A 57,671-nucleotide genomic window follows, 5' to 3' on the forward strand; every position below is an offset into this window, starting at 1 on the left:
GAGCGGAAGCGGTCGCGGTCGTCGGCGTGCATGGCGGGAAGCCAGTTGCGCACCGGGCCTTGCAGGCTGTTGGCCCGTATTGCCAAGATAATTGGCGATGTCCGGCGTGGTCACCACGCGGTCGCGCGGCACGTCCCAATCCCATACGATGTCTCCCGCACCAATGACGGCGAGAGCCTGCCGCTCCATATCCGACAGAAGGCCCTGCTGCAGTGCTCCGCCAGCAAAGGCATGCTGCATGACGGTAAAGCCGATCAGAAGAACGATCAGGACAAGACCGCCGCCGAGCGCAGGCTGGACGATATCATTATCGAGCCTGCCCGAAACCGTCATCCAGGCGCCCAGCAACCATATGAGAGTGAGAAGCCAGGCCGGTATCAGCATGACGGCGCGATCATATCCCTTGACCGCGAGATAACCGATGATGGCGACGCCGGACAGAACGGTCAGCGCCAGCGAGATGCGCGCAATACCGGAAGCCACTGGCGGATCGAAAACGGCAACCCCCGCAAGGGCCAGAAGGCCCAATACCCAGGTCACGGCGCCATAGCTGAAATGGTCGTGCCAGCGGTTGAGATTGAGATAGGTGAACAGGAAAATAACGAGAGAGGCGGCAAGCGCCACTTCGGTGCCGGCGCGCCAGATCTGCTCATTGCCCGGCGTTATCTCCATCAGCTTGTTCCAGAAACCGAAATCGACGCAGATATAGGCCAGAACGGCCCATGCAAGCGCGGCGGTGGCCGGGAACAGGGAAGTGCCCTTGACGACGAAAAGGATGGTCAGGAACAGAGCCAGCAGGCCTGAAATGCCAAGGAGGATACCGCGATAGAGCGTGTAGGAATTAACCGCGTCCTTGTAGGCTTCCGGCTCCCAGAGATAGAGCTGGGGCAGATTGTGCGAGGACAGTTCTGCTACGAAGGTGATGACGCTGCCCGGATTGAGCGTGATGCGGAAAACGTCCGCATCGGCGCTGGGCTGGCGGTCGAGCGCAAAGCCTTCGCTCGGCGTGATGGATGCAATGCGTGGAGAACCAAGATCGGGCCAGATGACGCCGGAGCCGACGAGACGGAAATGAGGAGCAACAATCAGGCGGTCGATCTGTTCGTCGGTTGGATTTGCGATCGAAAAAGCGGCCCAGTCGCCGGATGCCTTGCTGTTTTGATCGGCCTGCACTTCGATGCGGCGGACGATGCCGTCAGGACCGGGGGCCGTCGATACCTGCACGCTTTCGCCTTTGTTGCGCAGAAGCTCGACAGCGCGGGAAAGGTCGAGGGCGGTATCTTCCTTGGAAATCTTGATCGGTTCGATGGCCGATGCCTGGATGACCGAAACGGCCAGAACAACCATGAGTACGAGAAACCGCACACCGGCAAAAAGCCACTTATCCGCAAAACCCGTCACGAGCGTCCAACCTTGCCATTGATCATGCGGCTATCCGTCATACGTTTGTCGCTTTCTATAAGGGCAAAAAGCAGGTGATCCTGCCAGAAGCCATTTATCTTGAGATAGGAACGCAACAGTCCTTCTCTCTCAAATCCGGCTTTTTCGAGAAGCCGTATCGAGCGCACATTATGAGGGATACAGGCTGCTTCAATCCGGTGCAACCGGAGTTGGTCGAATGCGAAGGGGATAACCAGCGACAGGGCTTCGGTCATGTAGCCTTTGCCGGCATGGGGCGCGCCGCTCCAATAGCCGATCATGCCGTTCTGCCCGACACCGCGCCGGATATTTCCGAGCGTTATGCCGCCGACGAGCGTGTTGTCACCATTGCGAAAGACAAAAAATGGATAGCCGGTTCCGGCGGCTATTTCATCCTGAAAGCGACGCATGCGATGGCGAAAAGCGCTCTTTGTCAGGTCGTCGTCCGGCCAGGTCGGCTCCCACGGCGTGAGAAAGGCACGGCTTTGTTCCCGCAGGCTGGCCCAACTGGCGAAATCGCTCATCATCGGCTCGCGCAGATAAATGCGCTGTCCACGCAGGACGGTCGGATTGCTTCTACGGAAGGGCAGGCCGATCATGACGGGTTAGGGGAGTAAGGGGGTAGGGGAATAAGGGAGTAGGAAAAACAAAATGCTCAATGTCACATACTCCCCTATTCCCCTACTCACATATTCCCTTAAACAGCGATTTTCCTCGCATGTGCGCTGGTCGACAGTGCGTCCGACAACCCATCGAAGCTCATCAGTCGTCCAACTGGACCCACGCCGGCGATGGTGGGCTTGCTGTCGAGGAACAACCGTCCGGCCAGATCGGTCAGCCTTTGAGGTGTAATCAGCGAGAGACGGTCCATCAGTTCACTGTTTTCGACGGGACGACCATAGAGCAGGAACTGGCGTGCGACCTGTCCGGCACGGCTTGCAGCACTTTCCTGCGACATGAGAAGGCTCGCACGATATTGCGCGCGGGCGCGGTCCACTTCTTCCAGGCTGATGGAGTCAGCGGCCTTGTGCAGTTCATCGATCAGAACCGGGACGAGTTCGACCAGTTCGTCGCGGCCCGTTGCAGCGTGAATTCCGAACAGTCCTGTATCCGAGAAGCCCCAATGGAAGGCATAGACGGAATAGCAGAGCCCGCGTTTCTCACGCACTTCCTGGAAGAGGCGCGAAGACATGCCGCCGCCCAAAACCATGGAAAGAAGCTGCGACGCATAGAAATCACGCACGTGGTAGGCGCGTCCCTCGAAACCGATCAGAACCTGAGCATCCATCAGTTCGCGATTTTCACGAAAATCGCCGCCGACATAATGAGCGAGGTCGAGCGTAGGTGCCGTATTGTGGGCGCGAAAACCGCCAAGACGTTTTTCAACTTCCCTGACGAATGCATCGTGATCGACGCCGCCAGCAGCGGTCACCACCATGCGGTCGGCGCTGTACTGTTCGTCCATATATTGGCGAAGGTCATCGGAGGTGAAAGACATGACCGTCTCAGGCTCGCCGAGAATGGCGCGTCCGATTGGCTGATGACGATAGGCTGTTTCGGTGAAGCGGTCGAAGACGATATCGTCGGGCGTGTCGTGCGCCGCGCCGATCTCCTGCATGATGACCTGCTTTTCGCGCTCCAGCTCTGCTTCATCGAATTTGGAGGCGGTCAGGATATCGGACAGAATGTCGATGGCCAGCGGCACGTCATTGCGCAGAACGCGCGCATAATAGGAAGTGGTCTCGACGCTGGTGGCGGCGTTGATCTCGCCGCCTACATTTTCGATATCCGATGCAATTTGCCAGGCTGTGCGGTTCTCGGTTCCCTTGAACGCCATATGCTCAAGAAGATGAGCAATGCCATGCCTGTCGGCAGCTTCGTTTCGTGCCCCGGCCTTGACCCAGATTCCAAGCGCCACGCTTTCCACGTGGGACATCGTATCGGTGGCTATCGTCAATCCGTTGGAAAGACGCGTTACTTCAACACCCATAAGCAAACTGCTCCCTGCATTCCCGCTCTGGTTCTCGTCTCGGAGCCGGTCTTTTTAAGCTCTCGAATGGCGGCGAACGTATTCTTCCACGATTTTCAGGTCGTTGTGAAGAACTGTGAAGCTTTCTTTTCGTTGCATCAAGTCCGAAAGCCATGCAGGGAGCTGCGGTTCGACGCCGCTGGCTGCCTTGACGGCATCGGGGAATTTGGCCGGATGCGCTGTTGCAAGAACAACCATCGGCGCTTCACTGGACTGGTTTTCGCGAGCCACCTTCACACCGATTGCCGAGTGTGGATCGAGCAGATAGCCGTCCGCTTCAAGCACGGATTTGATTGTCTCCGCAGTTTCATCGACAGTCGAGCGCCCGGCGGAGAACTCGCTGCGGATCGCCGACAGGGGTTTCTCAGAGATCGAAAAACCACCGGACTGTTTCAGCCCAGCCATCAGACCACGCAGAGCCGCAGCATCGCGTCCGTGCGCTTCAAACAGCAGGCGCTCAAAATTCGAGGAAATCTGGATATCCATTGAAGGCGAGGTGGTCTGTGCGACACCGCGCATTTCATAGGCGCCGGTTTCGAGCGTACGCGAGAGAATGTCATTATCATTGGTGGCGATGATCAGCCGGTCGATGGGCAATCCCATGCGCTTGGCGACATAGCCTGCGAAAATATCGCCGAAATTGCCTGTCGGCACGGTGAAGGATACGGCGCGATCCGGTGCGCCAAGGCTCAGCGCCGCCGTAAAATAATAAACAACCTGGGGCATGATGCGCGCCCAGTTGATCGAGTTCACACCCGAAAGCGACAGCGCATCACGGAACTGAAGGTCGTTGAACATGGCTTTCACAAGGTTCTGGCAATCGTCGAAATTGCCTTCGATGGAAAGGGCATGGACATTGGAAAAACCGGATGATGTCATCTGGCGCTGCTGCACCGGCGATACGCGGCCGTTCGGGAACAGGATGAAGATGTCCGTATTGTCACGTCCGCCAAAGGCCTCGATTGCCGCGCCGCCCGTATCCCCGGATGTGGCCCCGACAATGGTGGCCCGTTCGCCGCGCTGTGCCAGGACATAGTCCATCATGCGGGCCAGAAGCTGCATGGCGACATCCTTGAAGGCGAGCGTCGGGCCATGGAAAAGTTCGAGCACGAATTCATTGGCCCCGGTCTGAACCAGCGGGCAGACCGCATCATGCCGGAAAGATCCATAGGCTTCGTGCACCATGCGACGGAAATCCGAATGCGGGATTTCGCCATCGACAAAGGGAGTGAGCACCGCCAGCGCAATATCCACATAGGATTTTCCGCGCAGATCGCGGATTTGTTCTGGCGAAAACTGGGGATAATCCTGCGGCAGATAGAGACCGCCATCCCGGGCTAGACCGGCGAGCAATGCATCGCTGAACCCCAGGACCGGCGCTTCCCCACGCGTGCTTACATATTTCATTTCTTGGCCTTCATTTCGGATCGGCGCGGTTTTGAGCCGCGTAATGCAATAGAGCCTCCCTAAAAAAGCCGCAAGGTTTTAAAGCATGTTGACGGGGATGGGGGTTGCTCTCCGGAGCAAAAAACGGGAAAACGTCATCGCGCTACACGCATGCGTGATGTAGAAGACAGGTTGATCAGTGCAGGGAAGCCCGCTTTATGCAAACAGCACCACAGAATCGTTCATCGTTGTTTCCAGTCTTTGCAACGGTTTTGCTCGCAGCCCTCGCAGGCTGCACGACCAGTGGCACTGATAAGGCCGCCGACGGAGCTTCAAGCTCCTCAATGACCGCGTCCGCTGCTTCCGGCGATCAGCGCGTCAAGGAATCCGAGCTGCGCGCCTTCTGTCCCTCGGTCACGCTGCGCGACGGCACAGCCTTCTTCAGCACATATGAAAAGGGCGGCGATAAGGACCCGGCACGGGTGATCTATCAGGCGGCGCTGACCGATACGACCCGCGCCTGCCAGTATGGCGCCGGGACCATGACGATTGACGTCGCGGCGGCGGGCAAGGTTGTGCCGGGGCCAAAATATAAGAGCGGCACCATCACCATGCCGATCCGTGTTGCCGTCCGTCAGGGCGATCAGGTCATCTATTCCAAACTGCACAAGCAGGCGGTTACGGTAGCGAACGCGGGTACCGCGACGCAGTTCGTGTTCAACGACAAGGCGATCACCGTACCGATGGCGGATCAGAAGAATATCCAGATTTTCGTCGGTTTCGACGAGGGTCCATACAACACGAAGTAAAGCACTGAAACCGGTGCGCCGGTTTGTATTTCGGCGCACCGTTTAATCTGATATTTATAGACTTTTTCATATTGCTGCCAAAAGCCCGCAGATTTAATTAGAAAGCACTTAACTATTGCCGATATGGCGATGTATTCAGTTTTAATATAACATTAATGACAGTTTCACATGTATTCATATCAATGTTTGTTTCATGTTATGGTTTTCTGACGTCAGGGATCGCCACGTCTTAGACGGATAGAAGTGATAACTCACCAGCTACGCCACGATTATTTAGGGGCGAGGGTCATATGCGATTTGATCGCAGTAAATTATTAAAGCCTGTTCCGCTTATTTTGCTTCTGTTGCTGTTTCTCGGTGCGGCTCTCGGCCAGTGGATGGGAAACAGATTTCGCATTGTCGATGAAGAGCGGCACATGAATATCTACATGTCCGCATTGCTTATGCATGCAAATCGACTGGCTGTTTCTGCCCGTGAAACAATCGAAGCAGCCAATCTCTCGCCCTATGAAATGTGTTCTCCGCAAGATATTGCCTATCAGCGCAAGCTGGTTTTTTCTGCCTATCATATCAAGGATATAGGTCGGCTCCGTGATGATCGCCTGATCTGCTCGACGCTTCTCGGCGATGTCAGCGAGCAGCCAAAGCGTTCGCCTGCCGATATTAATTTGCGGGACGGCACCTATGTGTATGGCGAAGGATCGCTGATGACACCGGGCAGCCGAGGCTTCGTGATAGGCAGGGGCGAGGCGAATGTGATTTTGAGTTCGGCTGCATTCGACCTGCTGCAGTCACGGCAATACAGCTTTGCCGTCTATATGCGCGATGCCGAACGCAAGCACTTCGCGCGCCTCTATGATTATCAGGCAGGTGATTTTCCAGTCCCGGATTTCAAAAATCACCGCGGCGAATACGAGGTGCTCAGCGACGCAATCAAGGAATATCGTTGCGACGACGAAGTGGGTATCTGCGTTGCTCTCAAGGCGCAGTTGGATAATTCCAGCAATTCCGCCCGATGGAAATCCTTCATGGCGACAAGTCTGGGACTGCTCGCGGGGGCGACCCTTGGCCTTGGCTGGTTCGCCTACCACAATCACGAACGCCCTTTGGCTTCCATGCTCAACCAGGCGCTCAATGCCCGCCAGCTGGAGGTGGTCTATCAGCCGGTGGTCAATGTAGAGAACGCCGAACTCACCGGCTTTGAAGCCTTGCTTCGTTGGCAACTGCATACCGGTGATATGATTCCGCCCGACGTATTTATCGCCGAGGCAGAGGAAAAGGGCATGGTAGGTCGGGTGACCGCTTATGTCGTGGATCGGGTTATGGACGATATGGGGGATTTGTTGCGCCTCAACCGGAATATCCAGATCAATATCAACATCACTGCAAGCGATGTTCAGGCGGCCGCCTTTCAGAAAAATATCCAGGCGAAATTGGCTGGCGCGGGTGTCGATCCCTGTCAGATCGGTCTTGAATTGACCGAACGAACGGCCGTGGATTTCTCCAAAGCGTCGGAGGGTATCAGGCAGCTGCGTGAACAGGGGCACAAGATCTACATTGATGATTTTGGAACGGGCTATTCAAGCCTTTCCTATCTTGGCGAGCTGCATATCGATGCGATCAAGATAGATAAGGCCTTCACGCGCACCGTCTGTGCGGATGGTGACATGGTGTCGATCGTTCCAGAGATCATATCGATGGCGCGGCAGCACAATCTCGGCATCGTGATTGAAGGCATCGAAACGGAAGCGCAGGCCGATTATTTTCGCAAAATGACCACGCCGATGACTGCGCAAGGCTGGTTTTACGGCAAGCCTATGCCAGCGGGCGATGCGGCTGCGCTTCTGATGGGCGGTTTGCCCAAAGCCAGACGGAAGCGCGGCAAAGCTTTTCAGGAAAAAGCCTGACTGAACCGATGCTGTGGATAAAGGAAGACCGATAAAATTCTAATTAAATGCAACTGCCTGCGTGAAATGAATGGCAACAGGTTTCGGCTAGTGTGTTCTCATGAAACAGAAATATGAACGCATTCTTGAACCGACGGACACCTGGGCGATCTTCGATACGTCCTCCGGCGAGCCCGTCATCATGGGAACCCGCTTGCTGATCGGCCTCTCTGAAAGTGAAGCCGAAGAGCTTCTGGCAATTCTCAACGCCCCGCCCAAGGGGCGCAACAAGCAAACCGCCGCCTGACGGAAGCCAGGCGTCGGACTATCTCATTCAGGCATCGGTCCAGACGGACAGGGCTTCGATGACACTGGGCAGGTCTTTGTGGCGATGGATGACGGTTTCCGCCCCCGCATCTGTCAGCTTGTCGGCATGTCCCGGATAGGTGTGAGCGCCGCCCGTAAAGCCGATCACACGCATGCCAGCGGCGCGTGCGCCCTGAATGCCATGCGCGGAATCTTCAATCACGATGACGTCCTTCGGATCGACACCGAATTGCTTGGCTGCATAAAGAAACACGTCTGGTGCGGGCTTGGTCTTTTTGGTGCCTACTTCCTTCGCTGAAAAGATATTGGGCGCAAACAGCTCGTAAAGACCGACACGTTGCAACATGCTTTCCAGCCGATGACTGGTCGAATTGGAGCAGATGCACTTCGGCAGCTTCAATGCCGATACCACTTCCACGATATCTTCAACGGCCTGAACTTCATTCTTCAGCTTTTCGTCCAGAATCTTTTCGGACTTGTCGAGAAGCGACGCTGAAAGCGGAATCCCGGCCTCGCGCTCCACAGTCAGAAGAATATCCTGCCACGTCAGACCCGCAAAACGTTCGGCCATCTCATCGGCGGCAATCTGATAACCGGCTTCGGTGAGAAGTGTGGACTCGACTTCCGCGGCGATGATTTCAGAATCTACCAAAACGCCATCGCAATCGAAAATGATGAGGGACGGGGCCGCCATGATCATAGCCTTCTTATTGGGAGGAGTGAGCACCGGCAGCAGCCGGAACACCGGGTTGAGCTACACCTTTATGGCGAAGCCGTCAAATTGGAGCCTTTCCGGCGAGAGGGTGAAGCATCCATGCGGCGCATTCGGTCCAGGGGCCGATTTCCATCCCGCTTCTGTTTTCATCCCGTTCAGACCTCACCGGACACTTCGCGACGGCGCCGGTCCAGTTCTTCGCTATAGCGGCGCAAGGTGTGCGCTTCACTGAGGAGGCCGAGCACCTTGCGCTCCTGTGCGTTGTTCACCACGGCAAGAGCTTCACTTTCTGCCCGGTCGAAGCGGACGACAGCTTCCTTGGCGTTCATCTGAGGCAGCAGGAATTCATCCTGATATTTGAGAAGCTCGCGGATGCTGTGTTCGCCATCGGATGTATCGAAGCTGTCGGCGTAAACTTCCGGAACTGGGATCATGCCGACATACCGTCCCTCGGCATCCACCGCGATCACCCGCTGGGTCGATCCGAGCGGGAAATCGTGGCGGAATGTTTCGATATCGGTATCGATCAGAACGGTCCGCACGTCATGGCGCATCATCCGGTTTACGGTCAGGTCCCGTATCCATCCGATATCATGGGCGGACCGGATGGCCTCTCCACGCAGATGGAAGCGCCATGTGGCGAAGGAGTAACCGAAGGTCTTTCGCACCATCAGCGAGGACGAGACGACAGCGCCGAGCACGAGCATGGAAATCGGAAAATCGCCGGTAAGCTCCAGTGCCAGGAAGGTCATAGTCATAGGGCCGCCCACGACTGCGACGGCAAGCGAACTCATGCCGATAACGGCATAGACTTCGGGTGCGAGTGCCAGACCGGCCGGCAATACCGCGCCTGCCAAGGCTGCAAACAGCTTGCCCGTCAGCGCACCGAGAAACAGCGATGCGAAGAACAGGCCACCGCGAAAGCCGGACCCGATGGAGACGGCGGAAGCGAGCGATTTGGCAAAGATCAGGAGCAGGAGTGCGGGAATGGTGATGTTTGCATTCAGGTCGAGGTGGAGCGCTCCGTGGCCCGAGGCCAGAACCTGCGGTGATAGGAAGGCGATCATTCCAACGATGGCGCCGCCGATTGCCGGGGCCATCACATTGGGCACCACGCTGCGCCGGGCGACTTTTTCCACAAAGGTCACGCCGCGCATGATGAGGATGGCAATGCCTGCCGAGAAGAAGCCGAGTACAAGCGCGGGAACGTAATCACGTGGCGTGATGTCGTCGATCTGGCCGATATCGATGATGAAGGGCGCGCCGCCGATTGCCTGCGTTACCAGAGCGCCGATGATCGCCGCCACGACGACCGGCGTCAGCGTGGCAATCGAATAGACGCCGATGATAAGTTCGAATGCGTAGAATGCCCCGGTCAAAGGTGCATTGAAGGCGCTGGCGATGGCAGCCGCGGCGCCGCAGCCGACCAAAGTCCGCAGATCCGCGCGGCGAAGCTTGAGCGCCCGACCGATGCGGGAGGCGAAACCGCTCGCAAGCTGCGTATAGGCTGCTTCCAGTCCGACCGATGCACCGAAGCCGTTGGCAATCAGGTTCTGCCCGACAAGGATAAAGCTGTCCGTGAGCGACAGGCGCCCACCATGGAGCGCATTTGCTTCGATAGGGTCCACGATGGGCCGCTTGCGCCATCGCGCAAGAACCCAGATCACGATCCCCATCAGGATGCCGCCGGCGAGCGGTGCAATATAGGCGCTCGGTTGCAGCGATGCAGCCGAACTGAGTTTTTCGCCGGGCTCAAGCGCGAAGATCGCCTGGTGCATCCATTGCGAAATACTGCCTATGGCGGCAACCATCAGCCCTGAAATGATACCGATCGCGGCACCGGCGATGACGAGGCCTATTTCGCTGCCGCGAACCAGCGCACGCATGCGGAAGGGTACGAATAAAACCCGCAAATACCGGTTATGCCGCAGTTCAGCGATATTCATCATAAAAACACCGGGCAAGCGGGCGGCTGGCATGCCCGCCACGCAAATTCAGAAGTTGGCTGCCGATTATAGGCAAAAAGGAATAACCAAGCCTTATCAAGGGCAAGCGGTCGCAAACAGCATTGCACAGCGATCGCGGCGTTAAGATGACAGACGGCAAAATGTTCGGGGCAATAGTGCGTGAAAAGCCCGGAACTGCGGACTTTCCCTCTCGCTTAAGAAAAGATTTACGATTTCAATTACTTGGCGTTAACTGCATATTTACCCTGCCCGGTAACCATAAGGACAAGTTTTTGCGTCCACAGGTAATCGAGTATCCCATGTCTCTTGTACGTCTTGCGCATGAGTTGCCCATTGAGGCTCCGCGTACCGCCTGGCTTGACTCCATCATCAAAGGTGATTGCGTCGCTGCTCTGGAACGCCTGCCGGATCATTCCGTGGACGTGATTTTCGCCGATCCGCCATACAACCTCCAGCTTGGCGGCGATCTGCATCGTCCCGACCAGTCGATGGTGAGCGCGGTTGACGATCATTGGGACCAGTTCGAAAGCTTCCAGGCCTATGACGCGTTCACACGCGCCTGGCTTATGGCTTGCCGCCGCGTCCTGAAGCCGAATGGCACCATTTGGGTCATCGGTTCCTACCACAATATTTTCCGCGTCGGCTCGCAGTTGCAGGACCTGGGCTTCTGGCTCCTGAACGACATCATCTGGCGCAAGACGAATCCGATGCCGAATTTCCGTGGCCGTCGCTTCCAGAACGCCCATGAAACGCTGATCTGGGCCTCGCGGGACCAGAAGGGCAAAGGCTACACCTTCAACTATGAAGCGATGAAGGCCGCCAATGACGATGTGCAGATGCGCTCGGACTGGCTGTTTCCGATCTGCACCGGCTCGGAACGCCTCAAGGACGAAAACGGCGACAAGGTTCACCCGACCCAGAAGCCGGAAGCGCTGCTTGCCCGCATTATGATGGCGTCCAGCAAGCCCGGCGACGTCATTCTCGATCCGTTCTTCGGTTCCGGCACGACCGGCGCCGTTGCAAAGCGTCTTGGACGTCATTTCGTCGGCATCGAGCGCGAACAAAGCTATATCGACGCGGCAACGGCGCGCATTGACGCCGTTGAACCGCTCGGCAAGGCCGAACTCACCGTGATGACCGGCAAGCGGGCCGAACCGCGAGTGGCGTTCACCAGCGTTATAGAAGCCGGTCTTCTTCGCCCCGGCACGGTGCTTTCCGATGAACGCCGCCGTTTTGCTGCAATTGTGCGGGCCGATGGCACGCTTGCCGCCAATGGCGAAGCCGGTTCGATCCATCGCATGGGTGCGAAGGTCCAGGGCTTTGATGCCTGCAACGGTTGGACTTTCTGGCACTACGAGGAAAACGGCACGCTGAAGCCAATTGACGCTTTGCGCAAGGTCATCCGCGACCAGATGGCGGCTGCGGGAGCTTAGAGCATTTCCAGCAAAAGTGTGAACGGTTCTGCGTTTGGATAATGCGATAAAACAAAGAGTTAGAGCGGTTCCGGCGATTCTGTCAGAACAGGAACCGCTCTAGAACGCGTTTCGAACTGCCTGCCCCGCGTTCTTATTCATATCGGACGGCCTCCAGCATAGTCTGATAGTGAGGCGCCCGAAGCATAGGCTTCGGGCGTCTTCGCTGTTTTCGTCTGATGGGGAATTCCGGGTCAGAAAGCGAGACCCAGTGCTTTCAAGTCAGCGGCCAGCTTGATCGCACCAGTAAAATGCACGGCCTGCCAGCCAGCCCGCCTGGCACCTTCCACATTGTGCATCGTGTCATCGATGAAAAGCGTAGCTGCCGGGTCGAGATCGAATGACGCAACGTGATGATCGTAGATTTCCCGGTCCGGTTTAAGCATGCGGATGTCGCCCGACACGGTGACGCCCCGGCTTTCAGTCAGAAATGGAAACCGCCCCTGCGCTTCCCGGAACGTATCGGAAGCAAAATTCGTCAGCATGGTGACGTCGTGGCCGTTCCCGATGAGGCCGCGCAGAATTTCGACACTGTCCTCATAAGCGTGCGGCACCATGCGGTTCCAGTTTTGCCGGAACGCACGGATGTGATCGCTTTTCTCCGGGTATGCATCAATCAGCAACGCCTCAGCCTCATGCCAGGTTCTCCCGCGATCCTGTTCGATATTCCATGCGCCGGTACAGATATTCTCCAGGAACCAACGCCGTTCAGTCGCATCGGGAATAATATCGAGATAGGCGAGTTCGGGATCGTAATGGATAAGAACCCTGCCGATGTCGAAGACGATGTGCCTGACGGGACTGCTCAACGGTTTTTCCTCTTCCCTTTGAAAGCTTCTGGTATGGCAGCGGTGATCGCCTTTTTCATGACTGTTGGCAATGCCTCGTCTGAAAGCTCGGTCGGGAGGGACCACCAGCCGTCGCTGGATGCAGCCTTGCTGACATTTTCCGAACGATAGACGGAGAGCCGCAGTTCGAAATGCGTGAAAACATGCGTAATCGAACCGGAAGCTGTCCATTGCGCGGGGAACGGAGCCGCATCGATAGTCGTATCGCCATCAATGCGAGCGGTCCATGGGCTACCCGGAACTTCGGTCATCCCGGCGAGCAGTCCTTCATCCTTCCGCTTGCGCAGGAAAACCGAACCATCGTCGGCAATGGCAATGAATGCCGCGCCCGTGCGAATTGGCTTTTCCGCTTTGGGCGCCTTTACCGGAAACTCTTCCGGGTCGCGGGATTTGAGCGCCATGCAATCGTCATTGAGCGGACAGATGGCACAAGCTGGACGCCGCGGCGTGCATATGGTTGCGCCCAGATCCATCATCGCCTGCGCAAAATCCCCGGGCCTGTCGATGGGAGTCAATTGCCCCATGAGCGCGCGGATTTCCGGTTTTGCTGCAGGAAGGGGCGTATCGATTGTGTAAAGCCGTGAAATCACACGTTCCACATTGCCGTCCACAACTGCGACCGCTTCGCCAAAGGCGATTGCAGCGATTGCGGCCGAAGTATAGTCGCCGATGCCCGGCAGTTCCTTCAGTGCTGCGGCGCTGCCCGGAAACTTGCCGTCATGCTGCCGGACCACGGCGTCGGCGCATTTTTTCAGGTTGCGTGCACGCGAATAGTATCCAAGCCCGGCCCATGCTCGCAGAATATCGTCTTCACTCGCCAGCGCCATGGCCTGAACAGCGGGCCAGCGTTCGATGAACTTTACAAAGTAGGACTTGACCGCCTCGACTGTTGTCTGCTGAAGCATGATCTCGGACAGCCACACGCGATAGGGATCTGGTCTGATGCCGGAAGCCTGTTCGGATGGGCTGATGCGCCACGGCAAGACGCGGTGGTGCCGGTCATACCAGTGCAGAAGCTTTGTGCTTTGATTGGAAGTGGTGGAAGTCAGCATGAGAACGGCATCGGTTAACAATTGGGCGTTATTCTGATTAGAGCATTTCCAGCAAAAGTGCGAAGCGGTTTTGCGTGGGATAATGCCTGAAAGCAAAGAGATAGAACGGATGCGCTGTTCCGCTTCACAAGAGCCGCTCTAATGCCTTAATTTTACACTTCATAGAAACAATGCTGTGCATATTAAAGGCTTAAGCATAGAAATCTGCCGGGGTCTCCAGGCAAGCTTCCTTGGAAAGAGAATAAGTGAACCAGTCAGTACCTGTCTATGTCATCAATCTTGCGCGGTCCCGGGATCGCTGGGACAGGTTGAAGTCCAACGCCGATGCTCTTTCAATCGAACTCCGGCGCGTGGAAGCCGTCGAGGGAAAGCTGCTGTCATCGGAGGAACTGACGGATTTCGATGAGGCAGGGTTCCGGCGCTGGCACGGCAAAATCGCAATGCCGGCAGAAATTGGCTGTTACTTCAGTCACATACGAGCATTGGAAATCATAGCCGATGCGCCGGAGCCTTTTGCCGTGATTGTGGAAGATGACATCGTTTTTACACCTGAGTTCAAACCCTTTCTAACGCATTTGACAAAGGCGGCAGGCTGGGACGCAGTGAAGCTTGTCAATCACCGAACCGCTGCTTTCCAGTCTTTCCAGCGCATTGATAGCCAGTTTTCAATTGGTCGCTGCTTGCATGGACCGCTGGGAAGTTCCGCAGCTTATGTCGTTACCCGTGAAGGCGCCTCGAAATTGCTCAAGGCGCTTCGCCCGATGCGGCTTCCTTATGATGTCGCTGGAGTGCTCCCCATTTCACCGGACAGGTCGGCTAGTTTGATTTAGCCCTGATGAACTGCCGAGGGGAAGCCATCTTGAGCGCGGAATGTGGATGGATTTCATTATAGTCCTCGATCCATCCGTCGATGAACTGGAGCGCTGTTTCTGCGTCCGGTAGTGCTGCGATGCGAATATAATCCCGCTTCAGGGTTTTGACGAAGGCCTCCGACATGCCGTTCGACTGCGGGCTGGCGACCGGCGTGAAGCAGGGTGTCAGATTGAGTGCTTGCGCAAACAGCCTCGTGTCCCTCGCGGTGTAAGCAGAGCCGTTGTCCGAGAGATGCTCGATTGCATGTGGGGCTCTGGTTCCATTGAAGCGTTTCTCGACCGCCTCCAGCATCATGTCGCGCACGTCTGAGCCGGAGATGCCCGCGTTGGCGACCGCCGTCCAGGCAATGATCTCGCGGTCGAAGGCGTCGATGATGAAGGCGAGACGGATGACCTCGCCGTTCCAGCAGGTGAACTCCAGCCCATCCGAGCACCAGCGCAGGTTGGAGCGCATGACCATGACCTTGCCATCGTGGAGGCGGCCCTTGCGAACGGCTGTGTGCTTTTCCAGCAGCATGGCGTGGTTGCCCATGATGCGATGGACCCGTTTGGCGTTGATGACAGGCTTATCGGCGGCTCGCCTTTCGCGATTGAGGAGCGCGGCGATCCGCCGATAGCCATAGGTTGGCCTTTGATCTACCAGCCTGCGAATGATGGGCAAAAGCTCTGCATCCTCGGCCTTGTGATAGGAGCCGCGCGGCTTCGATCTGCCTTTCAGCCGCTCGTTGAGGTTGGAACGGGATACGCCCAGCGTGTCTGCGACGGCCTTCATCGCGAACCGTCCTTCGGCAACAAGATCGGCCGCGATATCCGTTTTTTTGAGTCTGCTTTGGACAAGGCTTCCCGAAGGATTTCGACCTCCATCGTCTTGCGGCCGAGCATGCGCTCCAGCTCGCGGACGCGATCTTCCAGCTTCTTCACTTCCGAATTGCCGACCACCGGCTCGTCAGAATCCACAGCTGCAGCACCTCCCTCGCTCAAGAGCCTGCGCCACCGATAAAGCAGATTGGGCGCGACGCCATGGCGGCGAGCGGTGGACGATACCGTCTCGCCTGGTTCGAAACTCTGCTCAATGATTGTCAGCTTTTGCTCGGTTGTCCACCGCCTGCGGCGAACATCACCCGTCAGCAATTCAACGTGTCGATACTCGTTAGACATAAGCCTATACCCAAGCCTGTGCTTGAGCCTTTCTGCTTATGCCGACTGTCCGGTCGAAATGGGGGGCAGTTCAGTCGCACTGGAAAGAGGATGGGCTGGTGCTTATCAGGTTTTTACAACCGACAAGCCGGTCGTCGAATTTTCGGACATGGCCACTTCTACTATCGCTCAGGGGCGCTCTGTTTACGCCAAAAAGCGTCTGCCGGCATACAAAAGGATAAGCACCCTTCTGTTTCGAGCGACAGACTATGTCAGACGAATCGCTTACTCTTTTGACCGGAAGAGCTTAAGAGAGGACAGAGTTTGAGTTTTTTTAAGAAGTCTTTTCTCCTGCGGCGTCGGATAGATTCCGGGGTACTGGCAGCCGCATCGGCGGCCATGCCCATTCGCGTCGGGCTCGGACCACTGATACTTTTCGTATTTTCTTGCATCGGTATTTATCTCGCCTGCGGACGTCATGCGACTACGCGCATGTTCGCCAGGAAGTTCTATTTGTTCATAATCTTATATGCTGTCTGGTCGTTGGGCCTGATCTTGTTTCGGGGGGAGCCTTTCAACGACAACCGGCAGATCGGCTACACGCTGCTGATCGCGATTTTTGCTTTTGCCGGTTCGGGAATGGTGCTTGTCCGGGACCCGCTCCGGGCCTATGTCCTTGGCGCGCGTGTTGGGACGCTGCTTGCCCTGATTATCGCGCTCTATCTTTCCGTGACCGACGGGGGGCGCATCGGTGTCGGCGGCAATCAGGCTGTCTTTGCATTCGTGGCCGGGGTAGCGGCGATATCCGCCGCCATTCCTTTACGTAAGGCTTCGCGTTACTTGCCGAACGGTCCGCAGTGGCTGGTATTGGGGTCTGCGGCGGTTCTGACGTCCGAAACCCGGGCAGTCATCGTGGTCTTGCCGATTTTCGCGGCCGTGGAAATTCTCATCTTCCTGAAGCGTTTCAGTATCCGGCAGCAGGGAACTGCCTATGCGATACTGTTTGCAGCAATAGCTGCTCTCGTCGTGGTGGGCCCCGTTGGCAGCATCATTTCCAAACGTTTTTCCGGAATGATCGAATATTACGATACCGGACACGCCGCTGACTGGGAGGACAAGGTTTCGGCGGATATTCGCGAGGTCATGTGGAGGAGTGCGTCGAATGTTATCGCCGCCCATCCTCTCGCAGGTGTCGGTTCCTATTCAAAGATGGACTATGTGAGGGCCGAGGCGGGCGACAAGGCGTCGATGCTTGACGGCTTCCGCCATGTCCATAATACGGTACTCGACGAGTTGCTGAATGACGGTATTGTCGGTCTCATCTTCATGGCCTGTGCGTTTATCTCCATCTTCGTCTATTTGTGGCGAACAGCCGATAGCTGGGCAATGCGGCGAGCCTTGATCTACTTCGCCCTTGTGTGCGGCAGCTACGGCATGCTGCACAATCCGTTGTTGCACGAAGTGACGATATCCTCGACCATGTTCTTCCTCGCGGCGCTCAACGCGGCTGCATCAAGGCGCATCATGGCGGCACGGCGCGCCGGACTCACCTCATATGTTTTGGGAAAGAAATCACCTGCATGAAAGCGATTGTAACGGGCGCTGCCGGGTTCATCGGGTTCCATACTGCGCAGCGACTGCTGGACGAGGGCTGGCAGGTTGTTGGCATCGACAATGTAAACGATTATTATCCGGTCGCGTTGAAGGAAACGCGGCTTTCGAAGCTTCACATGCGGGATGGGTTCCGGTTCGCGAAGGCGGATATTTCCGACGCCGCAGCGCTCACGGCTGCAATCGGCTCCGACCGTGATGCGGATGTCATCGTGCATCTCGCTGCCCAGGCAGGCGTACGTTATTCCATTGAGAACCCCTCGGCCTATATCTCCGCCAATGTTCAGGGACAGGTCACGGTTTTCGAAACCGCGCTGCGACTGGAGAAGCGGCCGCCGGTGGTCTATGCCAGTTCGTCGTCGGTCTATGGCGCAAACGAAAAAGTGCCGTTTTCCGAGAGCGATCCAGTCGATCATCCTGTATCGATCTATGCCGCAACAAAGCGCTCTGGCGAATTGCTGGCTTACTCCTATCGTCACGTGCATAAGCTCCACTCTGCAGGTTTGCGCTTCTTCACGGTCTACGGCCCCTATGGGCGTCCCGACATGGCGCCGTGGCTGTTCACCTCGGCGATCCTCAAGGGCGAGCCGATCCGCGTGTTCAACAATGGCGAAATGCAGCGGGATTTTACCTTCGTGGACGATATCGTCAGCGGGGTGGTCGGCGCGGTGCGACGCATAATCGACAAGCCGGAAGATACGGCGCCCGTCTATAATCTAGGCAACAACCGGCCTGTGATGCTCAACGATTTCATCGCCGCGATCGAGAAAGCGACCGGCAAGCAAGCCGTCCGCAAGCTCGAACCCATGCCCGCCGCCGATGTGCCGCGCACCTATGCCGACATCACGCTTGCCGCCCGCGACCTTGGCTTTAGTCCGAAAACCACGCTCGATCAGGGTATTCCTTTGTTCGTGGAGTGGTTTCGCGGCTATAATGGAGCGCGATGAGCGAACAAACATCCAGGCGCGGCTTCAGGCCGCTGGCAGATATGGCTTCGGGTCTGGTCGATCCGATGCTGCAGAAACGCGCCGGTATCAATCTCGCCTTGCTTCAGTCATGGGAAGACATCGTCGGTCCCGCCATCGGCGCAACCTCGCGCCCACTGCGCATTATCTGGCCGCGCCGTCTCCATGAGGACGATCCGTTTTCTCCTGCAACGCTGATTATTGCCTGTGAAGGGTTCGCCGCTCTTCAGGTCCAGCACGAGACAGGAGAAATCATCAGCCGTATCAATGGGTTTCTCGGTTTCTCCGCGGTCGGGCGCATTCGCATCGAGCAGAAACCGCCGCTTATTCCGGCCAAGCGACGGGTGAAGCGTCTGGCGCCGCTCGGGCCTGCGGATGAGCGCCGTATCGACAAGGCGACGGACGCTATTGAAGACGATGCGCTTCGCGCAGCGCTTGCCCGCCTCGGCAAGAACATTCTCGCTGAGAAGCGGACCGCTGGCCGAAAGGACGGCAAGGGGAATTGAATTCTGCCGTCCGCCATAAATTTGATGCAAGCTTTCAGCAGTTTGCAAGAGGCGCCCCAGTTGATTGTCGCAAATATGAAGACAAAAAATGCAAGGTGCTGACTTTCATGTGAACGCTGTGGGTCTAGCGAAGTGCGACTTGCCGCTTTAGATTGTATGTCGAAGTCAACTATTGAAACAGGACTGGATGATTCGGATGCCTGCAGCGTTTAATCGCAGACACGTTATTTCTCTTGCCGGAGCGGCGGCTGCCGGTCTGGCTTTTGCCGGTGGCGCGAATGCGCAGCAGCGTAGTCCGGAAGGCACAGTCGATGCAGCCAAGATTGCCGAACCCGGCAAGCTCAAGGACATGGTCTACGGCAAGGCGGACGCACCGGTCACCATCGTGGAATATGCATCGCTGACCTGCCCGCATTGCGCCGATTTCACCATCAACACCTTTCCGAAAATCAAGGAAAAATATATCGATACGGGCAAGGCACGGCTCATCTTCCGTGAGTTCCCGTTCGATCCGCGCGCGACTGCCGCTTTCATGCTGGCGCGCTGCGCACCGGAAGACCGGTACTTCCCGATGGTCGACGTTTTCTTCAAGCAGCAGCAGCAATGGGCGACAGCCGAAGACGGCGAAGCCGCTCTCCTGCAAATTGCAAAACTTGCCGGTTTTACACAGGAGTCGTTCAAGGCTTGCTTGACGAACCAGCAACTTCTCGATGATGTGAGAGCCACGATGGAGCGTGGATCGAAGGATTTCGGTGTGAATGCAACGCCGACGTTCTTCATTAACGGACAAAAATACGCTGGAGCGCTTTCGGTTGACGAAATGTCGGCAATCATCGACAAGCTTCTCTGATCCGTTTTTCAGATCGAAAAGCGGGCGCTCCCTTGCGCCCGCTTTTTGCGTTTCTGGGACGATAGCGGGAGGCGTTTGCTGATGCGCTTCTCCAAGCTTCGTCTTGTCGGCTTCAAATCCTTCGTCGAGCCCATGGAGTTTGTCATCGAAGGCGGGCTGACCGGTGTTGTCGGTCCGAACGGTTGCGGCAAATCCAATCTGGTCGAAGCGCTGCGCTGGGTGATGGGCGAAAACTCATACAAGAACATGCGCGCTTCCGGCATGGACGATGTGATCTTCTCGGGCTCCGCCACGCGGCCCGCGCGCAATACGGCGGAGGTCACGCTTTTCCTCGACAATTCGGACCGCAGCGCGCCGGCAAGCTATAATGATGCGGATGAGTTGCAGGTTTCCCGCCGCATCGAACGCGAATCCGGCTCGGTTTACCGCATCAACGGCAAGGAAGCGCGCGCCAAGGATGTGCAGCTTCTCTTCGCGGACCAGTCGACAGGTGCTCGTTCGCCGTCGATGGTCGGGCAGGGCCGTATCGGTGAGCTGATTCAGGCAAAGCCGCAGGCCCGTCGCGCGCTTCTCGAAGAAGCCGCTGGCATCTCAGGGCTGCATACGCGCCGCCATGAGGCCGAACTGCGCCTTCGTGCCGCCGAAACCAATCTGGAACGCCTGGATGACGTGGTGGGCGAACTGGGGAGCCAGATCGAAAGCCTGAAGCGTCAGGCCCGTCAGGCAAATCGCTTCAAGGCCCTGTCCGCAGATATCCGCCGGGCGGAAGCCGCACTCCTGCATCTGCGCTGGTCACAGGCAAAGATGCAGGAAGGCGAGGCGCAAAGCGCACTGGCGCAGGCGACTTCCGCCGTTGGCGACATGGCGCAGGCGCAGATGAACGCTGCAAAGGCACAGGCAGTTGGCGCGCACAAGCTGCCCGAACTGCGTGAAGCGGAGGCCAAGGCCGCGGCTGCGTTGCAGCGCCTCTCCATTGCCCGGACCCAGCTGGACGAGGAAGGCGAGCGTCTTCGTGCTCGCCGGGCAGAATTGATAAAGCGCCTCGAGCAGCTTTCCGCCGATATAGCGCGCGAAGAAGAAATGATGCGCGAGAACGCCGATATTCTGGCGCGGCTCGATGAGGAGGAGCAGGAACTGATCGCTTCTGCCGAGGAATCCGGCAAACGCGATCAGGAATTGCATGCGTTGTTCCAGGAAGCGGAAATTCGCTTGCAGGACAGCGAGAATGCATTGTCCCGCGTGACGGCTGAGCGTGCCGAAGCGGCTGCGGAACGTGTGCAGATCGAGCGGGCCCTGAGGGAAACCCGTGACCGTCGCGACCGCCTGGCCGTTCAGATGGAGGCGATCGAGCGCGACATAGCTTCGGTTGCGGAGCAGATCGGCGGCTTGTTCGATCCGGCGGAAAAGCGCATCGTGGTCGACCGTTGCGCGGAAGCGCTGGCCACTGCGGAAGAAATGGTCGCCAGCGCGGAAGAGCTTGTCGCTAACGCACGTGAGGCGGAAGCCGCCAGCCGTCAGCCTTTGAGCGAAGCCCGCACTGAACTGAACCGTATCGAAACGGAAGCGCAGACGCTGGCCCGCATTCTGAATGCCGGTGAAACGGGGCAGTTCCCGCCAGTGGTGGAAGAACTACGCGTTGAGAAGGGTTATGAAGTCGCACTCGGCGCAGCGCTTGGCGAAGATCTTGATGCGGCCAGCGATGAACACGCGCCGGTCTATTGGGCTTACAATCCTGCAACCGATGCCGATCCCGCTTTGCCGGAGGGTGTGATGCCGCTTGATCGGCTGGTGGAAGGGCCGCAGCAATTGCGCCGCAGGCTGGCACAGGTTGGCGTTGTTTCGGATAGCGATGGCAAACGCCTGCAAGCCTTGTTGCAACCGGGCCAGCGGCTGGTGAGCAAGGCGGGTGCGCTCTGGCGTTGGGACGGTTATACGGCGAGCGCTGATGCGCCGACACCCGCGGCCCAGCGGCTGGCGCAAAAAAACCGGCTGGCGGAACTCGAACAGGAAGCGGTTGCAGCCCGCAAGCGTGCCGAGCAGGCCGAACAGGACGTGCAGCGCACCGAGGCGGGTCTTCGCGAGGCCATTGAGCAGGAGCGTGTCGCCCGCGATCAATGGCGCGCAAACCAGCGCAAACTCGATGAAGCGCGCGAAGCCCTGGCTGCCGCCGAACGCGCCGCAGGTCAGCTTGCGACACGCCGTGCGGGTCTGGAAGACAGCAAGGCGCATCTCACTGAAAATCTCGAAGAAGCGCAGATGCGCGTCGCGGAAGCCGAAGATCGGCTTGGCGAAATGCCGGATATCGATGCGATTGGCGAACGGCTCGCCGCATTGAGCAGCGAGGTCATGGCGGATCGCGCGGCGCTGGCTGAGGCGCGTGCTGCCTATGAAGGGCTGCGTCGCGAGGCCGATGCCCGCAAGCGGCGGCTGGAAATGATTGCGCTGGAGCGCCGCAACTGGAAATCCCGCGCGGAAAATGCCGGCCGCCATATAGATGCATTGAATGATCGTCGGGCGGAAACGGCGGACGAAGCTGAGGCGCTTGCGGAAGCGCCTGACGAGATCGAGAGCCGTCGCCGGGCGCTGTTGAACGAACTTTCGCAGGCTGATGCCCTTCGCAAGCAGGCGGGCGATATTCTGGCCGAGGCGGAAGCCGCGCAGGCGGAACTCGACAAGACGGCTACCCTTGCCATCCAGCAGCTGGCGGCGAGCCGCGAACAGCGTGCGCGTGCCGAAGAACGGCTTGCGGCGGCTGAAGAGCGGCGCAAGGATGCGGAAGCCCGCATCGCAGAAGCCTTGAACTGTCCTCCGCATGAGGCTATTCGCCAGACAGGCTTGAAGCCGGACGAAGCCTTCCCTGATCCCGATCAGCTGGAACGTCAACTCGAGCGGTTGAAGATCGAGCGAGAGCGGCTTGGCGCAGTCAATCTGCGCGCTGATGAAGAGCAGCAGGAATTGTCCGGACGTCTCGATACCATCGTCTCCGAGCGGGAAGACGTCATTGAGGCGATCAAGAAACTGCGCCAGGCAATCCAGAGCCTCAATCGTGAGGGACGTGAGCGCCTGCTGGCTGCATTTGACGTTGTGAATGTGCAGTTCCAACGCCTGTTCACGCATCTCTTCGGCGGCGGCACGGCAGAACTGCAACTGATCGAAAGTGACGATCCGCTGGAAGCAGGCCTTGAAATTCTCGCCCGCCCGCCCGGCAAGAAGCCGCAGACCATGACGCTGCTTTCCGGCGGTGAACAGGCACTGACGGCCATGGCGCTCATCTTTGCGGTGTTCCTAACCAATCCGGCACCGATCTGCGTGCTTGACGAAGTGGACGCGCCGCTCGATGACCACAATGTCGAGCGCTACTGCAATCTGATGGATGAAATGGCGGCTTCGACCGAAACACGCTTCGTGGTCATCACCCATAACCCGATCACCATGGCGCGCATGAACCGTCTGTTCGGTGTCACCATGGGCGAGCAGGGCGTGAGCCAGCTCGTTTCGGTGGATTTGCAGACGGCGGAACGCCTGCGCGAAGCGAGCTAAAGCATGTCTCCCGAAAGTGGGCACCGGTTTCGGGTTAAAGACATGCGATAAAACAAACAGATGGAGCATTTCCAATGGTTCATGAAAAACAGGAAATGCTCTAGATTTTCTCCAGCAAAGGCGGTTAACCAGTTTTCGCCGGAAAGAGTTCAAAAGGCCAATAGAGCAGTTGAGCGGGGTCAGTTTGAGTGAACCCGCTTGCCCATTTTCAATGCTGATTACAGCCGTTCCAATCAAGATTGGAGCATTGGGGCCGCTGTAACTCTTTGTTTTTACGCATCAGCCTGTGCAGCGAAGCGGGGCCTGGAATCAATCCAGTGGACTGATTTCCCCGCACTTCGCACTTTTGCTGCAAATGCTCTAACGTGCCTTGTAGCTCACGCTCATTTTTGCATCTGACAGTGCGCGGGGGGCGAGCTTTTCGGGAGACAAATCGCTCAGACCGATTGGAAGAGGTGTTTCAAAGCTCAAATCTAGTGCGAAATAGCCAGTCGGATTAGGCATGTCCTGGATGAAGCGCAGCAATGCCTTTTTCGATTCTGCATCAATCTGGCTGTCGGGCATCGCCTGTACTGCCGCACTTGCCACAGTGATGTACTGAGCGATTGCCGTTTCCGGATCTGCATCATCGTTTGACCAAGCGCGGAAGACCACGTTGGCGAGAGAGGGCACAATCAGGCTCTCCCATATTCCCTGATTATCAAGACGCAGGTGCAAACGGGAAAGGGTCGCTGTCGGATTTGCCGCCAGTTGACCGATGGATGATTCGGTCGGCAGGTTGAATTCACCTGAAATGGCGACCTTGCCCAGCCTGACATTGCTCATCTCGGCATTCTGGATGTGCAGATAGCCGTCTTTCGGATCGAAACGGTAGGAAGCTGTAAAGTCAGACGGCGTTTGCTGAACAGAACTTATGAACTTGGTCAGTTTATCATCGATCTTGAGGGACAGCCGCACACCGTCAATGGCCAGACGCGCCCATTGCGGTGGGCTTGAAGCCATATCCGGCGTGTCGGACATAAAGTCACGAAGCCGGTCGCCTTCAATCTCTAACCGGTCAAACGCCCAACTCATCAGATCGCCGGAGCTGAACAATGCGTTTGAGATCACACAACCATCATGGCTATCCCGAACAGCAAATCCTTTGCCTTTCTCGACAATGCTCATGCCTTTCAAGAATTCCGCACAGCGGCTGAGCGGCGCATCTTCTTTCAAAGGGGGCGTGGTTTCAGAAAAGGCGGGGGCCGCAATAAAGGACAATAGGATAGAGGGCAGAATGAAACGCATTTTACCAATTTCTGTCAGTGTGAATCATATTGAACGCGCTTCATCATTGTCATGGAACCAACCCTGTCAACCTTGCTGGCATCGCTCCTTGGCAGGCTACTTGTCGCTCCAGACCGCAAGTTCGTTGCCAGCAGGGTCGGTGAAATGAAAGCGACGTCCGCCCGGGAAGGCAAAAATGGGTTTCACAATCGTTCCACCCGCTTCTGTCACGGAAGCCAGCGTTTCTTCCAGCCTTGTGGCATAGAGGACGGGCAATGGCTTCGCGGTGGCCTCTCTGTCGGCATCAAAACCGCCGTCCAATCCTTCTGAAAAGGCGGAATAGGTTGGGCCGTAATCGACAAAAGACCAGCCGAAAGCGCGCGCGTAGAAGCTCTTGGTCGCATCGAGCGATCCGTTTCCAGCCGGCATTTCGAGATAGTCGAGCTTTCCTGTGATACGCATTGCATTTGTCCATAATGTTCATTTTTTGTTCCAATTTGACCGAAAGCTGCGCGTTTTGTCAAGGCGCAGGAGCAAGACTAAATTTTTGGTTCCGTCTAGACAGGGCTTATAAAAGCGTTTTGCCGGCATAGTGCAAGCCAACGCGCGTTGATGCTGCCTGTTGTCTCGGCCAGTTCCATCAGCTCGAAGAAACTTTGATTAGCTGTTGATAGCTGTGCACGAACCGCAATTGCTAGTCAAAACTGGGTTTTCCGCGAGCGGTATTGAACCGGGGTACAATCTGGATTCCGCGCGATTAGATTTGCGAGTGTGCTCTCTGCTTGTCTGTTGATACATAAAGAAACTCTGATTGAAGTAACTGTATGAATATCGCCATGTTTGCGTATTTGGATGGTTTGTAAGTTCAATCAGTAGTGCTCAGAAGTGGCCGCATTGCCAGAAAGAACGCTACCATTTGACTATATAGAATATATATAGTCTAATCGCGTCAATGGTCAACGTTGGTGACGTTTCCTATGAGATTTTCTTCGGACTTTGTCTGGGTGGAGCCCACTCGCTGGCGTTGTCATGTGAACAGGAGAACGTTGTGGCAATCATGTTCATGCGAGCACAGATGATCGGCAGGGGAGCGGGACGCAACATCATCTCGGCTGCCGCCTATCGGCACCGCACCCGGATGAGAGACGAACAGACCGGAACATTGTTTAGCTATCGCGGCGGCGACGATGATTTGGTCCATGAAGAACTGGCGCTGCCGGAAGATATTCCAGCGTGGCTGCAGACTGCTATCGAGGGGAAAACGGTGGCTGCGGCAAGCGAGACACTGTGGAATGCTGTCGATGCATTTGATACGCGGGTGGATGCACAACTCGCCCGTGAGTTGATCATCGCGCTGCCGGAGGAACTGAGGCGGGTGGAGAATATCGGTTTGGTTCAGGAGTTCATCCGGGACAATCTGACTTCGAAGGGTATGATCGCTGACTGGGTCTATCACGATAAGGGCGGCAATCCTCATATCCACCTGATGACCGCATTGAGGCCGCTGACGGAAGAAGGGTTTGGTCCCAAATATATGCCGGTTCGCCGACCCGACGGGAAGCCACTACGTGAGGTAAAATCAAATCGCCATAACGGGGATATTGTTTATACGTGTTGGGCCGGCAACAGGGAGACAATGAAGGCGTGGAAGATCGCCTGGGCGCAAACAGCCAGCCGTTATCTGGCACTTGCTGGCCGTGACATCCGCCTTGACGGTCGTTCCCATGCCGAACAGGGACTTGACGGGATTGCCCAGAGGCATCTGGGACCCGGAAAGTCGGCGATGATGCGCAAGGGCGTCGAGATGTATTTTGCACCTGCCGATCTGGCGCGCCGACGCAAAATGACCGCCCGGCTGCTTGCCGATCCAGAGCCTCTCCTCAGACAGCTTGGCAATGAGCGCTCCACCTTTGACGAGAAGGATATCGCAAGGGTCATCCACCGCTATGTCGATGATCCGGCAGACTTTGCCAATATCCGTGCACGACTGATGGCCTCTCCCGATCTGGTGCTCCTCAACCCGCAGCAGGCCGGCCCGATGACTGGCTCGATGACTGGTCGTGTGAATGGCCGGGTGACTGGCGAGACAAGGGAACCGGCAATCTTCACCACCCGAAAGATCCTGCGCACCGAACATGACATGATGCGTTCAGCCGATATCCTGTCTGGGAGGAAGGGTTTCGGGATTTCGGACGCTGGGCGCGCAGGCGCAGTGCGTTTCGTCGAAGCGGACAATCCACTGAAGCCGTTCAGGCTGGATCCCGGGCAGATTGAAGCCATTCAGCATGTAACGGGCGACAGCGGTATCGCTGCTGTCGTCGGTCTTGCCGGTACGGGCAAGTCGACATTGCTTGCAGCTGCGCGCCTTGCCTGGGAAAGCGGACATCATCGCGTCCTGGGCGCGGCACTTTCCGGCAAGGCTGCCGAGGGGCTGGAGGAGAGTTCCGGTATCAGGTCGCGAACGCTTGCCGCGTGGGAGCATGCCTGGAATAACGGGCGCGATCAGCTGATGCGCGGTGACATCCTCGTCATCGACGAGGCAGGCATGGTCTCCTCGTTGCAAATGGCACGTGTGCTGGATGCCGCAGAAAAGGCTGGCGCAAAGGTTGTTCTGGTCGGCGATGCCATGCAGCTTCAGCCGATCGGGGCCGGTGCGGCTTTCCGGGCAATATCGGAGCGGATCGGTTCCGCCGAACTTGCCGGTGTGCGCCGGCAACAGGATCAATGGGCACGCGATGCCTCAAAACTGTTTGCTCGCGGGAGGACCGGGGCGGGGCTGGAAATTTACGCCAGACGCGGGCATCTGGTCGAGGCGGAAACCCGGGATGCACTGATCGGGCGTCTGGTCAGGGACTGGACGGATGCACGGCGGAAACTGATCACGCCATCACAGCCGGGACGAGGCGTGCAGCCCGGGACGGGGATTGCAGCATCAAATGGTGGTGGCCAGTTGCGGGGTGATGCGTTGCTGGTGCTGGCGCACACCAACAGGGATGTCCACAGGCTGAATGAAGCCTTGCGCAAGGTGATGCGGGAAGAGGGAGCGCTCGATGGCGCGCGCAGCTTCCGGACAGAGCGGGGCATGCGGGAGTTTGCGGCAGGCGACCGGATCATCTTTCTCGAGAACGCCCGTTTCCTCGAGCCGCGTGCAAGAGGAAACAGTCCGCAATATGTCAGGAACGGCATGTTCGGCACGGTGGTCTCCACCGGCAACGCGCTCCGCGCGCCGCTTCTTTCTGTCCGGCTCGACAGCGGCGGCGAGATTGTTCTCAGTGAGGACAGTTATCGCAACATCGATCACGGCTATGCCGTGACCATCCACAAGTCCCAGGGCGCGACTGTCGACCGGACCCTTGTGCTTGCCAGCGGCATGATGGACAGGCATCTGACCTATGTGTCCATGACCCGTCATCGTCACAGGGCTGATCTTTATGCTGCACGCGAGGACTTCAGGCCCCGACGAGAGGACAAGGCCCCTGTTGACCATGCGAAGGGTATTACCGGCGAACTGGTCGAAACCGGGGTGACAAAATTCCGGCCCGGGGATGAGGGTACGAATGATACGCCCTATGCTGATCTGAAGGTTGAGGGCGGGAAGATCCATCGCTTCCGGGGTGTCGGTCTGCCGGCAGTCCTGTCGGCTGCGGGAGCTTCCAGATGTGATACGGTCACGCTTCGCAAGGATGGCGTGGAGACCGTGAAGGTAAAAATTGCAGTTCCTGATGCGAAAGGCGGTGAAAGGCGCTTTGAGGAGCGCACGGTCGAACGCAATGTCTGGACGGCGAAGCTGCATGAAGCCACAGATGTCCGCCGCAAAAGCATTGAAGGGGAAAGCCATACATCGGAATTGTTCCGGCAACTGTCCAAACGCCTCGGGCGCTCGGGCGCCAAAACCACGACGCTGGATTTTGCTGGCGAGGCTGGCTACCAGGCACATGTCCAGGACTTTGCCCGCAGGCGTGGCATTGAACTACTTGGCGGGATTGCCGCTGACACAGGGACAGGAGCAAGACGCCAGATGGCGTGGCTGGCGCAAAAGCGCCAGCAGGTGGCAAATCTCTGGGAGCGGGCAGGTGCGGCGCTCGGTTTGGCAATCGATCGGGAACGCAGGGTTTCTTATCATGAGAGGCAATCCGGAAGATTCCCCATGCAGAATCCGACAGCCCCGATGTCCCTGGATCGAAATTCTCCGGGTTCGTCCCGGACCCGGCCGACTGACAATATCGGGCAGGGCTCGAAAGCCTGCAACATACCGCCGCTGCTTGCCGCCGTGACAGAGTTTACGACCCCGGTCGAGGTTGAGGCGCGCGAAAGAGCTTCAAAAGCCGCTCTCCATGTTCACAACCGCTCGCTGCTTGCTGAAACAGCAATGCGGATCTGGCGTGAACCTGCCAATGCTGTTGAAACGATCGAGACACTGATCCGGAAAGGCATTGCCGGTGATCGGATTGCGGCAGCCATTGCCAATGATCCTGCGGCCTATGGTGCCCTGCGCGGCTCTGGTCGGCTGAGGGACAGGCTTCTGGCCGTTGGCCGCGAGCGAAAGACAGCACTGGAAGCCGTGCCGGATGTGCAGGCGAGTGTCCGCTCGCTGGGATCGGGCTGGGCCTCAGCCCTGAAGGCTGCAACAACAGCAATCGCCGCAGAGCGTCAGCAGATGGCAACCGCAATTCCCGGGTTGTCAGAAGAAGCCGGCGAAGAACTCCGTCGCATCACAACTGCGATGCAAAAGAAGACCGCGCGGCTTGACGTCCTCGTCGGTTCGCTCGAGCCGCATATTCGTCAGGAGTTTACAAGCGTCAGCCGCGCCCTTGATCTTAGATTCGGGCGCAACGCAATCCTGCGCGGCGACAGTGAAACCATCAGTCGCGTGCCTCCGGCACAACATTCCGTCTTCGAGGGGCTTCAGGACAAGTTGAAGATTTTGCAGCAACTAGTTCGCTTCCAAGAAAGCCAATGCGTCATGACAGAACGCAGGCAACGCAACATCAACCCGGAGCAGATTTTCTCGCGTTAAGTCGAAAGCGAGCCCCGACATCCGAGATTTTCTGTTAAAACGGTTGGGAAGTCTTCTAAGTTTGTCGACAGTTGCAAGATCTCTGGACAAGGCATTATAAATTCCAGAAAGCGAGAGACCAGCTTTGTCAGTCGTTCTCCATTTGATATAAAACCTAAGTTGCTCTCATTTTATCCAGATGTTGAGAACACAGTTGCTCTATTTGGGCGATGAGCAGGTTTGTCTGCTTCAGGAGCCAGAGCAGCGCTTCCTCAGTGATGTCAAAATGCGGCGAATAGCGCGCCTTCACATAAGCTTCGTTGACGATATTGAACCAGGCTTTGTAACGCTGTTGGTCCTGGGGCCAGGCTTTGGCAAGTTCGTTCTGCTGCCCTTCGGACAGTCGACGTAGAAATTTCAGATTGTGCGAGGCAGGTGAGTAATTCGTGGTGACCAGCAGAAAAGTTGAATAGGCTTGCTCGATCGCTTGGTGTAGCAAAAACGCCCCTTCTTTGAACCTGCCTTTCCCAAGATAGAACTCTGCACCTTCCGTAAAACTCTGTGCATGCGGTAGTCGATCATCGAAGTACTCCTTTGCAACCCGATAGGCATCATCGGGATTGGGAGTTCCCGGTTGCGCGAGCGGCTCGGGCTCGAGTTCGTAAAGCACGATGCCTTCCCGACGGATGTCCGTAAAGAAATATCGCCCTTCCTTAATTCGTGTGTTTACCTCCCGGAGCGAGTGCACGATAAAGTTCACAGGTGTTTGTACATCGCGAAGCCGCATCAACCGGTCCTCCGCTTTATGCCAATATGTTTCGAATTCGGCCAATTTTCGGTTGTTGACGATAATCAACAGATCGAAATCTGAACGGTAGCCTTTGCCAGTGTGCGGTTCGTCAACCTGTGTGCCGCGTGCATATGATCCGAACAGAATAATTTTCAGAATCCGACCGCGTTTTTTAAACTCAGCTGAACCTTCTTTGAGTGCGTCGTCGAACTCCTCAAAAAGAATCTCTAAAACACGCTGCAACTCGTGCTGCTTGACGTGGGGCAGGTGATCGATACGGTCTTTCATTAGCACGGGGTGCACCTGTCAGTTTGAAATTCGGACGAACGATTTGCGTGTCGGTACAAGATGCAAAATTCAATGAGGGGGATCAACTAAACGATTGCAAAGTTTTGACAAAGATCCCTTCATAAACTATCTGGTCAACGCTCGTCTGTTTCCAGCTACTGATATGAATAGGCGCTAATTTTGAACTCCGTTAACAATTACTTTTTTCCAGCACTAGTGAGATGAGAATCTTTGCCGGTGGGAAAAGAGTTGGCTTCTTGATGGATGGCTCTCGTAGGTGCCGTTTTTTGCTGCCTGCAAGCATTTTCGGATCACTCGGTGAACGGGATTGCTCCTTTCAATCTTCGTTACATTGAGCGTTTTAGCTTTGATTTGCATTGCCTTGGTCCCAGTGCACGTGATCAGTAATGCCAATCCGTTGTGTTCTTCTACTGGCTAAGTCCGCCTCAAATCGATTCTATTGTCGCGGCTCATCTTTTTTGGTTGGCAGTAGCCTTACGGATCGCATAAGCAACGGGAAGCAGGTTCTGGGAGTGCTTGCAATTGTTGCAAGCCGTTTATGAGCCGATCCTGCATCAAGGAGGCCATGATGGCGAAGTGGGTGTACACGTTCGGCGACGGCAAGGCAGAAGGCGCGGCAAGCGACCGTAATCTTCTCGGCGGCAAGGGAGCGAACCTGGCAGAAATGAGCAGCCTTGGTCTGCCAGTGCCTCCTGGCTTTACCATTACGACCGAAGTCTGCACCTATTATTACGATCACGACCGGTCCTATCCATCCGAATTGAACGACCAGGTTCAGGCGGCGCTTGCCCATATCGCGAAGGTGACGGGGCGCAATTTCGGCGATGCCGAAAAGCCGCTTCTGGTGTCAGTGCGCTCCGGCGCCCGGGCTTCCATGCCGGGCATGATGGATACAGTGCTCAACCTTGGTCTTAACGACGAGACCGTGCAGGCCATTGCCCGCGAGGCGCGCGATGAGCGCTTTGCCTATGACAGCTACCGCCGTTTCATCCAGATGTATTCCGATGTCGTGCTGGGTGTCGACCACGGCTTTTTTGAAGAAATTCTCGAAGACAAGAAGGCCGATCTCGGTGTCGATGTCGATACGGCCCTGACGGCAGAAGACTGGAAGGATGTCATCGGTTCCTACAAGGCGAAGGTCGAGGAGGAACTCGGACAGCCTTTCCCGCAGGACCCGCGAGAACAACTTTGGGGCGCCATCGGCGCCGTCTTCTCGAGCTGGATGAATGCGCGCGCCATCACCTACCGGCGCCTGCATAACATTCCGGCGGCTTGGGGCACGGCGGTCAATGTGCAGGCCATGGTGTTCGGCAATATGGGCGAAACCTCTGCCACCGGCGTTGCGTTCACACGCAATCCTTCGACGGGCGAAAAGAAGCTTTACGGCGAGTTCCTCGTCAATGCGCAGGGTGAAGATGTGGTGGCCGGTATCCGCACGCCACAGAATATCACCGAAGAAGCGCGAATTGCTGCCGGTTCCGACAAGCCATCGCTTGAAAAGGTGATGCCAGAAGCCTTTGCCGAATTCCTCAAGGTCGCCGATCGGCTGGAACAGCATTATCGCGACATGCAGGATCTCGAATTCACCATCGAGCGCGGCAAATTGTGGATGCTCCAGACCCGCTCGGGCAAGCGCACCGCAAAGGCTGCGTTGAAAATGGCCGTGGAAATGGCAGGCGAAGGCCTTATCACGCAGGAAGAAGCGGTTCTGCGTGTCGATCCGGCAGCGCTCGACCAGCTTCTGCACCCGACCATCGACCCGCGCGCCGAGCGTCAGGTGATCGGTCAGGGACTGCCGGCATCGCCGGGGGCCGCGACGGGTGAAATCGTCTTCTCGTCGGAAGACGCCGAACAGGCAAAATCGGAAGGCCGCAAGGTCATTCTCGTTCGCATCGAAACCAGCCCGGAAGACATTCACGGCATGCATGCGGCGGAAGGCATTCTGACGACGCGCGGCGGCATGACCAGCCACGCGGCGGTTGTTGCTCGCGGCATGGGCAAGCCATGTGTTTCGGGTGCCGGGTCGCTTCGCGTGGATTATCGCAACGGCGTCATGCTTGCGGCGGGCCAGAGCTTCAAGAAGGGCGATGTGGTTACCGTCGATGGCGGCACCGGGCAGGTTCTCAAAGGTGCGGTCGCCATGTTGCAGCCGGAGCTTTCCGGAGATTTCGGCAAGCTGATGGAATGGGCTGACCGCACCCGCCGGATGAAAATTCGCGCCAATGCCGAGACACCGGCAGATGCCCGCACGGCGCGTTCCTTCGGCGCGGAGGGTATCGGGCTGTGCCGCACCGAGCACATGTTCTTCGAGGGAAGCCGCATCGTCGCCATGCGTGAGATGATTTTGGCTGACAATGAAGAAGGGCGGCGCGTAGCGCTGGCCAAGCTTCTGCCGATGCAGCGTTCGGACTTTGTCGAGCTTTTCGAGATCATGAAGGGCCTGCCTGTCACGATCCGCCTGCTCGACCCGCCATTGCACGAGTTCCTGCCGCATACGGATGAGGAAGTGGCAGAAGTTGCGCGGTCGATGGGCGTGGATAGCGCAAAGCTTCGCGAACGCGCCGACAGTCTGCATGAGTTTAACCCGATGCTGGGTCATCGCGGCTGCCGTCTGGCTGTATCCTACCCTGAAATCGCGGAAATGCAGGCGCGGGCGATTTTTGAAGCAGCCGTTGAGGCTGGCAAGAAAACGGGCGAGCCTGTCGTGCCGGAAGTGATGGTGCCGCTGGTCGGATTGAAAGCCGAGCTTGATTTCGTCAAGGCGCGCATCGATGCTGTTGCCCAGGATGTCATGAGCGAGGCGGGCATCAAGATCGACTATATGGTCGGCACGATGATCGAACTGCCGCGTGCCGCCCTGCGCGCAGCCGAAATCGCCGAAACCGCCGAGTTCTTTTCGTTCGGCACCAACGATTTGACGCAGACCACATTCGGCATTTCGCGCGACGATGCTTCATCCTTCCTGACGTCCTATCAGCAACGTGGCGTGATCGAACAGGATCCGTTCGTGTCGCTCGATCTGGAAGGCGTCGGTGAACTGGTCGAAATTGCTGCCGAGCGCGGACGAAAAACCCGCAACAATATCAAGCTCGGTATCTGCGGCGAGCATGGCGGCGATCCGGCGTCGATTGCCTTCTGCGAAAAGACAGGTCTCGACTATGTGTCCTGTTCGCCGTTCCGGGTGCCGATTGCCCGTCTTGCGGCTGCGCAGTCGGCTGTGCGCAAGGTTTGACAATACGCCACAATTTGGCTTAGCTGCCGGAGTAATGCCCCGGTGGCCAAGCAATTTTCAGAAAACGTAATCATGTTTCGTTGTATCGCCGCGGCTGGAGCCGCCATCCTCATCGCGACCAGCATGGCCAGCGCCTATGATATCTCGCCGCAGGAGCGCGTGCAGAACAAGGCCCGCCACGACACGATCAGGGTTGTCGAACCGCAATTGCATATTGCGCGCGGCGGTGCCGCGTCACCGCAGGTGGCGTTGACGCTTGATGCCTGCATGGGCAAGACCGACCACCGTATACTCGACATGCTGGTTCAGAACCGGATTCCGGCAACGATCTTCGTGACGGGCCGATGGATAAAACAGAACCCTGCCGCCGTGGCGGTTCTCAAAGCCAATGCCGATCTTTTCGATATCGAAAATCATGGTGCGATGCATATTCCGGCCATCACCAATGAGCCCAGGATGTACGGGATCAAGACGGCGGGCTCGCTTGAGGCGGTCCAACTGGAGATCGACGCCGGTGCGACGGCAATCACGGATGCAGGAATGTCGAAGCCCGTCTGGTATCGCGATGCGACGGCCCGTTATTCGACCGATGCCGTCAAGCTGGCGGCAAGCATGGGCTACAAGATCGGCGGTTATTCATTGAATGGCGATCAGGGTGCCTCCCTGATGGCGCCTGCGGTCGAGCGCCGCATCGCCGCCGCCCTGGACGGTGACGTCATCATTTCGCATATCAACCAGCCGTCGCGTTCGGCGGGCGAGGGCGTGGTCAAAGGCGTGCTGGCCCTGAAAGCGAAGGGGATGAAATTCGTGCGTCTCAAGGAGGTCGAGACGACCATGACGCTCAACCCGGTCGCACCGCACAACCTTCACGCGGACGTTCCAAAGCAGGCGGCACCGAAATAGGCTGCATGACTGGCTCAGGCGCCGTTTACTTTTTCCTTCGGGGAAAGACTTTTCATGACGGCTGCATAGTTGCGGCCGAGGCTTTCGAAAACGGCATTCTCGCCGGTCGGCGGCTCGACTGACAATGTTGTGCCGTCATTGCGCAACGTGACGAATATGACCTGGTCCTCCGGTTGCCCGGCGATGGCAATTGCCCCGATACGTTGCGCTTCGCTGGTGTCCAGCGCCGGCATGTTGAACAGAACTTCACCGCCCACACGTTCGGCGGCTTTGGCAAGCGCGGAGTCGAAACCTTCGATCAGGACGTCGATGGCCCCAAGCGCGAACTCCAGTTCGACGGCTTCAAGCGTCATCATATCGTCTGGGGTTGTCCCGTCCGATAACGGGCTGCCATTTTGAAGGGCGCGATCCATTCCGTCCTCTCCGACGATTGCAATATCTGCCCCCATGTGCGCAATCATGCCTTCTGTTAGCGGTTGCTGCAATGCCTTTTTATTTGATTTACCTAGCTTTTTTTCACTTATTCTTAAAGCTGGTGATCTTTGCAGGCTAAGAACGCATCCCGAAAAGTGCAAAACTGTTTTCGGATATGATGCGCGTTGAACAAACAATTGCAGTCCTGATGAGCCGTAATCTGATTGAACTGCGCCCGGGGAGGGTGCTGCCCCTAATGCGATTTGCCTTGTCTATCAAGCACGCTAAACGTGTATTAGCTGTTGATTTCATAGATCGCTAAACATTGGGCCCGGTAGGTTTTGATCGCGGTCAATGCTCTTTCATCCCGAATCTTCGACGTTCTCCTCATCACAAGGGAATTGGTGTCGGAGGGCACATGAAACTGATCTGGAAAGCGGCGGTCGGCGGCGCGGGTGCGCTAGCCGCAGCCTGGCTCTTTGCGCTTTCAACGCCCCATTGGCTGACGGCCCGACAGGAAAGCGCCGTCGATGTCACCGACAAGGCTTTGATCCAAAAGGGCGAGTATGTTGCTCATGCGGGCGATTGCGCTGCCTGCCATACGGCACCGGGGGGCAAGGCTTTTGCGGGCGGGCTCGGCATGCAGACGCCGCTTGGCACGATTTACTCCACCAACATCACGCCGGACAGCAAAACCGGTATCGGCAGCTATAGCTATGCCGATTTCGAGCGTGCGGTGCGGCAAGGGGTGCGGCGGGATAATGTCCATCTTTATCCCGCAATGCCGTTCGTCTCCTATACGGTGGTGAATGATGAGGACATGAAAGCGCTTTATGCTTTCTTCATGTCGAAGGTGCAGTCGGTCCAGCAGGATAACCAGCCCAGCACCTTGCCATGGCCGACCAACATGCGCTGGCCGCTCGCCTACTGGCAGCTTTTCTTTGGAAACTCGCGTCCGTTCGAAATTGCGGCCGATACCGATCCCGTGATCGCCCGCGGCGCCTATCTGGTCGAAGGGCTTGGCCATTGCGGAGCGTGTCATACGCCACGGGGTCTCGCCTATGAAGAAAAAGCGGTGAAAAACGATCCGAAAGGCAAGTTCCTCTCCGGTTCGGTTCTGGAAGGCTGGTATGCGAAAAACCTGCGCGATCAGGATACCGGTCTCTCGACATGGGCCGAAGACGAGATTGTCACCTTCCTCAAGACCGGACGTACCGATCGCACCGCGGCATTCGGCTCGATGGCCGATGTCGTGCAGCATTCGACCCAGCATCTTGCGGAAGACGATTTGCGGGCGATTGCCCGCTACCTGAAATCGCTGGCGCCAAGCGAAGGTCGTGCACGCGAATGGCAGCCGAAGGAAGACGTGACGACGGCTGCTCTCAAGGCGGGAGACTTCACTGCGCCGGGTGCCCTGTCCTATGTCGAGCAATGTTCGGTCTGTCATCGCATGGACGGTAAGGGCGCGCCGCGCATCTATCCCGCACTTGCCGGCAACTCGATCGTCTTTGCCGACGATCCAAGCTCGCTCATTCAGGTCACGCTGACCGGAGGCAGGACGCCGGACACGCCAGCGGACAGGATGGCCTTCACCATGCCGGGCTTTGCCGATCTTCCCAACTGGCAGGTCGCCGAAATCCTGAACTTCATTCGCAATGGCTGGGGCAACCACGGGGCCGCCATAACAGAACAGGACATCGCGCGCATGCGGCGTGAAATCGCTCACAAGCCCGTCCACTATGTTCCGGAGAACAAGCAATGAAAACCAGTACGATTATCGTTCTTGGTGTGGGGTTTGCCGCGGCAGTAACGGGCAGTGCTTTCCTTTTCAATCATCTGCGGCCTTCGCTGGACGCTCCGGCTCCCAAGGCCTATGCGGTACTCGACAAGGACAAGAACCAGGTCGGAACCTATGTCATTCCCCCGGACCGGGACATTCTAAAGCAGCCGAACGCGCCCGAAATCATGCATGGCAAGCGGTTGCTCAACGAAACGGCGCGGCTTCTGCCCGACAATGTCGGCAATGGCCTGAACTGCAACTCCTGCCACATGGGGCAGGGCAAGATGGACAATGTTGCATCCTATATCAACACCAGCAATTTCTATCCCGCCGTCATGCCCCGCGCGGGCAAGGAAGTCGATCTGGTGATGCGCATCAACGGCTGCTTCCAGCGTTCGATGAACGGCAAGCCGCTGCCGCCGGATGGTGCCGATATGAGGGCGATGGTCGCCTATATGGACTGGCTGCGGCAAGACGTGAAGAAGGGCACGAAGGTGGCGATACGCAATGCCGGGCCCATCGATGAAAGCCTTGTTCCCGATCCGGTCAATGGTGCGAGAATCTACGCTGCACAATGCTCCACCTGCCATGGTGCTGACGGAGAAGGCATGAAGGACCAGTCTGGCGATTATATCTTTCCGCCGCTATGGGGCGACGAAAGCTTCAATATCGGGGGCCGGACTGGCCCGCACTTACAAGGCGGCGCAATTCGTCAAATATGCGATGCCGCCTGCCCAGAATTACAATCTGCCCATCGGGCAGGGCGGTGTGCTGACCGATCAGGAAGCTATCGACGTGTCGGAATATTTCACCCACATGCCGCGTCCTGATTTCGCCGGAAAGGTGAAGGACTGGCCGAATACGAAAAAGCCGAAAGACGCGCGCTATTAGAGCATTTCCAGCAAAAGTGCGAAGCGTCTACGCGGGGAAATCAGTTCACTGGACTGATTTCTTAACCCGCTTCGATGCGCAGGATAATGCGGCGAAACAAATAGTTAGGGCGGTTCCGGCAACTCTAGTTTTGACCGGACTCGCTCTAAACGGCGTCACCGAGGAAAAATCCCCCGCCATGCAATGCAGCAGGCGGGGCATCTGAATTTCCGCGTTGAGGTTTTGCCGAGCGAAAATCTCTCTGCTATTCATATTGCCTGAAAACACAGAGACAGGGCGCTCCCATGATTCCATTCAACGGGAAGCGGTCTGGGCCTTTTCCGGTTGAGACAGTTTTCCTGGGACTGCTGTCTGGGAGACCATATGAGAAAACTTCGCTACCAGCGGCGTCAGTCGCGCTCTGCGGTATGGTCGCTTCGGCTTGGCATTTTTGCAGTTGTTTTGCTTGCGATGGCATTTCTTCTGCACCGCTTCTGGAAGCTCGAGACGCCCGATCTGGTGCTGCTTGCCGGATTGAGTACCGCGCTCGCGGCACTGGCTCTGCTCTGCGCCGCAAAAGGCTTTCGCAATCTCTGGGTCAATGGCGACAAGGGCGGTGCGCGATCTTTCGGGGGCGGCCTGTTCGCTTTTGCCGTGTTGCTGCCGGTCGGGCTGGTGGCAGCACTGTGGTACACGTCCCCACCGCTCTACGACCTCTCGACCGACTTTGAGACGCCACCGCAATTTCCGCCCGACATGCCGTCACGCCTGCAATGGATGAACCCGCTGACGGTGGCGGTGAGCGGCGATGCGCTGACCCAGTTGACGGCCTATCCCGATGTGGTCGGACGCCGCTATGAAGCCGCCCCGGATCGTATCGCGCAAGGTGTCAGAACGGTTTTCAAGACATTCGGATGGCAGGTGATCGCGCATGATGCTCCCTCGCCGGAGCAGAGTGCAACGCGGTTTGTCGCAACGGCGCACAGTTTCATTCTGGGCCTCAAGAGCGATATCGTGATCCGGCTGCTCGATGAAGGCGAAACCACCTATGTGGATGTGCGTTCGCTGTCGCGTTATGGCAAACGCGACATGGGGCAGAATGCGGCCTTCATCACCGATTTTCTGGGCGCGCTGGAAGGTGAAGTCAACAAGGCTCCAGCCGACGTGGAATGATCAGCCGCGAATATAGATACTGTCGAGCGATGGGTGGTCGTCGGTCTTCACCTCTCCGCGTCCGACCAGATCTTCCAGATGCGCCAGCACGGACAGTGCTGCGGCACCATGCAGTCGCGGATCGGTATCGCGATAGATGGCCTTCACCATGTCGCCGATCGTCCTGTCGCCTTGCAGGACGCGCTCGAAGATGGCCCGTTCGCGCATCTTGCGATGCGCACGCAGGCCGCGAACGAAAGCAGCAGGCTTGGTGACGGCCCCGCCATGGCCCGGCAGATAGACCTTGTCATCGCGTGCCAGCAGTTTTTCCAGCGAGACCATGTAATCGCTCATGGAGCCGTCCGGTGGTGCAACAATGGACGTCGCCCAGGCCATGACATGATCGGCGGAAAAGAGAACGCCGGTATTCTTCAGGCCGAACGCCATGTGATTTGCGGCATGTCCGGGGGTATGAATGCCTTCGAGAGTCCAGCCGTCGCCTTCGATCGTGCCTCCGTCTGCCAGTGCGATATCTGGAATGAAGTCCGTATCGGCGCTTGCTTCGAGCATGTTCACTTCGCCCGCATAATAGGGGCGGGCGGGGCGATGCGCTCCCTCGGCCACGGTGCGCGCGCCAAGGCTTTCCTTCAGCCGCTGCGCGAGAGGCGAGTGGTCGCGGTGGGTATGGCTGACGAAGATGTGGCTGACCGGGCGACCGGCAATGGCGGCGATCAGGGCGTTATAATGCGCGTCATTATCCGGGCCGGGGTCGATGACAGCCAGCGTATCGGTGCCAATGATATAGCTGTTGGTGCCGTGAAAGGTGAAAGCGCTCGGATTATTGACGGTGAGGCGCAAAATGCCTTTACCCAGTTCAACCGGTTCCCCATATTGGGGCGTGAAACTGCTGTCGAAAACAAGCGCCATGGAAGCGGCTTTCCATTCTTCTTTGGTTTGATTGATGAAACGGCATAGGCCTTATATAGTCGGGTTGCAAACGTGAACAGTCACGTGCGCCGAAATCGCGTCAGGGGTCGGTTCCGGGGAGTTTTCATTCCGGTATCTGCCGCCGCGTCAAAAGTGGAGTTGGATATGCCTCATAGAGTAAAGCCTCGCGTCGCCACCGCCTCTCTCTCTGCAGAATACCTGCCCACCAGTCAACTGGCCCGCGCTTTCTGGTTTGTCGGCCTTGCACTGATCGGAACGGCCGTTCTCACGATCTCCGCCAAGATCAAGGTCGATCTGGTCTACGTCAATGTGACGATGCAGACCTTCGCTCTTTTTGCGATTTCGGCTCTTTACGGATCGCGGCTCGCCATGGCGACGGTTGCGCTTTATCTGCTTGAAGGCGTCCTTGGCATGCCTGTCTTCACCGGCACGCCGGAAAAGGGCATCGGCCTTGCCTATATGGTCGGCCCGACGGGCGGCTACCTCCTGTCTTATCTTGCTGCGGCCTGGATCGTCGGACGCGCCGCCGACAAGGGGCTGGCGCGCAATCCCTTCGCCCTCGGCGGTGCTATGCTGCTCGCGGAAGCCGTCATCCTGCTGATGGGCGCTGGCTGGATGGCCTATCTCTTCGGTCTGGAAAAGGCCATTGCCTTCGGCTTCGGCGCATTTATCGTTGGCGACCTTGTGAAGCTGGCGCTCGCTGCGTGCGGCGTGCCTGCGATGATGTCGCTTCTGAAGCGCTGAAATTTACAGTTCTTCGCATGATGAAAGCCGGGCGATTCGCCCGGCTTTTTCTTGTTTCGGTTGAAACTGCTTCGCGATTGACAGAGACCTCTTCAACAAGCTTTGTCGTTATAAGAATCTGTTTTATGTGGAGGATGACTTGCGCGTCGAAACTCTGGTGGTCGAACCGCTGACGAAAGAGGCTTTTGCGCCATTTGGCGATGTGATCGAGACGGAGGGAGCGGAGCTTCGCCTGATCAACAATGGCACAACGGAGCGCTACCATGATCTCGCCCGTGTCGAAGCCGCTGGCAGCGAGGCCCGGGTGCTCGTCAATATTTTCAGGGGACAATCGTTCGAAGCGCCCATCGATATCGTCATGATGGAACGCCATCCGTTCGGTTCGCAGGCATTCATTCCGTTGAACGGCAGACCGTTCCTCGTAGTAGTCGCCGAAGATGCTGGCGGCAAGCCCGCCCGTCCGCGTGTGTTTCTGGCGCGTGGTGACCAGGGCGTCAATTATCTGCGCAATGCGTGGCACCACCCGCTGCTGGCGCTGGAGCAGAAATCCGATTTTCTGGTTGTCGACAGGGCAGGCAAGGAGGACAATCTGCAAGAGTTTTTCTTCTCCGATGCCATCTATTGCATCGAAACGATCAAACCTGCCTGAGCATATTGAGGTAGACTTATGGGTAAACTTTCCACGCATGTTCTCGACACCGCCCATGGCAGCCCCGCAGCCGCCATGCGCATCGAGCTTTATCGGATAGCCGCCAACGGCGCGTCCGAACTCATCAAGCGCACGGTGACCAATCTCGACGGCCGCACGGATGCGCCGCTGCTCTCGGGCGACGAAATGCGGACCGGCACTTATGAATTGCAGTTCCATGTGGCCGAATATTTCGAGGGGCGCGGTGCGGAGCTGGCCAATCCGCCGTTTCTCGATCTTATTCCGATCCGCTTCGCAATTGCGGATGTCGACGGCCATTACCATGTGCCGTTGCTTGTCAGCCCCTGGTCCTACTCCACCTATCGGGGAAGCTGATCGGACTTATCCCCTCCGCCCATGACAGAAATAGACTCCTCGCATCATTCATCGCGAGGAGTTTTTCATGGACCAAACCCCCAATCTGAAATTGCCCTATATCCTGCCCAGCCAGGCGCAGAAGCATGTCACCCACAACGAGGCATTGCGGTTGCTCGATGCCGTGGTGCATCTGAGCGTCAGGTCGCGTAGCCGGACCGACGCGCCGGAAACCCCTGCCGGCGGAGACCGTTATCTGGTCGCCGCGCCCGCTTTGGGAAACTGGGCCGGCAAAGAGGGGATGATTGCCTCCTTCATCGATGGCGGATGGCTGTTTGTTGCGCCCGCTGTCGGCTGGCAGGTCTATGTCGAGGACGAAGCGCAACTGCTCGTCTTCGACGGTGCGCTCTGGAAGGGCGTTTCATCGGTCCCTGACAACCTGTCGCTCTCCATGCTCGGTGTTCAAGCGACGGCCGATGCGGTCAACCGGCTCGCGGTTTCGTCCGATGCCAGCCTGTTCAACAATGCAGGTGCGGGGCATGAGGTAAAGGTGAACAAGCAGGCGATGACGGATACGGCGAGCCTTCTCTACCAGACGAACTGGACCGGTTTTGCAGAAATGGGGCTGAACGGCAGCAACGATTTCAGCGTAAAGGTCAGCAGCGACGGCGGGCAATGGCAGGAGGCAATCAAGATCGATCATGCCACAGGCAATGTCGCCATAGGCTCGGTCTGGCCGCAGACAAAACTTCATGTTGATGGTCCCATCCGTCCCGCTCCTATACTGCCGCGGCGCTGCCTCCTGCCGGAAACAATGGCGCCGGTGCGCTGGTCTTTGTAACGCCCCCCCCCCGTCCGGCGCGGAAATGGCCTATTCGGATGGCACGAACTGGAGAAGCATTCGTAGCGGTACGATAATTGCCTAGGGCATTTTGCAGTCTGCCGGAATTATCTGGCGTCGTACAAATGCGGTAAATCAAAGCGATGGAGCGGAAGGGCGAACCTGTGCGAGCGCGTCCGCTCTGGCGGTCTCCCGAAAGCGGCAACCGGTTTGGCGCAGGGACATGCGGGAACCACGAGGCGGAACGCGGCCCCAATTTGGCCAAAAGATGTTTGTTAAGCGCCTGAAACGGCAATTGATATAGTCCTGCCCGAGGACTCATGATAACGGTGGCGAGAAATTTGAATGCTTCGCAGCTACGACGTGCGGCAAGCCGCGAAGGGATTGACTAAATTTTAGTCCCCAATCGTAGTATGAATAGCCTTATGGCGCTGGAATCGTTCCGGTATTTCTCTCCGTGGGAGAGCGGGATTACACGCGTATGAGTTTGAAATATCCATGGCAGAGACTGGCGCTTTTGCCCCGCGCCAGCAAACAGATTATCCTGATGCTGAGCGACTGCGCTCTGCTGTTGCTGAGTGCCTATATCGCGTTCGTCATCCGGCTCGGCTTCGTTTTCGTGCCGAACGAGGGACAAACGTTCCTGATTTTCATCGCGCCCGTTCTGGCAATTCCGGTCTTTATTCGCTTCGGCCTCTACCGCGCCATTATCCGCTATCTGGCGGAACGTGCGATCTGGCCGATTTTTCAGGCCACGGCCATTGCCTCGCTGTTCTGGGTTGCGCTGGTGTTCCTGATGGAACTCTACGGCAGCACGGGCCTGCCGCGCTCGGTTCCGCTGCTCTATTGGCTTTTGAGCACCGTTTTCATCTCGGCCAGCCGGTTCGGTGCGAAATGGCTTTTGCGAAGCGCTGAATCCGACAAACGTTATACGAGTTCCGCATTGATCATTGGCGTGGGCGAACCCGCGCGCCAGCTCGCAACCGCGCTTCGCAGCCATAGCGACACATTGGTTGTTGGCTTTGTCGATCCTGATGGCCAGCTCAACGGCATGGATATCGTGGGACTGCGTGTCTACGGTGTGGAAGACATTCCCGCCCTGATCGAAAACTACGGCATCAAACAGGTGGTCGTATCGGAACCGGGGCTGGAACAGAAGCAGCGTCAGGATTTTGCGCGGCTTCTTGGGCGCCTCCCAGTCAATACGCGCATTCTTCCGCCGATTGCCGATCTGACGGCAGGCAAATATCTGGTCAGCTCGCTGCGCAATGTTGAAATCGACGACCTGCTCGGACGCTCGCCGGTGCCGCCGGACGCGGCCCTGTTGCGTGAAGTGGTCGAGGGGAGGCGCATCATGGTGACGGGGGCCGGCGGATCGATCGGCAGCCAGCTTTGCCGCACCATTGCGCAATGGAACCCCGCCTCCATCGTCCTTTTCGAATCAAGCGAGTTCGCGCTTTACAACATCGACAGGCAACTGAGACAGATAGCCGGTTGCGAGATCGTGCCGATTCTCGGTACGGTGAGCAGCCGCGAATGCGTCGAGAAGGCCATTCGCGACCACAATGTCGATACGGTCTATCACTGCGCAGCCTACAAGCACGTGCCGCTTGTCGAAAAGAACCCGTTGGTCGGCATCTTCAACAATGTTTTCGGCACGCTGGAAGTGGCCCAGGCGGCTCTTGAGACCGACGTCGAACGCATGGTCCTCATCTCGTCCGACAAGGCAGTGCGGCCAACCAATGTGATGGGTGCAACCAAGCGCTGGGCCGAACTGGTCGTATATTATTGCGGTATGCTCGCCGAGCAGTCGGGAAAGAGGAAGGCGTTCTATTCGGTGCGTTTCGGCAATGTGCTCGGATCGAACGGTTCGGTCGTTCCGCTTTTCCGCGAGCAGATTGCCAGTGGCGGTCCGATTACACTGACCCATGACGACATGACTCGCTATTTCATGTCGATCAAGGAAGCCGCCGAGCTTATCGTGCAGTCCGGTGGCATCGCCGCATCCGGCGACACGGTTCTGCTGGAGATGGGCGAACCGGTCAGGATTCGCGATCTGGCAGAGAACATGATCCTGCTGGCAGGGTTGACCGTTCGTAATGAAGAGAACCCGCATGGCGATATTGCCATCGAGGTGACGGGAATTCGCGAAGGCGAGAAGATGTACGAGGAACTCTTCTACGATCCGTCACTGGCACAGCCGACGCGCCATCCAAAGATCATGCGCGCGCCGAAAGGCAACAAGGCAGCCGTGGATGTTCCAGCCAGCCTTGCCGCATTGCGCATTGCGATGGAAAGCGGCGATGTCGATGCGGTCCGCAAGGTTCTGTTCGACGTTATAACTTCCTGAAGCGACCTCGGAAATCCAGCAGCAGTACCAGCGTCGCGACGACTGCCACGAGCGGGAAGGCGACCTGCGTGATTGTGTTGTCGAGAGCGAGCAACGCAATGGCGCAGGCGATGAGAACCAGATTAAGCAGCGCCACATGACCGACGACCTTCAGCACGCTCCAGCCCGAGCGCTTCGCTGTCTGGTAAGCATGCTTGGAATGCGCCTTCAGGATATTCTCGCCATGGCTCAACCGCATCACGATGGTCGTGCCTGCGTCGAGAATATAATAAAGCGGCAGGATCAGCGCGACGACGATATGCGTTTCGCGCGCAAGCAGGATCAGCGCCGTGCCTGTAATCAACCCAAGCGGCAGGCTTCCTGAATCACCCAGAAAAATCGTGGCTGGCGGGCGGTTGAACAGCGCGAACCCCAGAATTCCGCCCGCCGCGATAATTGCGATGCCGCCGCTCTCCAGCCCGGCGAGACCAAGGGCGGCCAAAATGCCGATTCCAGCCAGCGGAATCCCTATGCCCGCGGCGGTCATCAGGTCGAGACCATCCATGAAGTTGGTCACATTGATCGCTACCATGAGCGCAATGACGATGAGCGCAGTCTCCAGCCAATGCGGCAAAAGCTCCGGCAACAGCCGGAAATCCGGTCCCAGACCGTAAACAACGAGCCCGGCAGCGATGAACTGCGACCCCAGCCGGACAATTTCCGAGAGCTCGTAGCGGTCATCCAGCCCTCCGACGATCCAGAGCAATAGCGAGGCTCCCGAAAGACAGAGCGACAGTTGAGCGCTGACTTCCAGATCCGGGGCGAAGATCAGCAACGTCGCAATGATTGCAGGAATGAGCGCCAGCCCGCCGATCTGTCGGGCCACTGTGGTATGGTTGGAACGCGAACTCATGCGGGCCGCAAGAAAGCGCTCGGGCAAGAGCCGGTTCAGCAGATAGAGACCGATGCCGCACAAGGCAGCGCTCACGAGAAATGAGATCAACAGAAACAGCATAGTGAACACCGAGAACACAGTTTTCATAGGAAGTAGCAGCTTTGAAGCGGGACGCAAATCGACGGTTTCGCTTTATGTGACGGCCAGTGGTCCTGGAGCACGTCTCCCGAAAGTGGGAACCGGTTTCGGGCTAAAGACATGCGTGAAAACTGGAGTTTGAAGCATGTCACTTGAACAGGATAAAGCGCGACATGCTCTGGTGTTGAAAACGTTCTTCACGGGGGCTGTTAGCTTGCGCGGGATTTCGCGATTAGGCGATTGCGCTCCGGTTTCGAAGCGGCTATAAGGCCGCGCAACCGATTGCTTCGGTTTGATTTGTTGGGGCGTAGCCAAGCGGTAAGGCAGCGGTTTTTGGTACCGCCATTCCCTGGTTCGAATCCAGGCGCCCCAGCCATAATGTATGATTAAGCTCACAATACTGTTTATTTTGTTTAATTTTTCCAAGAGAAATTCGGTTTTCTCAAGTTTGCGAGAAACTTGGAAGTAAGGTGGTCTTACAGGTTCTGGAAATTTGGTGTCAGTCAATCTTCTTTGATGAGGAGCGTTGTTGGAGAGTGACAAATCTCTAGCGCTGACCAGGATCCTTCGCGCTTCCCACAGGATGAGAACGCCGCCAGTATACTTGGATTCCAGAGAAACGATACGTTCACGTAGGCCACAGAGAATGTGGACATATCCCCTTTTGGTTTGACAATCGTAACCGATGTTCCCTCCCCACGTTGTCCTTGCCTATCGTTTTTGGGACAAGCCTTCCTTTGACCTTCGGCTGGATCGAAAAGCTATGCCATTAAGTGAAAGTCGCTGCTATCGGGAGTGATCGACATTCTCTGATTGATTGCAAAGCAGCTTGGTTCCAGATGTCTAGGAGAAAGCAGTTTCAAAGGGATTTGCCACGACATTCTCGGATCATTCATTAGCCGCTATAACGATCTCGAAGGTTATTGCGCTCTAGGTTCAATCGACATTCAGGATTCAATTTTTCAGTGATGTGTGATTCATAGATTTCCAGATTCGGTGACCTGGAGCCTGTTGATGTCAAAACCGAAGCGCTACGAACTGACTGCTGAGCAATGGCGTCGGGTCGGGGATTTGTTGCCCGGCAAGCCCGGAGATTTGGGTCGCTCTGGCACGGACAACCTTACTTTCGTCAATGGTGTGCTCTGGGTGCTGCGCTCGGGTGCGCATTGGCACGATCTGCTGAGCGCTACGGCAAGTGGAAGACTGTTCACAAGCGCTTCACGCGTTGGTCGAAGGCTGGCGTCTGGGAGCGGGTCTTCACCCACCTCATCGACGATCCCTACAACGATTATGTCAGCCTCGACTCGAGCCTCATGCGCGCCCATCAGCAGGCAGCCACCGGAAAGGGCGGCGGCCAAAAAGGGGGATCAGGCTCTGGGCGTTCCAGAGGAGGACTGACGACCATGACCCCGGAGTCGAGCGTCGGAGAGCAGGTTAGATTTGGTCCTTCAAACCAAAAAGGCCGCCAAATTTACGCTGCTTTGTTCACCCAATTCCACGGCAATAGTTCACCGATCCGGGTTTGCTTGTGGCCATTGACGATGGCGGTGAGCGTCGCGGTCAGATAGGCCAGCGGGTCAACGGCATTGAGCTTGCAGGTTTCGATCAGGGAGGCGATGGTCGCGCAGTTCTCCGCTCCAGCGTCATGTCCCGCGAAGAGCGCGTTCTTCCGGTTCAACGCAATGGGCCTAATGGTTCGCTCGACAGAGCACGATGATGCGCCAGCCACATCCGCATATCGGCGACTAACGGCGCTGACCGTGCCTACCTTCCAGCGAGGCGGGCATTGGCGTCGAGACCGCGCAGCTCGGCCACGCTTCGATAGAGTTCGCCGATCCGCTTCACGCCTTCCTCGGCAATCGGTGCTGTGCCGGTACGGTGATCTCGATCAGCTTACGCCGGGCATGCGCCCAACACTAGGCCAGCCGGATGTCGGGACCGGTACGATCCGAGGCGATCAAGCGGTTATATCCAGCGTAACCGTCCGCCTGAAGGACGCCTGTGAACCCTTGCAATATACGTTCGGCATGGTGTCCACTGCGACCGGGAGCATAGGTGAAGGCTACACCGGGTGGCCCACGCCCGCCCCACGGTCGGTCATCACGGGCCAGCGCCCAGAAGTATCCAGATTTGGTTTTGCGGGAGCCAGGATCGAGGACTGGCGCACGGGTCTCGTCCATGAACAGCTTGGTGGACCGCTTCAGATCGGCGATCAGAGCGTCGAAGACCGGGCGAAGCTCGAATGCCGCCTGGCCGACCAAGTCGGCGAGCGTAGAGCGGTCGAGATCAACGCCCTGGCGGCTCATGATTTGGGCCTGCCGGTAGAGCGGTAAGTGATCGGCGTATTTGGATACCAGCACATGTGCGATGGTCGCCTCTGTCGGCAACCCGGCGTGGATCAATCGAGCAGGCGCTGGAGCCGGGGCAACGCCGTCGGTGCAGGCGCGGCAGGCATATTTGGGACGACGCGTGACGACGACGCGGAATTGCGCTGGGATGACGTCCAACCGCTCGGAGACGTCCTCGCCGATGCAATGCAGGCCGCCGCCGCAGAGCAGGCTTCCCGGTACGATGATGCAGGCAGAGAGCCGCGATTGACGGCACGGGGCTTAGGCTGCGGCTTTCCCAGAGGGGCCATCGGCTTCATCTTCGGCATGGATAGCAGCAATAGCCGTTTCAAGGTCCTCCAATGCGAGATCGAATTGCTCAGGATCGGCCTTCTCGGATTTGCGGCCGAAGGCTGCCTGCTTGAAAGCTGCGACCAGCTTCTCCAGTCGCTCGATCCGGTCATCCTTGTGAACTTCACGCGCTTGCGCCGCGATCAGCATCGCCTTCAGTGCAGCAATGTCGTCTGGAAGATCGTCGGCGTCTAACATGGCCGAAGCCTATCAAAACCAACGTCACTTCGCCGTCGGAATTACCGTCCGAGTCATCGTGCCGCATCTATTCGATGGCGTCCGGCGGTCTCGCCTCTACGGAACGGACGCGATGCCGGTCGAGGCCCGCAAACAATGCTTCGAATTGTGCGTGGCCCAGCCGCTTTTAGGCCATCACCAGACCGCTGCCATCCCAGTAGATCAACTTCAACCGGTCTGCTTTCCGCGACCGAAATACGAAGACCGTCCCTGTAAAAGGTCCTTGCCCAGCTCGTTCTTGACCAACGCCGCCAATCCATCATGGCCCTTGCGGAAATCTACCGGCTTTGTCGCCACCATGATCCGGACGCGGTTCGACGGAAAGATCATGCCGGAACCGCGTAGGCACGCGCGACAGCGGCGATGCGGGCGGGGGATGCGCTTTCTTCCAGCCGAATGGTGACAGACCCGACGATGATCTCGGGACGGCTGGCTTTTTTGATCGCTGTTCTGAAGCGGGTGGATCAACGATCACCGCTGCGAACTCTATCGCATCCTCGGGCGCAGGCAGAACCAGCTTGCCCTGCTGCGCCATCGTTCGCCAGGTGGACAGGTGGTTCGGCTTCAGCCCGTGGCGTTCGACGACCTCATTCACCATCACTCCAGGCCGAAGACCCTCCGAAACGATCTGTGCTTTTACCTCGTCCGGCCAGTGCCGGTGAAACTCACGTCCAGACTTCCTGGTCGTGAGAACCTCCAATGTACTCTCCATGGAGAAACTCCCGTTGCTTGTCCATGGATGCGATTCCAGATCAGAGCGGGAAGGACAACGTGGGGGCGGAACATCGGTTACTGACAATCAGATCAATCAGAGCGCATCGTCAGCAATCTTACGGCTTGCGACGCAAGCTGGTTGAAACTGTTTGCAGGATTTTTTGGTGGGGGCAATGTGGGAAAAGTTTAAAGAAAACAAAATTTGCAGAGATTGGGAGAACGTTGGTCGTAGACCGCTTTCCTCGCCTATTGACGCCGTCGCAAGACGGCGCAACTCAACGATTGATCGTCTTGTCGCCGCATTGTTGAATTAGTTCGCCTGAGAAAGATTCCATTTAAGGCTAATGGACCCACGATCTTCTCTCTGACATTGGAGTGCTGATGTTATTAGCCAATCGAGGAACAGCGACATTGTCTGCGGAATGCTATTATCACCGGGGTTTTTGACGCGATATTCGTTCTCATATATAGGCCGTCAGGGATAGCCCTTGCAAAGGAAGTATGATCAATATGGTAATGTCCATATGGAATTATAGACATTTTATATACGCATCCATTTTGGCTGAGTTGAAGGGGCGTTTTGCGCGCTCGAAGCTGGGTATGTTTTGGTCTATATTGCATCCGCTGGCGCAATCTACGATATATGCCGTCGTCCTCAGTGAGATACTGAGTGCCAAGCTGCATGGAATAGATGATAAGGCGGCTTATTCCATTTATCTAATCGCGGGACTTGCAAGTTGGAACCTTTTTATCGAGATATTTAATCGTTGTCTGACGGTATTTATCGATTACGCGGGTGTGTTAAAAAAGATTGTATTTCCTCGTGTATGCCTTCCGATTATTGTCTGGGGGAGTGCGCTAGTTAATCATATACTTCTGCTGTTCGCCGCTGCAGTTGTTTTTCTATTTTTTGGCCATTTCCCACATGTGACGTGGTTAGCGATTCCCATCGGAATACTTCTGATTTCAATGTTCGCGTTTGGGTTGGGGCTATTATTGGGTGTATTCAATATTTTTGTTCGAGATATAGGCCAAGCCGTGGCCGTGATTCTGCAAATTTGGTTCTGGCTCACCCCGATAGTTTATACGGTCGAAACGGTCCCAGAAAAATTTCGATGGATTGTTGAGTTAAATCCGATGACCGCGTTGGTTCGGCTATATCAAGATGCATTGCTCTTCCACCGCTGGCCAAGCGTTGAAACGTTAATCTATCCCGCCGTTGTGTCTCTGACGTTGTTAATTGTCGCGCTTGTCGTATTCAAGCGAGCTAATTCGGAATTGGTGGATGCATTATGAGTGACCCAGTTATCGCAGTCGAAAATCTGGGAAAATGTTACCCAGTTTACCAATCAAACATCGATCGTTTCGCGAATTGGTTTGGCATGTCGATAAGCCCCAAGGAGGAATATTGGGCCATTAGAGACATAAGTTTTAGGTTAGATGCTGGTGAGGCGCTCGCCCTTGTGGGGCAAAACGGCGCGGGAAAGAGCACCTTGTTGAAGGTGATTACAGGTACGGTGCGACCCACAGAGGGCTCCGTTCAGATTAATGGAAGCGTAAGCGCGATCCTAGAGCTCGGATTAGGTTTCAATCCCGAGTTCACAGGTCGCCAAAATATCTATCAGGCTGGCGGTCTCATGGGGTTCTCCAAGGAGAGACTGCATACGCTTATTCCCGATATTCAAAGTTTTTCAGAGCTAGGTGAATTCTTTGATAAGCCGATAAGAGTGTATTCTTCAGGTATGCATGCCCGCTTGGCATTTTCGCTTGCGACCGCTGTGCGTCCAGATGTTCTCATTGTGGATGAAGTACTATCAGTAGGGGATGCGTTTTTCCAAGCCAAATGTTTTGATCGTATTTCGTCTTTCAAAAACGAAGGAACTTCTCTCCTTTTTGTGACTCATTCAATGGGCGACGTTGTAAAGCATTGTGATCGAGCCGTCTTCATTGAGAAGGGAACAGTAAAATTTGATGGGGATACGCGGCAAGCGTGTAATCTTTATTATGATAGTCTTTTTGGAAAAAGGAAGGTTAAGTCAGTAGATTCCTCATCCAACATGGATTCTGATGTGACTTTGAGTACTTTCGAGGATGTCTACAGCACTAGACCGAATTATCGAAAAGAAGAACACCGTTGGGGCCAAGGCGGGGCGCGTATTATTGATTACAACGTAAAGAGCAATGGTAAATCTCACCCGCCGTCGATCGAAAGCGGCTCCATGGTTGACTTCTCGTTCTCGGTCCTTTTCGACGACGATTATCCTGATGTGACTCCTGGAATACTTCTTAAGAGCCATGATGGGCTTTTCATTTACGGAACCAATTCCTTTTTGTCGGGAAAAGGGATGAATGTATCAGCAAGAAAAGGCGAATTGAAAGTATTCAAATTTAGTATGCCGATAAATTTGAATGGAGGCCATTATTTGTTGTCGTTCGGGGTTTCGAGCGGGCCGCAGGAGAATCTCCTACCACTGGATAGGCGCTACGATTCGGTGCTAATAACGGTAGAGCGGCCTATGCCATTTTGGGGCATCTTTGATTTGCAAGCGAACTTTGAAACGATGGGTCCGATAAGCCATGACAACTGAACTTGAGCGTTTAGTTTTTAAGTTGCCTGAAGTTTATCAGCCGATTTGGGGGCGTCCTGATTTGTCCGCATCGCGCTCACGAGGCTGCGAAGATCGGCTGCAGCAGCTCTTGACCGTCTACAGTAAGGTCAGCAATCTGCTGGGGCGTCCTTTGCGAGTTCTGGATTTGGGCTGTGCTCAGGGATATTTCAGTCATGCTCTTTCCGACGCAGGGGCGGAAGTCTGTGGAGTTGATTACCTAGCTGAGAATATTGCGGTCTGTCGTGCGATAGCTCAAGAGCGTGGTGATAACCGGATTGTGTTTAAATGCGACCGGGTTGAAGAGTTTGTACAGTCTATAGCAATGGACGAGTATGATCTTATTCTCGGTTTGAGTGTATTTCACCACATGGTCGAGGCCAAAGGCATAACGTTTGTTATCGATTGTCTAAACGTGCTCGCTCGGAAGAGTGAGTGTTGTATTTTTGAGTTTGCGACAAATGTAGAGCCTGTTCACTGGGCAGTTGCGCAGCCGGCCAACGTAGAGGATTTATTAGTTGGATTTTCTTATGTCCATTTATTGTCTCAACACGAGACCCACCTTTCAGAGTATAAGCGTCCGCTATATTTTGCAAGCTCGAAAGTTTTCTATGTAGATGATGTCATTTTCCATTATGAGAAATGGACAACTGTATCCAATGCACTAGTTCCAAATTCAAGGGAAGGGCGTCGTCGTTTCTATTTTTCCAAAGATAAGATGGCGAAACAGTATAGAATATTACAGGACAGTTCTTCTCAGCTGGAAGAGAATGAATGGCGAAATGAAGTTTCTTTTCTGACTTCCGACATTGAGGTTGAATACAAGCCTAAGATCTATTCTAAAGGTTTTCGTGGCGGAGAAGCGTGGATTGTAAGGGAGATTTACGAAGGAAATACACTGGATGATTTCATCGTAAAGGGAAAATATTATGATTCTGCCAATTTATTAGAGAGTGTATTGAAGTACTTATCTCAGTTGGAACAGGCTGGCTATTATCATAGCGATTTGCGAGCATGGAACACTTTAATATGCGACGACGGCTCTGTTCGTCTGATTGATTACGGTGCTATTTCACGCATTCGTTCAGATTGCTCCTGGCCGCACGATCTCTTCCTGTCATTCCTAATTTTTTGCCATGAGGTTCTTGGACGGAAAATCGAATTCCCCATTCCAACTCGACCGAGTTGGTTAAATCCAGATGACTTGCCGTCACCATATAACGAGATCTTCTGGAGACTTTTAAAGCGGGTACCAGATAAATGGAGTTTCTCCGATCTGTACGAGCAAATTAAAAATGCGGGCGGCGAGGCAAGTTTCACTGGGGCGGACTCAATCCCCGAGCCGACTATGAAGCTCTTGGCTGAAAGATACGAAGAATCTGCTAGCGAATTGCGTCGACATTTGGCTTGGTTGGAGGGAAAGATTCTAAACGTCGAAGACGTACTTCGGCAAAAAGACGCAGAGATATTGAGATTTGAGTCCACGTTGAAAGAGATACGTACGGAACATGAGAAAACCATAGCGGAGTATGAGGAAGTCGTTGCAGAGCATGAGAAAGCGATTGCGGGCCAAAATTTAGCGTATAAAACGCTGCACGCTGAAAAAAATGATCTAGAAGATCGTTTAAGCACGATTTTTGCCTCGAGAAGCTGGAAGTTGGTATCAAAGCTTTCATCTATCAAACGCCTAATTTTGTCCAAGTGAGAGTGGATTCGATGTCGTCGCCGTCAAAGCAGAAATCTTCAGTAAAAGACGAGCCTTATGGGGTGCTTCCCAAGATAATACACCGTATTTACTTTACTGATTACCCTCCATACAAAGACAAATTTGAGCATTATCTGGAAACGTGGCGGAAAGAACTTCCAGAGTATACGATCATGGAGTGGAATGCCTCCAATCTGGATCTTAACGCGAACGAATGGGTTCGGCGCGCCGTGCAAGCTCGTCAGCCTGTATTCTTAAGCGAATATTTTCGTTGGAAGAAATTGCAGGAATTCGGCGGATTATACTTAGACGCTGATTGTGAAGTTTTGTCTGGGCCTGTTTTGAGGCAGCTCATGGACGAACTGCGAGAGTCCCAGCAGTTTGACGCATTTCTCGGGGTGGAAGAATTTAGTAACGGTTTCCCAACCGCCCAGACCGTCGCAGCCAAGAAGGGGGCCGCGTTGGTTGATTTTATGGTGCAGCTTTATGAAAACTCACTCAGTGGTCCCTTGTGGCATTGGAGGGAAGAGCGGAGTTTAATCGGTCCTCAGCTAATAAGTCTATACTTTAGAGATCAAGGGCGGGATCTTTATGAGGGGATGTTTAAGTATATTACTGAGCCAGAAGTGGAGGCCCGCGTGAAGGTATACCCACAGGAATGGTTCTCACCTAAATTCGGAATTTCTGGGCGGGCTCTTAAGTATACCGAGAACACATGTGTCTACCACTTATTCGGTAATGCGAATGTCTCAGAAATGCATTATGAGGGGCGTCTAATTAGGGATAAGCCGCTGCTATTTCATGAGTACGTGAAGTTTGCCGGCCAGCGTCAATCGGCTTTAGTTAGACTCCGAAATTTTATGTCTCGTCTGAAGCGGTATGCAAGACGCAAACTAAAGGGATTGTTGGGACAATGAACTTGAAAAAACTGCATCGCATCTATTTCGGCTTTGACGGCAAGCCCGATATGTTCGGTGCATATTTAGAGACGTGGAAATCTCAACTCCCGAACTTTGAAATATGCCATTGGAACGCGTCCAACCTGCCAGTCGACATTAACTCTTATACCCGGGCGTTATACGAGGCGAAAGATCACGCTTTCCTGACGGATTACTTCAGGTGGTGGGTACTGAAAGAGTATGGAGGCGTGTACTTTGATGCAGACATCGAGGTCGTGAATGGTGGAATTTTTAACCAGCTGATCGAAGAACTGGAATCTGCTGATTCTTTCGATGCGTTCATAGGGATCGATGAAAAAGTGGGCGGCTGGTATACAGCTCATTCAATGGCATCGAAGCCCAATAGCGATCTTGCGACCTTTATGTGTGAGGCTTATGAAGGTCTCGGACATCTGAAAGTTTGGCGAAAGAAAGCGTTATACTTGTGGGCACCGCAATTAGCGGCGCTCTATTTTGCCAATAAAGGGCATAACGTTGATGGAATGGGTACCACACCAAATCTCGAGAATCCGATCGTCGTTGCCGGAGTAAAAATATACCCGCAAGATTATTTTTCCCCATTGATACCGACCGGCGAAAAAAAACGACCTTTTAAACTCAATGCTTTTACAGAAAACACCTCGATCTGCCATCACTTCGCATGTACGTGGCACGATGCAGATTCGATTTATGCCTCCTACGCTCAGGAGAAGGGTGGAAGCGCCAGTATAATGCTTTCGGATATATCAAGGAATCGTGAGTTTAGCTTAGAGGATACGCTGCGCAAGGCAATACCGTCTGGCATAAAGAGCTGGGTGCGTAGGCTGGTGGGTTGAGTTCAGGTGGAAGTGGGAATTAATATGAGTAATCATCTCAATGTATTTGAGGGCGCCAAAGTTCTAGTGACGGGGCATTGCGGTTTCAAAGGCAGTTGGCTAACACAATGGTTAACGCAACTTGGCGCAGAAGTTTGTGGGTTCTCATTGGAAGTTCCTACCGCGCCCTCAATGTTTAATTCTTTAGTGAAAGGAAACTCGCTTATCGATTTGCGTGGCAATGTTTGTGACCAGGCAGCTGTTGTCGATGCACTTACGAAGTTTCAGCCAGATTTCGTTTTTCATTTGGCTGCTCAACCCATAGTTAAACTTTCTTATGTTGACCCTATTTTGACTTGGCAATCAAATGTCATGGGAACTGTTAGCGTGCTCGAGGCGTTACGCCAAGTTGATAACGAATGTGTGGCTGTTTTTATAACAAGCGACAAGGCTTACGATAATGTGGAATGGGTTTGGGGATATCGGGAGACCGATGCCCTAGGTGGGCCGGACCCATATAGTGCCTCCAAGGGCGCTGCGGAGCTCGCAATTAAGTCATATGTCCGTTCCTTCTTCCCGAAGACTGGAGCCGTCAGAGTCGGCGTAGGTCGGGCCGGAAATGTAATTGGCGGAGGCGATTGGGCCGCCGACCGAATTATTCCTGATTGTGTTCGCTCATGGTCGTCTGGTGATTCAGTAAAGCTCAGGCGTCCCAACGCCACTCGTCCTTGGCAGCACGTCCTAGAGCCACTGAGCGGTTATCTTGCGCTTGCAGCAGCACTAAAAGAAGGAAACGAGTTACACGGAGAAGCGTTTAATTTCGGACCGAATCTCGATGAAAACTACACTGTTTGTCAGGTTGTTGCCGACATGGCCAAACATTGGCCAGGCGCAGAATGGGCGGATGTATCCGCAGGCGAAGCTACCTCTGTTTACGAGTCGCATCTCCTAAAGTTGAACTGTGACAAAGCTCTTTATCATTTAAGCTGGCGTGCATCCATGGATTACGAACAGACAGTCCGGATGACAATCGAATGGTACTTGGAGTTTTACAAGAACAAGCCCGATGACATGCGGGAATTCACTAGAGGTCAGATCTCAGAATATACCCAAATAGCCGCAGGGAGAGGTGTGCGATGGGCCCGGTGACTTCAGATATAGGCGTATTCGATCTTCGACGAATACCTTTACAAGGTGGAGATGTATTGAAAGGTATGATGGGCTCTGACGGCTTGTCATCAGATTTCGGTGAGCTCTATTTCAGCTTTATTGAATTTGGCTATGTGAAAGGCTGGAAACGACATAACCGCATGTCGTCAAATCTCATAGTGCCTGTTGGCGCCGTAAAGTTTGTATTCATTGGCGATGACCCTAGTGATCGTCTGGAGATTATTTCCGGCGAGGGTGAACACCGAAGAATTTCAGTGCCGCCAGGTTTCTGGATGGCGTTTAGTGGGCTGACGAAAGGCCCAAACTTAGTTGTGAATATTGCGGATATTCCGCACGATGACAACGAGGAAGATCGGAAAAGCTTGGCGGCTTTCGAATTCTAAAGGAATCTCAGATGAAGACTATTATTTTGGCTGGTGGGTTTGGCACTAGAATGTCGGAATTCACAAATGTAATTCCTAAGCCTATGGTGCCGATTGGGGGTAAGCCAATACTGTGGCACATCATGAACATTTATTCACGGTATCAAAGAACAGATTTTATTGTTGCCTTGGGATATCTTGCGCCAGTAATTAAAGAGTATTTTCTGCATTATGGCACTTTGAATTCTGATTTTACAGTAAATCTTCAGACTGGAGCCGTTAATATTCATACGGATACCCGTCTCAACTGGAATGTGACGTTGGTTGATACCGGCGAAAATTCTATGACTGGCGGTCGTGTTAAACGATTAAAAGACTTTATTGGTAATGAGCCATTTTTGCTTACTTACGGAGATGGTGTTGCAAATGTAGATATAGATAAACT

At 55.7% G+C, this 57,671-nt stretch carries 44 protein-coding genes, 1 tRNA gene and 4 pseudogenes (2 of these 49 cut by a window edge); 31 read left to right on the plus strand and 18 right to left on the minus strand.

The features are described 5' to 3' along the window. The 4 genes and pseudogenes from pdeA to thrC all read right to left on the minus strand — a co-directional run. Positions 1-1,347: pseudogene (gene pdeA / locus OINT_RS02660) on the minus strand (phosphodiesterase PdeA) (it extends 1,498 nt beyond the left edge of the window). 50 nt (positions 1,348-1,397) lie between these two features. Continuing rightward, positions 1,398-2,018 (minus strand): GNAT family N-acetyltransferase, encoded by a 621-nt coding sequence (locus OINT_RS02665; RefSeq protein WP_006466245.1) that lies wholly within the window; start codon positions 2,016-2,018, stop codon positions 1,398-1,400. A gap of 98 nt (positions 2,019-2,116) precedes the next feature. Next, entirely contained in the window at positions 2,117-3,409 is a 1,293-nt protein-coding gene (locus tag OINT_RS02670; RefSeq protein WP_006470696.1) for a M16 family metallopeptidase, read from the minus strand. A 54-nt stretch (positions 3,410-3,463) separates the two neighbouring features. Further along, positions 3,464-4,855, minus strand: a complete 1,392-nt coding sequence (gene thrC, locus OINT_RS02675) for a threonine synthase (protein ID WP_006466247.1) — start codon at positions 4,853-4,855, stop codon at positions 3,464-3,466. A gap of 197 nt (positions 4,856-5,052) precedes the next feature. Between thrC and OINT_RS02680 the strand changes: the two genes are divergently transcribed. The 3 genes from OINT_RS02680 (at position 5,053) to OINT_RS02690 (ending at position 7,836) form a co-directional block, all read left to right on the plus strand. Then, positions 5,053-5,643, plus strand: coding sequence for a hypothetical protein (locus tag OINT_RS02680; RefSeq protein ID WP_006466248.1), 591 nt, complete (start codon positions 5,053-5,055; stop codon positions 5,641-5,643). Positions 5,644-6,086: 443 nt separating this feature from the next. Beyond that, positions 6,087-7,550 carry an EAL domain-containing protein gene (locus tag OINT_RS02685; protein ID WP_235691665.1) on the plus strand — a complete coding sequence of 488 codons (1,464 nt, stop codon included), beginning with the start codon at positions 6,087-6,089 and terminating at the stop codon, positions 7,548-7,550. Positions 7,551-7,650: 100 nt separating this feature from the next. Next, a complete protein-coding gene (locus tag OINT_RS02690; protein ID WP_006466249.1) occupies positions 7,651-7,836 on the plus strand; it encodes a hypothetical protein in 186 nt (61 codons plus the stop codon). A 27-nt stretch (positions 7,837-7,863) separates the two neighbouring features. Here OINT_RS02690 and OINT_RS02695 read toward each other — a convergent pair whose 3' ends face one another. Both OINT_RS02695 and OINT_RS02700 read right to left on the minus strand, forming a co-directional pair. Then, positions 7,864-8,550 carry an HAD family hydrolase gene (locus tag OINT_RS02695; protein WP_006470700.1) on the minus strand — a complete coding sequence of 229 codons (687 nt, stop codon included), beginning with the start codon at positions 8,548-8,550 and terminating at the stop codon, positions 7,864-7,866. Positions 8,551-8,726: 176 nt separating this feature from the next. After that, positions 8,727-10,517, minus strand: a complete 1,791-nt coding sequence (locus OINT_RS02700) for a chloride channel protein (protein WP_039852867.1) — start codon at positions 10,515-10,517, stop codon at positions 8,727-8,729. A 320-nt stretch (positions 10,518-10,837) separates the two neighbouring features. On the opposite strand from OINT_RS02700, the gene OINT_RS02705 reads away from it, so the two are divergent. Next, the gene (locus OINT_RS02705; RefSeq protein ID WP_039852320.1) at positions 10,838-11,971 is read left to right on the plus strand and encodes a site-specific DNA-methyltransferase; all 1,134 of its coding nucleotides are present in this window, start codon (positions 10,838-10,840) and stop codon (positions 11,969-11,971) included. A gap of 233 nt (positions 11,972-12,204) precedes the next feature. Here the strand turns inward: OINT_RS02705 and OINT_RS02710 are convergent, their stop codons facing one another. Both OINT_RS02710 and mutY read right to left on the minus strand, forming a co-directional pair. Then, positions 12,205-12,819 (minus strand): HAD family hydrolase, encoded by a 615-nt coding sequence (locus OINT_RS02710; RefSeq protein WP_006466253.1) that lies wholly within the window; start codon positions 12,817-12,819, stop codon positions 12,205-12,207. Then, entirely contained in the window at positions 12,816-13,910 is a 1,095-nt protein-coding gene (gene mutY / locus OINT_RS02715; RefSeq protein WP_039852870.1) for an A/G-specific adenine glycosylase, read from the minus strand. The genes OINT_RS02710 and mutY overlap by 4 nt, the downstream gene beginning before the upstream one ends. Positions 13,911-14,155: 245 nt before the next feature. Between mutY and OINT_RS02720 the strand changes: the two genes are divergently transcribed. Continuing rightward, positions 14,156-14,740 carry a glycosyltransferase family 25 protein gene (locus tag OINT_RS02720; protein ID WP_006466255.1) on the plus strand — a complete coding sequence of 195 codons (585 nt, stop codon included), beginning with the start codon at positions 14,156-14,158 and terminating at the stop codon, positions 14,738-14,740. Here OINT_RS02720 and OINT_RS02725 read toward each other — a convergent pair. Continuing rightward, positions 14,727-15,940 (minus strand): IS3 family transposase gene (locus tag OINT_RS02725; RefSeq protein WP_115168607.1). Its coding sequence is split into 2 segments (ribosomal slippage): positions 14,727-15,604 and positions 15,604-15,940, totalling 1,215 coding nucleotides; the frame shifts between segments, so codons are not numbered across the junction. The two genes, OINT_RS02720 and OINT_RS02725, sit on opposite strands and share 14 nt — an antisense overlap. Positions 15,941-16,432: 492 nt before the next feature. On the opposite strand from OINT_RS02725, the gene OINT_RS02735 reads away from it, so the two are divergent. From OINT_RS02735 to smc, 5 genes are all read left to right on the plus strand, one after another. Beyond that, positions 16,433-17,503 (plus strand): O-antigen ligase family protein, encoded by a 1,071-nt coding sequence (locus OINT_RS02735; protein ID WP_235691652.1) that lies wholly within the window; start codon positions 16,433-16,435, stop codon positions 17,501-17,503. Then, positions 17,500-18,477, plus strand: a complete 978-nt coding sequence (locus OINT_RS02740) for an SDR family NAD(P)-dependent oxidoreductase (protein WP_006466261.1) — start codon at positions 17,500-17,502, stop codon at positions 18,475-18,477. Before OINT_RS02735 ends, OINT_RS02740 begins: the two co-directional genes overlap by 4 nt. Further along, complete coding sequence (locus OINT_RS02745; protein WP_006466262.1) at positions 18,474-19,001, plus strand: DUF721 domain-containing protein; 528 nt, start codon at positions 18,474-18,476, stop codon at positions 18,999-19,001. Before OINT_RS02740 ends, OINT_RS02745 begins: the two co-directional genes overlap by 4 nt. A 196-nt stretch (positions 19,002-19,197) precedes the next feature. Further along, a complete protein-coding gene (locus OINT_RS02750; protein ID WP_025091947.1) occupies positions 19,198-19,851 on the plus strand; it encodes a DsbA family protein in 654 nt (217 codons plus the stop codon). Positions 19,852-19,932: 81 nt separating this feature from the next. Beyond that, positions 19,933-23,391 carry a chromosome segregation protein SMC gene (gene smc / locus OINT_RS02755; RefSeq protein ID WP_039852328.1) on the plus strand — a complete coding sequence of 1,153 codons (3,459 nt, stop codon included), beginning with the start codon at positions 19,933-19,935 and terminating at the stop codon, positions 23,389-23,391. Between the two features lie 360 nt (positions 23,392-23,751). Here the strand turns inward: smc and OINT_RS02760 are convergent, their stop codons facing one another. Continuing rightward, entirely contained in the window at positions 23,752-24,678 is a 927-nt protein-coding gene (locus tag OINT_RS02760) for a hypothetical protein (RefSeq protein ID WP_006466265.1), read from the minus strand. 96 nt (positions 24,679-24,774) lie between these two features. Then, a complete protein-coding gene (locus tag OINT_RS02765) occupies positions 24,775-25,119 on the minus strand; it encodes a VOC family protein (RefSeq protein WP_006466266.1) in 345 nt (114 codons plus the stop codon). A gap of 586 nt (positions 25,120-25,705) precedes the next feature. Between OINT_RS02765 and traA the strand changes: the two genes are divergently transcribed. Continuing rightward, a complete protein-coding gene (gene traA / locus OINT_RS02770; RefSeq protein WP_039852330.1) occupies positions 25,706-29,674 on the plus strand; it encodes a Ti-type conjugative transfer relaxase TraA in 3,969 nt (1,322 codons plus the stop codon). A 154-nt stretch (positions 29,675-29,828) separates the two neighbouring features. Here traA and OINT_RS02775 read toward each other — a convergent pair whose 3' ends face one another. Next, positions 29,829-30,731, minus strand: coding sequence for a nucleotidyltransferase and HEPN domain-containing protein (locus OINT_RS02775; protein ID WP_025091640.1), 903 nt, complete (start codon positions 30,729-30,731; stop codon positions 29,829-29,831). A 589-nt stretch (positions 30,732-31,320) separates the two neighbouring features. On the opposite strand from OINT_RS02775, the gene ppdK reads away from it, so the two are divergent. Together ppdK and OINT_RS02785 are read left to right on the plus strand one after the other, a co-directional pair. Next, positions 31,321-33,984 (plus strand): pyruvate, phosphate dikinase, encoded by a 2,664-nt coding sequence (gene ppdK, locus OINT_RS02780; RefSeq protein WP_025091641.1) that lies wholly within the window; start codon positions 31,321-31,323, stop codon positions 33,982-33,984. Positions 33,985-34,056: 72 nt separating this feature from the next. Further along, the gene (locus tag OINT_RS02785; protein WP_039852878.1) at positions 34,057-34,887 is read left to right on the plus strand and encodes a polysaccharide deacetylase family protein; all 831 of its coding nucleotides are present in this window, start codon (positions 34,057-34,059) and stop codon (positions 34,885-34,887) included. A gap of 14 nt (positions 34,888-34,901) precedes the next feature. Here the strand turns inward: OINT_RS02785 and OINT_RS02790 are convergent, their stop codons facing one another. Further along, the gene (locus OINT_RS02790) at positions 34,902-35,300 is read right to left on the minus strand and encodes a hypothetical protein (RefSeq protein ID WP_006473135.1); all 399 of its coding nucleotides are present in this window, start codon (positions 35,298-35,300) and stop codon (positions 34,902-34,904) included. 419 nt (positions 35,301-35,719) lie between these two features. Here OINT_RS02790 and OINT_RS02795 point away from each other — a divergent pair, with 419 nt between their 5' ends. The 3 genes from OINT_RS02795 to OINT_RS02805 all read left to right on the plus strand — a co-directional run bounded on the left by OINT_RS02795 (position 35,720) and on the right by OINT_RS02805 (position 39,124). Beyond that, on the plus strand, positions 35,720-37,063 hold the full coding sequence (locus OINT_RS02795; protein WP_039852335.1) for a c-type cytochrome: 1,344 nt from the start codon (positions 35,720-35,722) through the stop codon (positions 37,061-37,063). Continuing rightward, positions 37,060-37,911 carry a c-type cytochrome gene (locus OINT_RS02800; protein WP_006466272.1) on the plus strand — a complete coding sequence of 284 codons (852 nt, stop codon included), beginning with the start codon at positions 37,060-37,062 and terminating at the stop codon, positions 37,909-37,911. The genes OINT_RS02795 and OINT_RS02800 overlap by 4 nt, the downstream gene beginning before the upstream one ends. 424 nt (positions 37,912-38,335) lie before the next feature. Continuing rightward, a complete protein-coding gene (locus OINT_RS02805) occupies positions 38,336-39,124 on the plus strand; it encodes a DUF1499 domain-containing protein (RefSeq protein WP_039852338.1) in 789 nt (262 codons plus the stop codon). On the opposite strand, the gene OINT_RS02810 is transcribed toward OINT_RS02805, so the two are convergent. After that, the gene (locus OINT_RS02810; RefSeq protein ID WP_006466274.1) at positions 39,125-40,030 is read right to left on the minus strand and encodes an MBL fold metallo-hydrolase; all 906 of its coding nucleotides are present in this window, start codon (positions 40,028-40,030) and stop codon (positions 39,125-39,127) included. It lies immediately after the preceding gene. 165 nt (positions 40,031-40,195) lie between these two features. On the opposite strand from OINT_RS02810, the gene OINT_RS02815 reads away from it, so the two are divergent. The 5 genes and pseudogenes from OINT_RS02815 (at position 40,196) to OINT_RS02835 (ending at position 44,989) form a co-directional block, all read left to right on the plus strand. Beyond that, positions 40,196-40,795 (plus strand): biotin transporter BioY, encoded by a 600-nt coding sequence (locus tag OINT_RS02815; RefSeq protein WP_039852341.1) that lies wholly within the window; start codon positions 40,196-40,198, stop codon positions 40,793-40,795. A gap of 139 nt (positions 40,796-40,934) precedes the next feature. Further along, positions 40,935-41,444, plus strand: coding sequence for an ureidoglycolate lyase (locus tag OINT_RS02820; RefSeq protein ID WP_039852344.1), 510 nt, complete (start codon positions 40,935-40,937; stop codon positions 41,442-41,444). A gap of 18 nt (positions 41,445-41,462) precedes the next feature. Beyond that, positions 41,463-41,819: a hydroxyisourate hydrolase gene (gene uraH / locus OINT_RS02825; protein WP_006466277.1), complete on the plus strand. Its 357-nt coding sequence runs from the start codon at positions 41,463-41,465 to the stop codon at positions 41,817-41,819. Between the two features lie 67 nt (positions 41,820-41,886). Continuing rightward, positions 41,887-42,724, plus strand: a pseudogene (locus OINT_RS02830) (DUF2793 domain-containing protein). 396 nt (positions 42,725-43,120) lie between these two features. Beyond that, positions 43,121-44,989 carry a polysaccharide biosynthesis protein gene (locus OINT_RS02835; RefSeq protein ID WP_039852347.1) on the plus strand — a complete coding sequence of 623 codons (1,869 nt, stop codon included), beginning with the start codon at positions 43,121-43,123 and terminating at the stop codon, positions 44,987-44,989. Here OINT_RS02835 and OINT_RS02840 read toward each other — a convergent pair. Then, positions 44,976-45,983 carry an MraY family glycosyltransferase gene (locus OINT_RS02840; protein ID WP_039852350.1) on the minus strand — a complete coding sequence of 336 codons (1,008 nt, stop codon included), beginning with the start codon at positions 45,981-45,983 and terminating at the stop codon, positions 44,976-44,978. The genes OINT_RS02835 and OINT_RS02840 overlap by 14 nt on opposite strands. 319 nt (positions 45,984-46,302) lie before the next feature. Here OINT_RS02840 and OINT_RS02845 point away from each other — a divergent pair. Together OINT_RS02845 and OINT_RS22720 are read left to right on the plus strand one after the other, a co-directional pair. Then, positions 46,303-46,377 (plus strand) — tRNA-Gln (locus tag OINT_RS02845). Between the two features lie 638 nt (positions 46,378-47,015). Next, positions 47,016-47,569: pseudogene (locus OINT_RS22720) on the plus strand (IS5 family transposase). On the opposite strand, the pseudogene tnpC reads toward OINT_RS22720, so the two are convergent. The 3 genes and pseudogenes from tnpC to OINT_RS23470 all read right to left on the minus strand — a co-directional run bounded on the left by tnpC (position 47,473) and on the right by OINT_RS23470 (position 49,628). Beyond that, positions 47,473-48,877, minus strand: a pseudogene (tnpC, locus tag OINT_RS02855) (IS66 family transposase). The pseudogenes OINT_RS22720 and tnpC sit on opposite strands and share 97 nt — an antisense overlap. A gap of 207 nt (positions 48,878-49,084) precedes the next feature. Beyond that, entirely contained in the window at positions 49,085-49,246 is a 162-nt protein-coding gene (gene tnpB, locus OINT_RS24425) for an IS66 family insertion sequence element accessory protein TnpB (protein ID WP_412766471.1), read from the minus strand. After that, complete coding sequence (locus OINT_RS23470) at positions 49,176-49,628, minus strand: transposase (protein WP_138920912.1); 453 nt, start codon at positions 49,626-49,628, stop codon at positions 49,176-49,178. The genes tnpB and OINT_RS23470 overlap by 71 nt, the downstream gene beginning before the upstream one ends. A 503-nt stretch (positions 49,629-50,131) precedes the next feature. On the opposite strand from OINT_RS23470, the gene OINT_RS02865 reads away from it, so the two are divergent. The 8 genes in view from OINT_RS02865 to rfbF are tightly spaced (at most 24 nt apart) and all read left to right on the plus strand, a layout consistent with a single transcriptional unit that may run on beyond the window. Further along, the gene (locus tag OINT_RS02865; protein WP_039852356.1) at positions 50,132-50,926 is read left to right on the plus strand and encodes an ABC transporter permease; all 795 of its coding nucleotides are present in this window, start codon (positions 50,132-50,134) and stop codon (positions 50,924-50,926) included. Continuing rightward, on the plus strand, positions 50,923-52,218 hold the full coding sequence (locus OINT_RS02870; RefSeq protein WP_039852359.1) for an ABC transporter ATP-binding protein: 1,296 nt from the start codon (positions 50,923-50,925) through the stop codon (positions 52,216-52,218). Before OINT_RS02865 ends, OINT_RS02870 begins: the two co-directional genes overlap by 4 nt. Then, entirely contained in the window at positions 52,208-53,941 is a 1,734-nt protein-coding gene (locus tag OINT_RS22470) for a methyltransferase domain-containing protein (RefSeq protein WP_080556932.1), read from the plus strand. The genes OINT_RS02870 and OINT_RS22470 overlap by 11 nt, the downstream gene beginning before the upstream one ends. Positions 53,942-53,952: 11 nt before the next feature. After that, on the plus strand, positions 53,953-54,858 hold the full coding sequence (locus OINT_RS22475) for a glycosyltransferase family 32 protein (protein WP_050790993.1): 906 nt from the start codon (positions 53,953-53,955) through the stop codon (positions 54,856-54,858). Next, positions 54,855-55,715, plus strand: a complete 861-nt coding sequence (locus tag OINT_RS02885) for a glycosyltransferase family 32 protein (RefSeq protein ID WP_039852362.1) — start codon at positions 54,855-54,857, stop codon at positions 55,713-55,715. Before OINT_RS22475 ends, OINT_RS02885 begins: the two co-directional genes overlap by 4 nt. Positions 55,716-55,739: 24 nt before the next feature. Continuing rightward, entirely contained in the window at positions 55,740-56,843 is a 1,104-nt protein-coding gene (gene rfbG / locus OINT_RS02890; protein ID WP_039852365.1) for a CDP-glucose 4,6-dehydratase, read from the plus strand. After that, a complete protein-coding gene (locus tag OINT_RS02895; protein WP_039852368.1) occupies positions 56,831-57,247 on the plus strand; it encodes a hypothetical protein in 417 nt (138 codons plus the stop codon). The genes rfbG and OINT_RS02895 overlap by 13 nt, the downstream gene beginning before the upstream one ends. An 11-nt stretch (positions 57,248-57,258) precedes the next feature. Continuing rightward, positions 57,259-57,671 carry the 5' portion of a glucose-1-phosphate cytidylyltransferase gene (gene rfbF, locus OINT_RS02900; RefSeq protein WP_039852371.1) on the plus strand. The gene runs 355 nt beyond the window's last position, so 413 of the gene's 768 nt are visible here — the first part of the coding sequence; it begins with the start codon at positions 57,259-57,261; its stop codon lies off the right edge, out of view.

The sequence above is a fragment of the Brucella intermedia LMG 3301 genome (assembly GCF_000182645.1).
In the GTDB taxonomy this organism is placed as follows: Bacteria; Pseudomonadota; Alphaproteobacteria; order Rhizobiales; family Rhizobiaceae; genus Brucella; species Brucella intermedia.

Excerpts from the sequence above, each read along its gene's own strand:
- OINT_RS02665 (WP_006466245.1), bottom strand. The coding sequence starts at position 2,018 with ATGATCGGCCTGCCCTTCCGTAGAAGCAATCCGACCGTCCTGCGTGGA.
- OINT_RS02670 (WP_006470696.1), bottom strand. The coding sequence starts at position 3,409 with ATGGGTGTTGAAGTAACGCGTCTTTCCAACGGATTGACGATAGCCACC.
- thrC (WP_006466247.1), bottom strand. The coding sequence starts at position 4,855 with ATGAAATATGTAAGCACGCGTGGGGAAGCGCCGGTCCTGGGGTTCAGC.
- OINT_RS02680 (WP_006466248.1), top strand. The coding sequence starts at position 5,053 with ATGCAAACAGCACCACAGAATCGTTCATCGTTGTTTCCAGTCTTTGCA.
- OINT_RS02685 (WP_235691665.1), top strand. The coding sequence starts at position 6,087 with ATGCATGCAAATCGACTGGCTGTTTCTGCCCGTGAAACAATCGAAGCA.
- OINT_RS02690 (WP_006466249.1), top strand. The coding sequence starts at position 7,651 with ATGAAACAGAAATATGAACGCATTCTTGAACCGACGGACACCTGGGCG.
- OINT_RS02695 (WP_006470700.1), bottom strand. The coding sequence starts at position 8,550 with ATGGCGGCCCCGTCCCTCATCATTTTCGATTGCGATGGCGTTTTGGTA.
- OINT_RS02700 (WP_039852867.1), bottom strand. The coding sequence starts at position 10,517 with ATGAATATCGCTGAACTGCGGCATAACCGGTATTTGCGGGTTTTATTC.
- OINT_RS02705 (WP_039852320.1), top strand. The coding sequence starts at position 10,838 with ATGTCTCTTGTACGTCTTGCGCATGAGTTGCCCATTGAGGCTCCGCGT.
- mutY (WP_039852870.1), bottom strand. The coding sequence starts at position 13,910 with ATGCTGACTTCCACCACTTCCAATCAAAGCACAAAGCTTCTGCACTGG.
- OINT_RS02740 (WP_006466261.1), top strand. The coding sequence starts at position 17,500 with ATGAAAGCGATTGTAACGGGCGCTGCCGGGTTCATCGGGTTCCATACT.
- OINT_RS02745 (WP_006466262.1), top strand. The coding sequence starts at position 18,474 with ATGAGCGAACAAACATCCAGGCGCGGCTTCAGGCCGCTGGCAGATATG.
- OINT_RS02750 (WP_025091947.1), top strand. The coding sequence starts at position 19,198 with ATGCCTGCAGCGTTTAATCGCAGACACGTTATTTCTCTTGCCGGAGCG.
- smc (WP_039852328.1), top strand. The coding sequence starts at position 19,933 with ATGCGCTTCTCCAAGCTTCGTCTTGTCGGCTTCAAATCCTTCGTCGAG.
- OINT_RS02760 (WP_006466265.1), bottom strand. The coding sequence starts at position 24,678 with ATGCGTTTCATTCTGCCCTCTATCCTATTGTCCTTTATTGCGGCCCCC.
- OINT_RS02765 (WP_006466266.1), bottom strand. The coding sequence starts at position 25,119 with ATGCGTATCACAGGAAAGCTCGACTATCTCGAAATGCCGGCTGGAAAC.
- OINT_RS02775 (WP_025091640.1), bottom strand. The coding sequence starts at position 30,731 with ATGAAAGACCGTATCGATCACCTGCCCCACGTCAAGCAGCACGAGTTG.
- ppdK (WP_025091641.1), top strand. The coding sequence starts at position 31,321 with ATGGCGAAGTGGGTGTACACGTTCGGCGACGGCAAGGCAGAAGGCGCG.
- OINT_RS02785 (WP_039852878.1), top strand. The coding sequence starts at position 34,057 with ATGTTTCGTTGTATCGCCGCGGCTGGAGCCGCCATCCTCATCGCGACC.
- OINT_RS02790 (WP_006473135.1), bottom strand. The coding sequence starts at position 35,300 with ATGGATCGCGCCCTTCAAAATGGCAGCCCGTTATCGGACGGGACAACC.
- OINT_RS02795 (WP_039852335.1), top strand. The coding sequence starts at position 35,720 with ATGAAACTGATCTGGAAAGCGGCGGTCGGCGGCGCGGGTGCGCTAGCC.
- OINT_RS02800 (WP_006466272.1), top strand. The coding sequence starts at position 37,060 with ATGAAAACCAGTACGATTATCGTTCTTGGTGTGGGGTTTGCCGCGGCA.
- OINT_RS02805 (WP_039852338.1), top strand. The coding sequence starts at position 38,336 with ATGAGAAAACTTCGCTACCAGCGGCGTCAGTCGCGCTCTGCGGTATGG.
- OINT_RS02810 (WP_006466274.1), bottom strand. The coding sequence starts at position 40,030 with ATGGCGCTTGTTTTCGACAGCAGTTTCACGCCCCAATATGGGGAACCG.
- OINT_RS02815 (WP_039852341.1), top strand. The coding sequence starts at position 40,196 with ATGCCTCATAGAGTAAAGCCTCGCGTCGCCACCGCCTCTCTCTCTGCA.
- uraH (WP_006466277.1), top strand. The coding sequence starts at position 41,463 with ATGGGTAAACTTTCCACGCATGTTCTCGACACCGCCCATGGCAGCCCC.
- OINT_RS02835 (WP_039852347.1), top strand. The coding sequence starts at position 43,121 with ATGAGTTTGAAATATCCATGGCAGAGACTGGCGCTTTTGCCCCGCGCC.
- OINT_RS02840 (WP_039852350.1), bottom strand. The coding sequence starts at position 45,983 with ATGCTGTTTCTGTTGATCTCATTTCTCGTGAGCGCTGCCTTGTGCGGC.
- tnpB (WP_412766471.1), bottom strand. The coding sequence starts at position 49,246 with ATGATCTTTCCGTCGAACCGCGTCCGGATCATGGTGGCGACAAAGCCG.
- OINT_RS23470 (WP_138920912.1), bottom strand. The coding sequence starts at position 49,628 with ATGGAGAGTACATTGGAGGTTCTCACGACCAGGAAGTCTGGACGTGAG.
- OINT_RS02865 (WP_039852356.1), top strand. The coding sequence starts at position 50,132 with ATGATCAATATGGTAATGTCCATATGGAATTATAGACATTTTATATAC.
- OINT_RS02870 (WP_039852359.1), top strand. The coding sequence starts at position 50,923 with ATGAGTGACCCAGTTATCGCAGTCGAAAATCTGGGAAAATGTTACCCA.
- OINT_RS22470 (WP_080556932.1), top strand. The coding sequence starts at position 52,208 with ATGACAACTGAACTTGAGCGTTTAGTTTTTAAGTTGCCTGAAGTTTAT.
- OINT_RS22475 (WP_050790993.1), top strand. The coding sequence starts at position 53,953 with ATGTCGTCGCCGTCAAAGCAGAAATCTTCAGTAAAAGACGAGCCTTAT.
- OINT_RS02885 (WP_039852362.1), top strand. The coding sequence starts at position 54,855 with ATGAACTTGAAAAAACTGCATCGCATCTATTTCGGCTTTGACGGCAAG.
- rfbG (WP_039852365.1), top strand. The coding sequence starts at position 55,740 with ATGAGTAATCATCTCAATGTATTTGAGGGCGCCAAAGTTCTAGTGACG.
- OINT_RS02895 (WP_039852368.1), top strand. The coding sequence starts at position 56,831 with ATGGGCCCGGTGACTTCAGATATAGGCGTATTCGATCTTCGACGAATA.